The sequence below is a fragment of the Neorhizobium petrolearium genome (assembly GCF_029854435.1).
GTDB classification, from domain to species: Bacteria; Pseudomonadota; Alphaproteobacteria; order Rhizobiales; family Rhizobiaceae; genus Neorhizobium; species Neorhizobium petrolearium.
Genome location: NZ_CP123000.1, coordinates 4,123,844 through 4,170,000, shown reverse-complemented (window position 1 = coordinate 4,170,000; position 46,157 = coordinate 4,123,844). Strand labels below are relative to the sequence as shown.

General features: G+C 59.2%; 44 protein-coding genes, 1 tRNA gene, 2 rRNA genes and 3 pseudogenes (2 of these 50 running past the window's edge). 23 read left to right on the top strand and 27 right to left on the bottom strand.

Features of this window, described 5'->3' with window-relative positions; genetic code table 11:
* The 5 genes from QEO92_RS20290 to istB form a co-directional block, all read left to right on the top strand.
* Nucleotides 1-2,125: ribosomal RNA gene (locus QEO92_RS20290) — 23S ribosomal RNA — on the top strand; it begins 825 nt to the left of the window's first position.
* 226 nt (nt 2,126-2,351) lie between these two features.
* Nucleotides 2,352-2,466 (top strand): 5S ribosomal RNA (gene rrf, locus QEO92_RS20285).
* Nucleotides 2,467-2,729: 263 nt separating this feature from the next.
* Nucleotides 2,730-2,806, top strand: a tRNA-Met gene (locus tag QEO92_RS20280).
* Nucleotides 2,807-3,121: 315 nt separating this feature from the next.
* Nucleotides 3,122-4,675, top strand: a complete 1,554-nt coding sequence (gene istA, locus QEO92_RS20275; protein WP_227704227.1) for an IS21 family transposase — start codon at nt 3,122-3,124, stop codon at nt 4,673-4,675.
* An 18-nt stretch (nt 4,676-4,693) separates the two neighbouring features.
* The gene (gene istB / locus QEO92_RS20270) at nt 4,694-5,470 is read left to right on the top strand and encodes an IS21-like element helper ATPase IstB (protein WP_227704226.1); all 777 of its coding nucleotides are present in this window, start codon (nt 4,694-4,696) and stop codon (nt 5,468-5,470) included.
* A gap of 89 nt (nt 5,471-5,559) precedes the next feature.
* On the opposite strand, the gene QEO92_RS20265 is transcribed toward istB, so the two are convergent.
* Both QEO92_RS20265 and QEO92_RS20260 read right to left on the bottom strand, forming a co-directional pair.
* Entirely contained in the window at nt 5,560-7,032 is a 1,473-nt protein-coding gene (locus QEO92_RS20265) for a recombinase family protein (RefSeq protein ID WP_227704225.1), read from the bottom strand.
* Nucleotides 7,033-7,067: 35 nt separating this feature from the next.
* Nucleotides 7,068-7,466: pseudogene (locus tag QEO92_RS20260) on the bottom strand (ATP-binding protein); the annotation flags it as partial.
* Nucleotides 7,467-7,529: 63 nt separating this feature from the next.
* On the opposite strand from QEO92_RS20260, the gene QEO92_RS20255 reads away from it, so the two are divergent.
* Nucleotides 7,530-7,856: an Atu4866 domain-containing protein gene (locus tag QEO92_RS20255; RefSeq protein ID WP_027508850.1), complete on the top strand. Its 327-nt coding sequence runs from the start codon at nt 7,530-7,532 to the stop codon at nt 7,854-7,856.
* A 104-nt stretch (nt 7,857-7,960) separates the two neighbouring features.
* Here QEO92_RS20255 and QEO92_RS20250 read toward each other — a convergent pair whose 3' ends face one another.
* A complete protein-coding gene (locus tag QEO92_RS20250; protein WP_227704224.1) occupies nt 7,961-8,860 on the bottom strand; it encodes a LysR family transcriptional regulator in 900 nt (299 codons plus the stop codon).
* A 95-nt stretch (nt 8,861-8,955) separates the two neighbouring features.
* Between QEO92_RS20250 and QEO92_RS20245 the strand changes: the two genes are divergently transcribed.
* The 3 genes and pseudogenes from QEO92_RS20245 (at nt 8,956) to QEO92_RS20235 (ending at nt 11,418) form a co-directional block, all read left to right on the top strand.
* On the top strand, nt 8,956-9,789 hold the full coding sequence (locus tag QEO92_RS20245; RefSeq protein ID WP_227704223.1) for an SDR family oxidoreductase: 834 nt from the start codon (nt 8,956-8,958) through the stop codon (nt 9,787-9,789).
* A 52-nt stretch (nt 9,790-9,841) separates the two neighbouring features.
* Nucleotides 9,842-10,336: a lipocalin-like domain-containing protein gene (locus QEO92_RS20240; RefSeq protein ID WP_027508852.1), complete on the top strand. Its 495-nt coding sequence runs from the start codon at nt 9,842-9,844 to the stop codon at nt 10,334-10,336.
* Between the two features lie 102 nt (nt 10,337-10,438).
* Nucleotides 10,439-11,418 (top strand): annotated as a pseudogene (locus QEO92_RS20235) (MBL fold metallo-hydrolase).
* Between the two features lie 17 nt (nt 11,419-11,435).
* Here QEO92_RS20235 and QEO92_RS20230 read toward each other — a convergent pair.
* Nucleotides 11,436-12,341, bottom strand: coding sequence for a LysR family transcriptional regulator (locus tag QEO92_RS20230; protein WP_227704221.1), 906 nt, complete (start codon nt 12,339-12,341; stop codon nt 11,436-11,438).
* Nucleotides 12,342-12,510: 169 nt separating this feature from the next.
* On the opposite strand from QEO92_RS20230, the gene QEO92_RS20225 reads away from it, so the two are divergent.
* Genes QEO92_RS20225 through QEO92_RS20215 form a run of 3 tightly spaced genes read left to right on the top strand, consistent with a single transcriptional unit; the run spans nt 12,511 to nt 15,240 of the window.
* Complete coding sequence (locus QEO92_RS20225; protein ID WP_227704220.1) at nt 12,511-13,503, top strand: MBL fold metallo-hydrolase; 993 nt, start codon at nt 12,511-12,513, stop codon at nt 13,501-13,503.
* Between the two features lie 25 nt (nt 13,504-13,528).
* Entirely contained in the window at nt 13,529-14,614 is a 1,086-nt protein-coding gene (locus QEO92_RS20220) for an aldo/keto reductase (protein ID WP_027508856.1), read from the top strand.
* 41 nt (nt 14,615-14,655) lie between these two features.
* Nucleotides 14,656-15,240, top strand: a complete 585-nt coding sequence (locus QEO92_RS20215; RefSeq protein WP_227704219.1) for a dioxygenase family protein — start codon at nt 14,656-14,658, stop codon at nt 15,238-15,240.
* 96 nt (nt 15,241-15,336) lie between these two features.
* Here QEO92_RS20215 and QEO92_RS20210 read toward each other — a convergent pair whose 3' ends face one another.
* Nucleotides 15,337-16,074 (bottom strand): SDR family NAD(P)-dependent oxidoreductase, encoded by a 738-nt coding sequence (locus QEO92_RS20210; protein ID WP_027508858.1) that lies wholly within the window; start codon nt 16,072-16,074, stop codon nt 15,337-15,339.
* 82 nt (nt 16,075-16,156) lie between these two features.
* Here QEO92_RS20210 and QEO92_RS20205 point away from each other — a divergent pair, with 82 nt between their 5' ends.
* Complete coding sequence (locus QEO92_RS20205; protein ID WP_227704218.1) at nt 16,157-16,822, top strand: TetR/AcrR family transcriptional regulator; 666 nt, start codon at nt 16,157-16,159, stop codon at nt 16,820-16,822.
* 64 nt (nt 16,823-16,886) lie between these two features.
* Here the strand turns inward: QEO92_RS20205 and QEO92_RS20200 are convergent, their stop codons facing one another.
* A complete protein-coding gene (locus QEO92_RS20200; RefSeq protein WP_027508860.1) occupies nt 16,887-17,825 on the bottom strand; it encodes an AraC family transcriptional regulator in 939 nt (312 codons plus the stop codon).
* Between the two features lie 114 nt (nt 17,826-17,939).
* On the opposite strand from QEO92_RS20200, the gene QEO92_RS20195 reads away from it, so the two are divergent.
* Nucleotides 17,940-18,305 carry a DUF1330 domain-containing protein gene (locus QEO92_RS20195; protein WP_027508861.1) on the top strand — a complete coding sequence of 122 codons (366 nt, stop codon included), beginning with the start codon at nt 17,940-17,942 and terminating at the stop codon, nt 18,303-18,305.
* Nucleotides 18,306-18,439: 134 nt separating this feature from the next.
* On the opposite strand, the gene QEO92_RS20190 is transcribed toward QEO92_RS20195, so the two are convergent.
* The 9 genes and pseudogenes from QEO92_RS20190 to QEO92_RS20150 form a co-directional block, all read right to left on the bottom strand.
* Nucleotides 18,440-20,620, bottom strand: a complete 2,181-nt coding sequence (locus QEO92_RS20190) for a xanthine dehydrogenase family protein molybdopterin-binding subunit (RefSeq protein WP_227704217.1) — start codon at nt 20,618-20,620, stop codon at nt 18,440-18,442.
* Nucleotides 20,617-21,618, bottom strand: a complete 1,002-nt coding sequence (locus QEO92_RS20185; RefSeq protein ID WP_227704216.1) for an FAD binding domain-containing protein — start codon at nt 21,616-21,618, stop codon at nt 20,617-20,619. Before QEO92_RS20185 ends, QEO92_RS20190 begins: the two co-directional genes overlap by 4 nt.
* 3 nt (nt 21,619-21,621) lie before the next feature.
* Nucleotides 21,622-22,245 carry a (2Fe-2S)-binding protein gene (locus QEO92_RS20180; protein ID WP_227704215.1) on the bottom strand — a complete coding sequence of 208 codons (624 nt, stop codon included), beginning with the start codon at nt 22,243-22,245 and terminating at the stop codon, nt 21,622-21,624.
* A 125-nt stretch (nt 22,246-22,370) separates the two neighbouring features.
* Nucleotides 22,371-23,093, bottom strand: a complete 723-nt coding sequence (locus tag QEO92_RS20175; protein ID WP_084606396.1) for a class I SAM-dependent methyltransferase — start codon at nt 23,091-23,093, stop codon at nt 22,371-22,373.
* Nucleotides 23,090-23,728, bottom strand: coding sequence for a DedA family protein (locus QEO92_RS20170; RefSeq protein WP_227704214.1), 639 nt, complete (start codon nt 23,726-23,728; stop codon nt 23,090-23,092). The genes QEO92_RS20175 and QEO92_RS20170 overlap by 4 nt, the downstream gene beginning before the upstream one ends.
* Before the next feature lie 2 nt (nt 23,729-23,730).
* Complete coding sequence (locus QEO92_RS20165; protein WP_051336481.1) at nt 23,731-24,714, bottom strand: oxidoreductase; 984 nt, start codon at nt 24,712-24,714, stop codon at nt 23,731-23,733.
* A gap of 134 nt (nt 24,715-24,848) precedes the next feature.
* Nucleotides 24,849-25,903 (bottom strand): annotated as a pseudogene (locus QEO92_RS20160) (aldo/keto reductase).
* Between the two features lie 95 nt (nt 25,904-25,998).
* Nucleotides 25,999-26,844 carry an SDR family oxidoreductase gene (locus tag QEO92_RS20155; protein WP_027508866.1) on the bottom strand — a complete coding sequence of 282 codons (846 nt, stop codon included), beginning with the start codon at nt 26,842-26,844 and terminating at the stop codon, nt 25,999-26,001.
* A 61-nt stretch (nt 26,845-26,905) separates the two neighbouring features.
* Nucleotides 26,906-28,219, bottom strand: a complete 1,314-nt coding sequence (locus tag QEO92_RS20150; RefSeq protein ID WP_227704213.1) for an MFS transporter — start codon at nt 28,217-28,219, stop codon at nt 26,906-26,908.
* A 162-nt stretch (nt 28,220-28,381) separates the two neighbouring features.
* Here QEO92_RS20150 and QEO92_RS20145 point away from each other — a divergent pair, with 162 nt between their 5' ends.
* The 5 genes from QEO92_RS20145 to QEO92_RS20125 all read left to right on the top strand — a co-directional run bounded on the left by QEO92_RS20145 (nt 28,382) and on the right by QEO92_RS20125 (nt 31,602).
* Nucleotides 28,382-29,308 carry an AraC family transcriptional regulator gene (locus QEO92_RS20145; RefSeq protein WP_227705223.1) on the top strand — a complete coding sequence of 309 codons (927 nt, stop codon included), beginning with the start codon at nt 28,382-28,384 and terminating at the stop codon, nt 29,306-29,308.
* Between the two features lie 1,014 nt (nt 29,309-30,322).
* Nucleotides 30,323-30,550 carry a DUF4167 domain-containing protein gene (locus QEO92_RS33140; protein ID WP_320443037.1) on the top strand — a complete coding sequence of 76 codons (228 nt, stop codon included), beginning with the start codon at nt 30,323-30,325 and terminating at the stop codon, nt 30,548-30,550.
* A gap of 57 nt (nt 30,551-30,607) precedes the next feature.
* On the top strand, nt 30,608-30,733 hold the full coding sequence (locus tag QEO92_RS20135) for a hypothetical protein (protein ID WP_265105715.1): 126 nt from the start codon (nt 30,608-30,610) through the stop codon (nt 30,731-30,733).
* 76 nt (nt 30,734-30,809) lie between these two features.
* Entirely contained in the window at nt 30,810-31,070 is a 261-nt protein-coding gene (locus tag QEO92_RS20130; RefSeq protein WP_227704212.1) for a hypothetical protein, read from the top strand.
* Nucleotides 31,071-31,113: 43 nt separating this feature from the next.
* The gene (locus QEO92_RS20125; RefSeq protein WP_227704211.1) at nt 31,114-31,602 is read left to right on the top strand and encodes a transglutaminase family protein; all 489 of its coding nucleotides are present in this window, start codon (nt 31,114-31,116) and stop codon (nt 31,600-31,602) included.
* A gap of 600 nt (nt 31,603-32,202) precedes the next feature.
* Here the strand turns inward: QEO92_RS20125 and QEO92_RS33270 are convergent.
* The 4 genes from QEO92_RS33270 to QEO92_RS20110 are packed head-to-tail and all read right to left on the bottom strand — an operon-like array spanning nt 32,203 to nt 33,230.
* Complete coding sequence (locus QEO92_RS33270; protein WP_227704209.1) at nt 32,203-32,469, bottom strand: DUF982 domain-containing protein; 267 nt, start codon at nt 32,467-32,469, stop codon at nt 32,203-32,205.
* Nucleotides 32,469-32,648: a hypothetical protein gene (locus tag QEO92_RS20120; RefSeq protein ID WP_227704208.1), complete on the bottom strand. Its 180-nt coding sequence runs from the start codon at nt 32,646-32,648 to the stop codon at nt 32,469-32,471. The genes QEO92_RS33270 and QEO92_RS20120 overlap by 1 nt, the downstream gene beginning before the upstream one ends.
* A gap of 28 nt (nt 32,649-32,676) precedes the next feature.
* Nucleotides 32,677-32,943, bottom strand: a complete 267-nt coding sequence (locus QEO92_RS20115; protein ID WP_227704207.1) for a DUF1488 family protein — start codon at nt 32,941-32,943, stop codon at nt 32,677-32,679.
* Nucleotides 32,943-33,230, bottom strand: a complete 288-nt coding sequence (locus QEO92_RS20110; protein WP_227704206.1) for a hypothetical protein — start codon at nt 33,228-33,230, stop codon at nt 32,943-32,945. Before QEO92_RS20110 ends, QEO92_RS20115 begins: the two co-directional genes overlap by 1 nt.
* Nucleotides 33,231-33,586: 356 nt before the next feature.
* Here QEO92_RS20110 and QEO92_RS20105 point away from each other — a divergent pair, with 356 nt between their 5' ends.
* The 3 genes from QEO92_RS20105 to QEO92_RS20095 are packed head-to-tail and all read left to right on the top strand — an operon-like array spanning nt 33,587 to nt 38,262.
* A complete protein-coding gene (locus QEO92_RS20105; protein WP_227704205.1) occupies nt 33,587-34,639 on the top strand; it encodes a class I mannose-6-phosphate isomerase in 1,053 nt (350 codons plus the stop codon).
* Nucleotides 34,636-36,924, top strand: a complete 2,289-nt coding sequence (locus tag QEO92_RS20100) for a glycosyltransferase family 4 protein (RefSeq protein WP_227704204.1) — start codon at nt 34,636-34,638, stop codon at nt 36,922-36,924. The genes QEO92_RS20105 and QEO92_RS20100 overlap by 4 nt, the downstream gene beginning before the upstream one ends.
* Nucleotides 36,925-36,963: 39 nt before the next feature.
* The gene (locus QEO92_RS20095; RefSeq protein WP_227704203.1) at nt 36,964-38,262 is read left to right on the top strand and encodes a glycoside hydrolase family 130 protein; all 1,299 of its coding nucleotides are present in this window, start codon (nt 36,964-36,966) and stop codon (nt 38,260-38,262) included.
* 78 nt (nt 38,263-38,340) lie between these two features.
* Here the strand turns inward: QEO92_RS20095 and QEO92_RS20090 are convergent, their stop codons facing one another.
* The 8 genes from QEO92_RS20090 to QEO92_RS20055 all read right to left on the bottom strand — a co-directional run bounded on the left by QEO92_RS20090 (nt 38,341) and on the right by QEO92_RS20055 (nt 45,702).
* Nucleotides 38,341-38,502 (bottom strand): hypothetical protein, encoded by a 162-nt coding sequence (locus tag QEO92_RS20090; RefSeq protein WP_227704202.1) that lies wholly within the window; start codon nt 38,500-38,502, stop codon nt 38,341-38,343.
* Between the two features lie 81 nt (nt 38,503-38,583).
* Nucleotides 38,584-38,976, bottom strand: a complete 393-nt coding sequence (locus tag QEO92_RS20085; RefSeq protein WP_227704201.1) for a hypothetical protein — start codon at nt 38,974-38,976, stop codon at nt 38,584-38,586.
* Between the two features lie 73 nt (nt 38,977-39,049).
* Complete coding sequence (gene groL, locus QEO92_RS20080) at nt 39,050-40,684, bottom strand: chaperonin GroEL (RefSeq protein WP_227704200.1); 1,635 nt, start codon at nt 40,682-40,684, stop codon at nt 39,050-39,052.
* Nucleotides 40,685-40,733: 49 nt separating this feature from the next.
* The gene (locus tag QEO92_RS20075) at nt 40,734-41,051 is read right to left on the bottom strand and encodes a co-chaperone GroES (protein ID WP_227704199.1); all 318 of its coding nucleotides are present in this window, start codon (nt 41,049-41,051) and stop codon (nt 40,734-40,736) included.
* A 420-nt stretch (nt 41,052-41,471) separates the two neighbouring features.
* The gene (locus tag QEO92_RS20070; protein ID WP_320443036.1) at nt 41,472-41,786 is read right to left on the bottom strand and encodes a DUF982 domain-containing protein; all 315 of its coding nucleotides are present in this window, start codon (nt 41,784-41,786) and stop codon (nt 41,472-41,474) included.
* 334 nt (nt 41,787-42,120) lie between these two features.
* Nucleotides 42,121-42,585 carry a hypothetical protein gene (locus tag QEO92_RS20065; RefSeq protein WP_227704198.1) on the bottom strand — a complete coding sequence of 155 codons (465 nt, stop codon included), beginning with the start codon at nt 42,583-42,585 and terminating at the stop codon, nt 42,121-42,123.
* Between the two features lie 536 nt (nt 42,586-43,121).
* Nucleotides 43,122-43,880, bottom strand: coding sequence for an alpha/beta fold hydrolase (locus QEO92_RS20060; protein ID WP_227704197.1), 759 nt, complete (start codon nt 43,878-43,880; stop codon nt 43,122-43,124).
* A gap of 46 nt (nt 43,881-43,926) precedes the next feature.
* On the bottom strand, nt 43,927-45,702 hold the full coding sequence (locus QEO92_RS20055) for a cytochrome c biogenesis protein DipZ (protein ID WP_227704196.1): 1,776 nt from the start codon (nt 45,700-45,702) through the stop codon (nt 43,927-43,929).
* 335 nt (nt 45,703-46,037) lie between these two features.
* Here QEO92_RS20055 and QEO92_RS20050 point away from each other — a divergent pair, with 335 nt between their 5' ends.
* Nucleotides 46,038-46,157, top strand: partial view of an alpha/beta fold hydrolase gene (locus tag QEO92_RS20050; RefSeq protein ID WP_037153581.1) — the start only. Its footprint extends 933 nt past the window's final position; the window shows 120 of its 1,053 coding nt (coding positions 1-120); it begins with the start codon at nt 46,038-46,040; its stop codon lies beyond the right edge, outside the window.

The window sequence follows — 46,157 nt, the reverse complement described above, 5'->3', positions numbered from 1 at the left end:
GGGCGATTAAGTTAGTTGCATTAGACCCGAAACCGAGTGATCTAGCCATGAGCAGGCTGAAGGTTGGGTAACACCAACTGGAGGGCCGAACCCGCATCTGTTGCAATAGATTGGGATGACTTGTGGCTAGGGGTGAAAGGCCAATCAAACTCGGAGATAGCTGGTTCTCCGCGAAATCTATTTAGGTAGAGCGTCGAGCGAATACCTCAGGGGGTAGAGCACTGGATGGGCTATGGGGACTCACCGTCTTACTGATCCTAACCAAACTGCGAATACCTGAGAGTACTACTCGGCAGACACACGGCGGGTGCTAACGTCCGTCGTGAAGAGGGCAACAACCCTGACCTCCAGCTAAGGTCCCCAAGTCATGGCTAAGTGGGAAAGGATGTGAGGATCCCAAAACAACCAGGATGTTGGCTTAGAAGCAGCCATCATTTAAAGAAAGCGTAACAGCTCACTGGTCTAATCAAGGGTCTTTGCGCCGAAAATGTAACGGGGCTAAAGCCATGCACCGAAGCTGAGGCTTATGATCTTCTAACGAAGACATAGGGGTAGCGGAGCGTTCCGTAAGTCTGTGAAGGCGGACCCGTGAGGGCTGCTGGAGATATCGGAAGTGCGAATGTTGACATGAGTAACGATAAAGAGGGTGAGAGACCCTCTCGCCGAAAGACCAAGGGTTCCTGCTTAAAGTTAATCTGAGCAGGGTTAGCCGGCCCCTAAGACGAGGCAGACATGCGTAGTCGATGGGAACCACGTTAATATTCGTGGGCCTGGTGGTAGTGACGGATCGCGAAAGTTGTTCACTCTTATTGGATTGAGTGGGCAGCGGGGCGGTTCCAGGAAACAGCTCCACCTTATAGACCGTACCCGAAACCGACACAGGTGGTCAGGTAGAGCATACCAAGGCGCTTGAGAGAACGATGTTGAAGGAACTCGGCAAATTGCACGCGTAACTTCGGAAGAAGCGTGACCCCAGATTGGGCAACCATTTTGGGGTGGCACAGACCAGGGGGTAGCGACTGTTTATCAAAAACACAGGGCTCTGCGAAGTCGAAAGACGACGTATAGGGTCTGACGCCTGCCCGGTGCTGGAAGGTTAAGAGGAGGGGTGCAAGCTCTGAATCGAAGCCCCAGTAAACGGCGGCCGTAACTATAACGGTCCTAAGGTAGCGAAATTCCTTGTCGGGTAAGTTCCGACCTGCACGAATGGCGTAACGACTTCCCCGCTGTCTCCAACATCGACTCAGTGAAATTGAATTCCCCGTGAAGATGCGGGGTTCCTGCGGTTAGACGGAAAGACCCCGTGCACCTTTACTATAGCTTTACACTGGCATTCGTGTCGGCATGTGTAGGATAGGTGGTAGGCTTTGAAGCGGGGACGCCAGTCTTCGTGGAGCCATCCTTGAAATACCACCCTTATCGTCATGGATGTCTAACCGCGGCCCGTCATCCGGGTCCGGGACAGTGTATGGTGGGTAGTTTGACTGGGGCGGTCGCCTCCGAAAGAGTAACGGAGGCGCGCGATGGTGGGCTCAGAGCGGTCGGAAATCGCTCGTCGAGTGCAATGGCATAAGCCCGCCTGACTGCGAGACTGACAAGTCGAGCAGAGACGAAAGTCGGTCATAGTGATCCGGTGGTCCCGCGTGGAAGGGCCATCGCTCAACGGATAAAAGGTACGCCGGGGATAACAGGCTGATGACCCCCAAGAGTCCATATCGACGGGGTTGTTTGGCACCTCGATGTCGGCTCATCGCATCCTGGGGCTGGAGCAGGTCCCAAGGGTTTGGCTGTTCGCCAATTAAAGCGGTACGTGAGCTGGGTTCAGAACGTCGTGAGACAGTTCGGTCCCTATCTGCCGTGGGTGTAGGAATATTGACAGGATCTGTCCCTAGTACGAGAGGACCGGGATGGACATATCTCTGGTGGACCTGTTGTCCTGCCAAGGGCATAGCAGGGTAGCTATATATGGACGGGATAACCGCTGAAGGCATCTAAGCGGGAAACCCCCCTGAAAACGAGTATTCCCTATCAGGGCCGTGGAAGACGACCACGTTGATAGGAGGCGTGTGGACGTGCAGCAATGCATGAAGCTTAGCCTTACTAATCGCCCGATCGGCTTGATCGTTCTCATTGACCATGCTCATCAAAATGAGCGAATGGCGAATAGGATGTAGCGAATAGAAATCGCGCATCCTGATCGCTCTTCAAGCCAAAGACGTGTTCACATCCAGCGATAACAGAGAAGCAAACGCGAACAACCATTCGCTATTCGCTACTCCCTATTCGCTCCCAAAAAATCCAGCTTCTCAACAATCTCCGGCCTCAACGGCCGGAGCATTGCCCTTAGCCGACCTGGTGGTCATGGCGGGGTGGCTGCACCCGTTCCCATTCCGAACACGGCCGTGAAACACCCCTGCGCCAATGGTACTTCGTCTCAAGACGCGGGAGAGTAGGTCGCTGCCAGGTCTGCTAAAGGCAATGCCGCTGAAAAAACAAAGCAAACAATCTTCTCATCACGAAAACAAACGGCCCATGCCGATCCCAAGGGCCGCCCGCAAAGCGGCCTTTCTGCTTTGCAGAACTGATGTGAATATGAGGAAAACGTCCCGTTATATCACCGGTGCGTCCCTCACATGAAACAACTTGGCAAAACCAAGTTGATCAGGCAGAAGATGCAAGCGCTTCGCGCTTACATCACCGCGATAAATCCCAAAGGGATTTACGCTTGGCGCGGGGTGGAGCAGCCCGGTAGCTCGTCAGGCTCATAACCTGAAGGCCGCAGGTTCAAATCCTGCCCCCGCAACCAACGATCCCTGCGATCCCAAAGAGCCCCCTCCGTGGGGCTTTTTGCGTTTCTGGGTGCCGGAAACCGCAGCTTCTCCCATCAGTTCCTTAAGGACTGCCGTCTGTTCGCGGAACTGCGGGTGCGGGTTTCGGTAATTCGCGGACAGGGATTCCATTAAATCCCGGACAGCAATTTCACTAAATCCGGGACAGCATTTCCGCTAATTCGCGGACAGCGATTCCGGTAAATCCCGGACAGTCTTTCGGGATAAAGAGATCGACTTTCGCACGCGCCGTTTTGCCATTCTGGACCTCGATTTGAACGAGGGGCTGATGAATGGCGAGACGGAAGCAGGCGAGACTTACTGACGTGAAGGACATTCGATCGATATTGCGACTGACGTACGAACAGGGGCTTTCGGTTCGTGCGATATCGGAACGGCTGAAGATCAGCAAAACGACCATTTCGACCTACCTGCTGCGGGCGCGTGAGGCCGGGCTGACAGGCTGGCCGTTGCCGCCTGGGCTGGACGATGATGGCATTCTGCAGCGCCGCCTGTTCCATCGTCGCGGCCGTCCGCCCCAGGACATGCACGAACCCGACTGGGGCAAGATCGCCAGTGAATTGAAGCGGAAGGGCGTGACACTGACGCTGTTGTGGCAGGAATATCGCGAACGGCACCCCAACGGTTACGGATACACGTGGTTCTGCGAGCGGTTCGCCGCTTTCGAACAGCGCGCCAACGCCACCTTCCGCAATCGCCACACAGCCGGCGCGGCGATGCAGACCGACTACGCCGGCCAAACCGTCCCGGTGATCGATCCGGTGACGGGCGAAATCCGGCTGGCGCAGATCTTCGTCGCGGTTCTGCCAGCCTCCTTGTACACCTTCGCCTATGCAAGCTTCACTCAACGGTTGCCGGACTGGATCGAGGGTCAGCAGCGGGCGCTGGGTTTCTTCGGTGGTGTGACGAAAGCCATCGTCTGCGACAACCTCAAGGCCGGCGTTGCCAAGCCCTTGTGGTTCGAGCCGACCATCAACGCCACTTTTGCGGCATTCGCCGAGCATTACGACACGACGATCCTGCCGACCCGTCCGAAACGGCCGAAGGACAAGGCTAAGGTCGAAGGCAGCGTTCTCATCGTCGAGCGCTGGATCCTGGCGCGGCTGAGAAACGACCGTTTCTTCAGCCTTGTCGATCTCAACGTGCGGATCAGCCAGCTTCTCGACGATCTCAATAGCCGGCCGATGCGCCGGGTTGGCAAATCCCGGCGGCAGCTCTTCGAGGAGATCGAGCAAGACGCGCTTGCGCCCTTGCCGGCAACGCCATTCGAATACTCCGAATGGAAGTCGGCAAAGGTTCATCCCGACTACCATGTCGAGGTCGACAAGGCCTTCTATTCCGTGCCGCACCGCCTGATCGGCCGCAAGGTCAATGTCCGGCTTACAAGCCGGATCGTCGAGATCTTCCATGATCACCAACGCGTCGCCAGCCACCGCCGGACGTCGCAGCGGGGCGGTCATGTCACCGTCAACGAGCACATGCCGAAGACACATCAGCATTATGCCAACACGACACCTGCGAGCCTCATCAAGCAAGCTGCAAAGATTGGCCGCAACGCTGCAATCCTGATCGAGCGGCTGATGCGCGATAGACCTCATCCTCAGCAAGGATACCGCGCCGCTCAAGGCGTTCTATCGCTTGCGCGCCGGTACGGCCCCGAGCGTCTGGAAGCGGCGTGCGATCGGGCACTGACGATCAATGCGCTCAGCTATTCCTCCGTCAGCACCATCCTCAAATCCGGTCTCGATCAGACCCCGCCTGGTGTTGAGCCGGTCAAGCCCACCCCGGTGCATGGCAACATCCGCGGCAGCTCCTATTACCAGTGAAGAAAGGAAGATACTCACATGCTCACACATCCAACCCTCGACCAGATGCATGCGCTCGGCCTATCCGGCATGGCGGCAGCATATCGCGACCTTGCCAATCAAACTGAGGGCATCGATCTCAACCGCGATGAATGGCTCGGCCTGATGCTCGATCGGGAGATGGCCGTGCGCGGCGACAAGCGCCTGACCAACCGGCTTGCAATCGCCAAACTGCGTTTCCCCGACGCTTGCATCGAGAATATCGACTTCGCCGCCCATCGCGGCCTCGACCGCCGACAGCTCCTCTCGCTTGCCCAAGGCGAATGGCTCAAAGCCCATGAGCACTTGATCCTGACCGGACAAACGGGAACGGGCAAAACCTGGCTCGCCTGCGCCATCGGACGGCAGGCGGCCCGCCTCGATTATTCCGTTCTCTATGTCCGCATGCCCCGTCTCTTCGAGGATTTGGCGCTGGCGCGCCTCGACGGGCGGTTTCCCCGATTGGTCGACAAGCTCGCGCGTGTTCAATTGCTCATCCTTGATGACTGGGGAACCCACGCGCTCAGCGATCAGCAGCGGCTCGATCTCCTGGAAATCTTCGAAGAGCGCTACCGCCGGAAATCCACTCTGATCACTGCCCAGCTTCCCGTCGCGCAGTGGCACGAGATGATCGGCGAACCAACGATCGCTGACGCCATCCTCGATCGTATCGTCCATAACGCCCATCGAATTGCGCTCGAGGGAGACAGCATGAGGAAGCAAAAACCAAGACCGCTCTTGACCGAAGCGCAAAACGCCGAAATCAATAACCAATGACATCAACCAGGCGAACGAAAGTCGATCCCGCCAGACTGTCCGCGATTTAGTGAAACGACTGTCCGGGATTTACCGGAATCGATGTCCCGTTAATCCGAAATCCGCAACTGCGGGTTCTTCTTGCCGCAGGCGAACGTCAGGATCGCCGCCAGATCGCCGCGCAGCACAATCGCGAGTTCATCGCCATTCGGCACCAGTTCGATCCGCTCGACGAGCGTGCGCAGCATCTGCGCTGCACGCCCCCGTGTCTCCTCATTGCCAAGTTGGTCGTGAAGGGCAGCGATCTCCTCGTGGTAATATTTTGCAAGGTTGGGATGCAGCAGGGGCGGCGGTTCGTCAGCGTCATCGAGAATCCCGGCGAGTTCCTTCTTTCGCGCTTCGAGCTTGCCGCTACGCTCCTTCAGCAGATCCACTGGCATCGCGTCCTTGAGATATAGATCGAGGATCTTCTCATGCTCCCGCTCAACCCGTTTGAGTTCGGCTTGGGCGGCTTCGATTGATACACGGGCCTCCATGCGTGCCTTGTTCACCTCACGTGTGAACTCGTCGCAAAACTCCTTGAAGAGTTCCGGTTCCATCAGGTGCTTGTCGAGCCCGTTCAGGATGCTCGCTTCCAGCGTGTCGCGACGGATGTTGAGCCGGTTGTCGCAAGTGCCTTTCGTTCGGGCATTGGTGCATCCGAGCATGTCCTTGGAGATCATCGAATAGCCGCCACCGCAGCAGCCGCATTTGACCAGACCAGTGAACAGGTGTTTTGGGCGCCGGCGGTCGTTCAGGCTCATGTTGTCGCCCGAACGCGCTCCGGGCTCCAACGTCAGCTGGTTCTGTCGCTCCTTCACGAGCTTCCAAATACTTTGGTCGATTATTCGGAGCTCGGGGACGTCCTGGACGACCCAGTCGCTCTCTGGATTAAGACGCGACACGCGCTTGCCTGTGTCCGGATCCTTCAGGTACCGGAGGCGGTTCCAGACCAATTTGCCGACATAGAGTTCATTGTTGAGGATGCCGGTCCCGCGTTTCGGATTGCCGTGGATGGTCGACGGCCCCCATTCGCTGCCCTGCGGACCCGGTACACCTTCGCTGTTCAACATCATCGCGATCGTGCGGGAGGATTTGCCGGCGAGATATTCCGCGAAGATCCGGCGAACGATGTTGGCTTCCACGTCATTGATCGCTCGCTCGCCACGGCTGGCCTCTCCAGAAGAGTCGATCTGCCGCACGACATCGTAGCCATAGCAGAGACCGCCACCCGATTTGCCGTCCTCGACCCGGCCGCGCAGGCCGCGGCGCGTCTTGTCGGCGAGATCCTTCAGGTACAGTGCGCCCATCGTGCCCTTGAGGCCGATATGCAACTCGCTGACTTCCCCCTCAGAAAGTGTGACGATGCTGACGCCGGCAAAGCGCATGCGCTTGTAGAAGCCGGCAATGTCCTCCTGGTCGCGCGAAAGACGGTCCAGCGACTCCGTCAGGATGAGGTCGAACCGGCGCTTGAGGCCGTCGGCGATCAGTTCCTGAACGCCAGGCCTGTTGGTTTCCACGCGGAACTGAGCCGGTTTTTCCACCGAGAAGTGAGCCACTTCTGAGTATGGTTTTCTGATCAGGCTTTGGTCAAGAGATTGGCCTTTTCTCCTCTCTTCTGTGCTGCTGCGGCCGAGCTGGCCTTGAAGCGGAAGCTGTCGTTTCCTGTTTCCAGGATGTGGCAACGGTGGGTCAGACGATCGAGCAGAGCGGTGGTCATCTTGGCGTCGCCGAAGACGGTTGCCCATTCGCTGAAGCTGAGGTTGGTGGTGATGACGACGCTGGTGCGCTCGTAAAGCTTGCTCAACAGGTGGAAGAGAAGCGCTCCGCCTGAGGCACTGAATGGAAGGTATCCGAGCTCATCGAGGATCAGCAGATCGAGACGGACCAGCGTCTCGGCGATCTGACCTGCCTTGCCCTTTGCCTTCTCCTGCTCGAGCGCATTGACCAATTCGATGGTCGAGAAGAAGCGCAGCCGCCACCGCGCATCCATGCGCGACCTCTCCAGACCGACAGTTTCATCGTTTAATGGAGCCAAACCATGCGACCGGCATTTGCAGCACTCGTGGCCGCCACCCTTTCAATTCAATCCGTAGAAGCACGCGAGACAAATTTGCAGCCGAACCATCCCTACGTCGGCATGTGGGTCACCGACGACAACCGCGTTCGTCACGAACTTCTGCCGAACGGACGCTATGTCGAAGCCCGTGGCCAGCGCGAGCGAGCCTATGAAGGCCGATACGAAGTCGAGGGCACGCATATCGAGTACTGGGACGACACGGGTTTCACCGCCAACGGCGATTTCGTCGATGCCGACACATTGCACCATGGGGGCATGATCTTGCGCCGCAAACCAGCGACGCCTTGAGTCATTGGGTAAACCTCCGCGATGCGGAAACTGTTCGAAGCAATGGGTGCCGCAGGTCTTCCTCGAGCCATCTGACAGGGCGGAGGCCATTCCCCCACCGCCCGTCATCGTGCCTTGTCCACCTCTCGCAGGAGATCGATGAAGGCCCGTAACGGGGACGGCACGTGCCGGCTGCGCGGGTAGTAGAGCGCCAGCCCCGGTGTCGGCGGACACCATTCATCAAGTACCGTCACCAACTGGCCCGACGCCAGAAACGGCCGGGCGAAATATTCGGGCACATAGGCGATACCGCGCCCATCCGCCGCCGCCTGCACGAGAAGATCATTGTCATCGAGAGTGAGATTGCCCGGCACGTCGATCACGACTTCGGCGCCGCGTTTGGAAAATTCCCAGCGATAGCGCTTTCCGCTCGGTAGACGTTGGCGGATGCAGCAATGCGCATTCAGGTCGTCTGGTGTGTTCGGTCTTGCTTTGCCGTCGAGGTAGGACGGCGCTGTCACGGCAAGGAAACGCACGTCGCCGCCGAACTTCACTGCGATCATGTCTCGGGGCACCGCCTCGAACAGTCGGACGCCCGCATCGAAACCCTCTTCCACGATATCGACAAGCCGGCCTTCCGAAACCAGATCAAGCTCGACATCGGGATAAAGATCGAGAAAACGCGGCACTACGGTTTGGAGCAGGATACGGGCGCCGCTCTTGTTCGCATTTATCCGCAGTGTGCCGCTGGGGGTGCCGCGTTCTTCCGAGAGGGTATCGAGCGCCTGGTCGAGATCCTGAAGAACCGGATCGAGCCGCGCGACCAGGCGCGCACCGGCCTGGGTTAGCGACACGCTGCGTGTCGTCCGGTTGAAGAGCCGGACGCCCAATTTTCCTTCGAGCCCGATGATCGAGTGGCTGAGTGCGGAGCGCGAAACGCCCATGACGTCGGCCGCTCTGCGGAAGCTCCGGTGGCTGGCCACCGCCGCGAAGGCGGCAAGATCGTTCAGGCTGGGGCGCACCATTCGTGATTTATCCTCACCATCTCATCTCATATTGCCAATCTTATATCACCAATCCTCCAGGTCTACATTCGGAGATGAACAGATGAGGAGATCACATGCCAAAGACATGGTTCATCACCGGCGCTTCTTCGGGACTCGGCTTGGAGATGACGCAGCAATTGCTTGCACAGGGACATACGGTCGTCGCGACCGTTCGCCAGCCAGGGTCACTGACGCGAGTCCGGCAGACTTACGGCGAGCGTTTGGACATCGTTGCGCTCGATCTGGTCCAGCCCAAGAGCATTAGGTCGGCTGTCGAAGGCGCCTTCAAGCGTCACGGTCGGATAGACGTCGTCGTCAGCAATGCAGGCTACGGCCTGTTCGGTGCTGCGGAAGAGCTCACTGATGAAGAGATCGACCGGCAAATTGCCACCAACCTGACGGGATCCATTCATCTGATCCGTGCCGCATTGCCCCTTTTGCGAAAACAAGGCGAGGGGCGGATCGTCCAGGTCTCGTCCGAAGGGGGGCAGATCGCCTATCCGGGCTTCAGCCTCTATCATGCCACCAAGTGGGGCATCGAGGGCTTCGTCGAATCCGTCGCACACGAAGTGGCGCCTTTCGGTGTCGACTTCATCATCGCCGAACCGGGGCCGACTGGCACGAGTTTTGGAGCCAATCTCGTCCGTGCAGAACCCATGGGCGCCTATGAGGACACCCCCGCCGGCGCTGTTCGCCGCGCGATCGGCGATGGAAGCTTCGAAATCAAGGGAGATGCCGCGCGCACTGCCGCCGCAATCCTATCGGCGGCCGAGAGCGCAACGCCGCCATTGCGGCTGGCATTGGGCAGCACGGCCTATTCCTCTATCTCACAGGCGCTCTCGGCACGCCTGTCCGCTATCGAGGCGCAGCGGGAAGTGGCGAATTCCGCCGATCGGCAGGACCTGTGAACCGCGACAAGCGCCTGGAAACACAGACCTCATGAACAGGAAAGGAAACACCATGTCCATCCGACCAGCCATTTTGGCGCTCGCCGTCAGCATTTCGTCGTCTGCCTTCGCGCAGACCGCCACAGAAAACCAGATCGTAGGCACCTGGCGCATGATGTCGGCGACGATCGACCCCGGCGGGAAAAATATCGCCGCCTATGGAGAGAAGCCTAACGGTCTTCTCGTCTTCACGCCCGACATGCACTTCGTGGAGGTTCTGACCGACGCCGAGATCCCGCCGTTTGCTTCCAATGTTCGTGGTGAGGGAACGGACGATGAAAATCGCACGGCCATGGCGCGCAGCATCGGGTTTTTCGGAACCTACACCGTTGATGAGAAGGGCGAATTCAGCGGAAACCGTGTCGAGGGATCGACATTCCCGAACTGGATCGGCAGCGTGCGAACACGTGATGATCTCACGCTCGTCGTCGATGGCGACCGTATGACCGAAAATTTCCGGCGACCGGACGGGACCAGAATCAGGATCGAATTCCAGCGCGTGAAATGAGGCCCGGCAGGCGGGGGTTCGGACACGGTCTTGACCTGTCGCTAACGAGCTTCCGTCCTTCGGTCAAGACCAAGGACGGAAGCCATCCGGAGGAGGAAAGCCATGCTCTTCAATCGTCGTTCCATGTTCAAGGCGGGAGCCGCCGTAACCGCGTTGGCGCTTTCAACGCCTCAAATCATGACCCGCGCCGCCTTCGCAGCCGCTCCACCAAGACCAGAGGTCACCAACAGCGGTTTCCATCGCTTCATGCTGGGCAAGTTCGAGATCACCGTCATCCTGGATGGCATGCGGACATTCGACGGACCTCATCCGACCTTCGGTGCCGATCAAAGTGCCGACGAGGTCGCATCCTTGATGAACGCCAACTTTTTGCCGTCGGATCGGATGATCGGGCAATTCAACCCGGTCCTGGTGAACACAGGCACCGAACTCATCCTCTTCGACACCGGCAACGGGCAGGAAGGCAGGGAGTTCGGAACCGGACACCTGGCGAGCCGTATCACAGCATCTGGCTATACGCCGGCCGATGTGACAATCGTCGCGATTTCTCATCTGCATGCCGACCACATCAACGGCCTCATGGAGGGCGACCGTCCGGCGTTCAGCCAGGCGCGATATGTCGTCAGCCAAGCGGAATGGGACTTCTGGGCTTTCACCGACTTTGCAGGAACGCCCGCCGCCGTGCATGCGACGGCCATCCAGAGAAAGGTCCTGCCCCTCGGGGGGAAAATGACTTTCATCAGCGCCGGCGCGTCGATTGCGCCGGGTGTGACGAGCATGGTGGCCGCCGGACACACGCCCGGTCACATGGCGTTCCTGCTGGAATCGGCAGGCCGCAGCCTGCTTTTGACCGGCGACACGGCGAACCATTTCGTCGCTTCCCTGCAGAAGCCGGATTGGGAAGTTTCTTTCGACATGGACAAGGGCGCTGCCGCCAACAGCCGCAAAAGGATATTCGGCATGCTGGCTGCCGAAAGAATTCCGTTTATCGGCTATCACATGCCTCATCCTTCAGCCGGCTACGTAGAGCCCTTCGATACGGTTTCCGCTTCGTGCCGGTGAGCTATCAATTCCTGATCTGACGCCGGCGGAAACGGATTTATCCCCTGGCCTGCCAGTCGTAGCTCCGCATGTAGTCGAGAAAGGCGCGCATGGCGGCGCTCGGGAGGCGGCGGCTGGGGTAGTATAAAAACCAGTGCGGTAAGGTGGGGCTCCAGTCGGTGAGAAGCTCCACCAGCCGGCCGGTTTGGATATGCGGCTTGGCGTAGTCATCCAAGACATGGGCAATCCCTCTGCCTGCCAGCGCAGCTTGCAGTTCGTTATGGGCGGAGCTGACCGTCAATCGGCCCGTTGGCGTGACTTCAATCTCTTCGCCCGCCTCGTCGAACTGCCAGGTGACGAGCGTGCCGCCTGGGAACCGACGTCTTACACAGTCGTGATTGACAAGTTCGTGCGGTGTCTGCGGCTGTCCCCACCTTCCGATATAATCCGGTGAAGCGACGATGGCGTAGCGAAGTGCAGGGCCAAGCGGCAGCGCGATCATGTCCTGCGCCAGCTGCTTGCCGAACCTGACACCGGCATCGAAACCCTGCTCCACGATATCGATGACGGCCGCATCGCTGATGATCTCGATTTTCACCTCTTGATAGGCATCCAAGAAATCGAACACCAGCGGACAGAGAAAATGATCGACGGCCGGCGCGGGCGCGTTGATCCTGAGCGTGCCGGATGGGCTGTCCCGCAGTTCATCGACCTCGGCGATGGCGAGCCTGATGTCGCCCAATGCAGGTGCCAGGCGTTCAAGAAGGCGCTGGCCTGCCTCCGTGGGGAACACGCTCCTCGTCGTTCGATTGAGGAGCCGGATACCTAGAGCCTCTTCCAGGGCGTTCATCGTTTGGCTCAAGGCCGATGAAGAGACCCCTCGCTCAAGCGCTGCCGCGCGGAAACCGCCGCAACGCACGATGGCCACGAAAACGTCGAAGCTGTCCAGACGAAGAGGGTTCATTGAGAAGCATTTCTAATCAAGCTGATAAACTTAGCGCAGCTTATCAGATCAATCGTCCGGTGTCATGGTTGGCGTAGAGTTCAACGCCGCGCTCCATCCGGTTCCTTTGCGGGTCATTTAGGCCCCTGCGTAGCGAAGCCGAGCGTGCCCAATGCGAAAGGGAAGACCGATGAATGCCTTCACCCTCAACAGACGCGCTGTCATGCTGTCCGCCGTCGCAGGCGCATCAAGCATGCTCATACCCGGCCTGGCCGGTTCCGGCGCAGCCAACGCCCAGGCCACGCCCGCGCCCGCTGGCAATGCCGGGCATTACCGCTTCCGCGTCGGGGACATCAGCGCGACAGTGTTGAGCGACGGCGTGATCGGTGGCCCGCCGCGCGTCTATGCAAGCGATGCGCCGGAAGCCGAGCTTCAGGAGGTCCTGCGGCAGGCTTTTCTTCCGGCCGATCACATGACACTCAACCTCAACACGCTGCTGATCGAAACCGGCGGCCGGCGCATTCTGATCGAAGCCGGAGCCGGCAAGACCATGGGCCCGAACGGCGGCCAGATCTTTGATAACCTCACGGCTGTGGGCCTCGCGCCAGCGGACATCGACGCGATCGTTATCTCCCATACTCACCCTGATCACGTGGGTAACTTGAGAACCGCACATGGCGGCAAGGCCTTTCCCCGCGCCACGGTCTTTGTCCCGAAGGCGGACTGGGACTTCTTCGTCCGCACCGATCCGGATCTCTCCTACATGCCGGTGCCGGAGGAGTTCCGCCTGCGCTTCGCCGCAAACATCAAGAACAGCCTCACGCCGTTCATGAACGATGTGGAGCTTTACGAAGCCGGCGCCGAGATCGTGCCGGGCCTGACGACGATCGTCGCATCCGGACACACGCCGGGCATGGCTACCTTCCTGGTCCATTCCGGAAGCGATCAGTTGCTGCTGACGGCGGACCTGGCCTATCACCCCGTCGTCAACGTCGACAGGCCGTGGCTTCCAGGCCCGGACCGCGACAAGGAAACCGCTCTTGCCTCCCGTCGGCGCATCTTTGACAGGGCGGCCGCCGATCGTATCCCCGTGCTCGGCTTCCATTTTCCCTTCCCCGGCCTCGGCCGGATCTTGAAAACCGACGGCGGTTACGCCTGGGTCCCCGCCAACTGGCAGTTTTGACGATTAAGGAAACAGGAGAGCTCTCATGGACCAGTCAAAGATCAACAGGCGCGATTTCCTCGGCACGATGGGCGCGGCGGCGACAGGGCTGGCATTTGCCAGCCAAGCTGCGGCGCAAACCCAGGAAACGAATGTGGCGTCGCCAACAACTGGATCAAACCCGGACGTTCTTACCCGCACCTTGCCGCGGACCGGCGAAAGGGTCACGGCGCTGGGTCTCGGCACCTTCCTCACCTTCGACCTGAAGCCCGGTGACCGACGCGACGCTTTGCGTCAGGTCTTCGAGCGGTACGTCGCCGCAGGCGGCCGTGTGGTCGACACGTCGCCGCTTTACGGCTCGGCCGAGGTCAGCGTCGGCCAATTCATGGGAGAGTTCGACGGTTCGGACGAGATATTCCTCGCCAACAAGGTCTGGTCAACGGGAGAGTATCTCGGCGACGAAAGCCACGCGATGGAAAGCTTCTGCCAATCGCGCATGCGCACATGGCGCGACACGATCAATCTCATGCAATGCCACAGCATTACCAATGCGCCGGTCGTCGTCCCGCTCATGAAGGCCTGGAAGAAGGAAGGCCTCATACGCCATGTCGGCGTGACCCACCACGAGTCGGCGGCGCAGGACCAGCTCCTGGCGATCGTCCAACGCGATGATGTCGACTTCATCCAGACGAACTACTCGATCTTCAACCGCGACGCCGAACGCCGTCTTCTTCCCGCTGCGGCCGACAAGGGCGTCGGCGTGCTGATCAATCTGCCGCTCGAAAAGGCCCGCCTGATGAAGGTGGTCGAGGGCCATGAGCTTCCCGGTTTTGCAGCCGAGTTCGGAGCGACGAGTTGGGCGCAGTTCTTCCTGAAATGGGTCATGGCGCATCCTGCCGTCACGAGCGTACTCTGCGGCACGTCCAACCCCGACCACATGAGCGACAATGTCCAGGCGATGAAGGGCCCGCTTCCCGATGAGCGGATGCGTGCCCGCATGGTCGCACATATGGAAACGATTCCCGGCTTTGGGTCCATCGGCACGATGCCGTGGTATCCCGGCAAGGAGAATATGTATGCCGGTCTTATCCGGGAGGCGCAGGCTAACGCCGCGCAACGCCTGCAGCCTTAACGGCGCGCCGATTAACCCGCCATTACACTGGGAGACCGGTCTTGTCCTCCACCAGACGCTCGCTTCTGACTGTCTTTCTGACGCTGCCTCTCATTGAGGCTGCAAGAACGAGGGCGTTTGCGCAGGCCGCTCCCGAGCTGCCGCTCACCCCCGCATGTGACGATGGAGACGAACCGACCCTGGAACGGGAAGCCGGTCCCTTCTTCAGGCCGAACTCACCGCTCAACCGGGATCTCTATCCGGATGCACCCGGAGGCGAGCGAATAACCGTCGCCGGCTTCGTCTTCGACAATCGCTGCCGGCCTTTAGCCGGCAGCCTCGTCGAGGTCTGGCAAGCCGATGAGAAAGGCGACTATGACAGCGTGGGGTTCCGCCTGCGCGGACACCAGTTCACCGACACGCAGGGGCGGTGGTGGTTCAACACCATCGTACCCGCGCTTGATCCCGGCCGAACGCGCCATTTTCATTTCAAGGTCCAGCGTCCGGGTAGGCGCGTTCTCACCACCCAGCTCTATTTCCCCGGAGAGCCCGGAAATGCCGGAGACAGGTTGTTTGACGAGGCGCTGCTCCTCGACATCAGGCAAACCGATGACGGAAGGTTCGGACGGTTTGATTTCGTGACGTAACGAAGGAAAGCTGCCGGAAAGGGCAGGATTCAGTCACGCTACGAGTTGGAAGCCGGACGCCGTAAAACACGGCGTCCGGACGATGCGAGGCCAAAATCACGCGTTGAAGCCTGCATCCACACTGAGAACCGCACCCGTAATCAGATTCGCACCTGGACCTGCCAGAAATGCGACGGCGCTAGCGACTTCGCGTGGCTCGCCAAAACGGCCGAGCGACGTGAGGCTCCGCTGATGATCGGCGTTCTCGCCATTGGCAGGGTTCATCTCCGTATCGGTCGATCCCGGCAGAACGAGGTTCACCGTAATACCTTGAGGGCCAAGTTCACGCGAAAGGCCTCGTGTGAACGACAGAAGTGCCGACTTCGACATGGCGTAGGCCGTCACCCCTGGGAATGGAACACGCTCCGCAAGCGCGGAGCCGATCGAGATGATCCTGCCTCCGGATGACAGATGCGGGATCGCCGCCTGTGCGAAAAGGACGGGCGCGCGAACGTTGACGTCAAGCATGGCCTGCAGGTCGGCGAGCGCCAGATCCGCAGTCATGCCGGCGGTTCCGATGGCCGCGCTGTTGACGAGGATATCAAGTCCTCCAAGGGTGTCGACCGTCTGGCCGACGGCGCGATGGATGGCGTCCGGGTCGGCGCTGTCGGCCTGAATGGCAAGCCCGCGCCGTCCTTTTTCCTCGATAGTCTGAACCACCGATGCAGCCCTGTCTGCTGAGCGCTGATAGGTGAACGCGACATCCGCGCCCTTCTCGGCGAGCGCAATCGCGATCGCGGCTCCTATACCTCGGGAGCCGCCATTCACCAGGGCACGCTTTCCAAGCAATTCCATCTTTAATTCCTTTATGCAGTGATCGATGCATAAATAGCTAGCGGCATTGCAAATTGCCGTCAACGCATTTATGCAGTGGTCGATGCAAAATGATGTTTCGACCTATGCCGGCCATACAGAGCCAACCCCGCGTTTGCGGGGGCGACCGCGGGAATTCGACCGTGTTGCCGCACTCGCCGCCGCGACCAGACTCTTCTGGATCAAGGGTTACGAGGCGACTTCGATCGCTGATCTGACCGAGACGATGGGGATCGGGACCAAAAGCCTTTATGCGGCCTTTGGCTCGAAGGATGCGCTCTATGCGGAGGCGCTCAAATATTATTACACAACCTACGAAGGCTTGGTCTGGACACGCTTCAGGAAGGCTTCGACCGCGAGAGAGGCGGCGCTGGTATTTCTTCAGGATTCGGCGGTCGCCATGACCGGTGGAGATTGCGATCTGCCGCACGGATGCATGGCGACTCTTGCGTCCGTCTGTAGCGAAGGGCATTCCGAACTGGGCGACCTCATGCGTGCGACACGTGCAGGCGGTTTCGATCTTCTGAAGGCGCGTTTCGATAGGGCGATCAGCGATGGCGACCTCATGGCCACGACAGACACCACCAAACTGGCAAGGTTCATACAGACCGTCCAAAGCGGGATGGCGATCCGCGCTCGCGATGGAGCCGATCGTGCCGAACTTCAGGCCGTGGCAGAGATTGCGATATCCGGCTGGGACCATGTCGCCAGCGTTGTCGATTATGCATGAAGGACTTGGCTTGATCCGTGCGGTAGTTGGATAGGAGCGGATTCGGCTTCACGTGCCTTTGCAGTTATGCGTAGCGGGCCGAGTTTTCAGCGAACTGCCTCGGCGAACAGCCGACAGCGCGTGAAAAGGCGGTGCTGAAAGCGCTCCCCGACTTATAGCCAATGGAAAAGGCGACTTCCTCTATCCTTGCCGTTCCAGACCCGAGCGCCTCCTTGGCAAGCGCTATCCGCCACCGCAAGAGGTAGGAGATCGGACTGACCCCGACGACGGCATGAAAGCGCGTGGCGAAGGTCGAGCGCGAGACACCGCAAAGCCTCGCCAGCGAATCGACCGTCCATTCTTGCCCAACATCTGCGTGCATGGCACGAATTGCCTTGCCAGCAACCGGGTCTCGAAGGCCGGCGAGAAGGCCGCGCTTGGCGGGATCGGTAGTCTGTCCCGGAAGGCGCGAAGCAGGCATCCTGAGAATTTCGACCAGCGCCAACTCAACGAGACGGGCGATGATGAACTCGCCGGCCGGTCCAGGGTCGCGGCCTTCGGATTCCATCAGCGTGAGTAGGTTGTGAAGCCGGTGGAGTTTGGGCGAGTGAGAGGGAACCTGAACGAGGGGCGGAAGAAGCCCCGTCAAGAGATCCTCGTTGGCGGTCGAGAACAGGAATTTGCCCATGTGAAGAGAAATCGGTCTTTCCTGACCGAAGCCCAGTCTCAACCGTCCCGGCTGTTTGGCGGCCACTGCCGCGACGCTGTCCAATGGCTCTACGTCCCTATTTGAGGTCAGCGTGAAGGAAAGCGTTGTCCGCAGCAGCACGAAGTCGCCCTTGTTCAGCGGCAGCGGATCGCAACCAGGTCGTATCAACTGGCAAGTGCCGTCTTCTAACCAGAGAAACAACAGGTCTCCCAGCGCTGGAAAGGTTATGCCCCAATCACCAGTGGCATCGATGCCGCGACCCAACAGAGCAGCTCTGGGGTGGAGGAGCCGGATGAGATCAAGAAAAGGATCCATTTCTGTACGGTCGATAAACTATCCTGGGGTCGGCGTTATGGAGGGTTCGAAAAACTCAGCATAATTTGCGGGGGAATTTCACGAGGCCTGAGCCTATTTAACTGGAGTGCAACGATGATCAAAGTCACCCCCGCCGATATAGAGCGTTTCCTTGCCGACGATGACGATCAGCCTGTCGTGATGCTGAACCTGCTTCGGTTCAAAGTTGATGGCGGCAGGCAGCGCTACCTGGAATACCTCACCATGGCAGGGCCGATCGTAAGCCGGTATGGAGCAGAAATCATTTTCGCCGGCGATGGCGCGACTGCGCTTTGCGCCGAACCCGGTCAATCCTGGGATGCGGTGGCGCTGGTGCGCTATCCGAATCGGTCAGCCTTCGCGAACATGATTGCCGATCCTGCCTACGCCGTGGCCGATCCGATTCGGATGTCTGCTCTGGAAGAAGCGGTGCTGCAGCCTATCAGCACTATTCAGCTCTAGAGGCGAACGCACGGCGCATATGGGAAGGTTTTCCGTAAAGTCGCACGGTCGTCGCCTTTAACCAACGCTGGATTTTGTAAGGGAAAGGACATTGAAATGTCCTTTCCCTATTTCGGATACTTAATCACCGAGACCTACAGCAGATCTTCGATGCGGATTGGCAGATGTCGTATCCGTCTGCCCGTCGCGTTATAGACAGCATTGACCACAGCCGCTGTTGCACCGACCATCGCCACCTCGCCGAGACCTTTGACACCAGAAATATTGAGCTTGAAATCTGGCTGGTCGATGAAATCGACCTCAATCGCACCGATGTCGGCATTGACCGGCACGACGTATTCGGCAAGGTCGTTGTTGAGCACGCCGCCGAAGCGAGGGTCCGTTTCACCGACCTCGCGAAGTGCCGCGCCAACGCCCCATATCACACCACCCCTGACCTGGCTTTCCGCCGTGCGACGGTTCATGACCCGTCCACAGTCGGCAACACTGACGACGCGTCTGACGCGCGCACGCCCGGTCGACGTCTCCACGTGAACTTCCGCAAAATGGGCTATCCAGCTGAACGCCATGAAGTCGGGATATTCCGGCCCGGTTGTGGACGGAATGCCTCTGCGCAACTGCTCGATCACTTGTCCGTCCTTGCCCAGCGGGATCGTATCGACCGCGACCTCCAGAAATGGGCGGCGGGTTCGGGCGAGCTGGACATGCACCGGTTCTTGCGACAATGGGTTGCCGATCAGCCGACTTAGCTCTTCGCGCAGTCGCAAAGCAGCGCCTCGCGCAGCTGGCGCAGTGCTCCCTGTTCCCCACGAGCCGGCGGTTATATGCTGGGGCGCATGTCCGGTGTCGCCGATGCGGATGTCGAGTTTCTCTGGATCGATGCCGAGAACATCCATGAGCTCTGCTGCTATGACGCTGCGGATGCCTTGTCCCATTTCGTGGCCGGAGGTTGCGATCTCGCATCTGCCGCTCGCGAAGAGACGAAGCGTTGTCACAGAGGCCGTCATCGATGCCTTGTAACTCCCACATGCAACGCCCAGGCCGATGAGGTCGCCATTGTCCGAAACCAAAGCGCCCGGTTCACGCATCCGCCGGTTCCAGTCGAACAATTCCGCCCCACGTCTCAAACAGTCCGCGAGATAACGGGATGAGAAGGGCTTGCCCGTGATCGGATCACTTTCAGCATCGTTGGCAAGGCGGAGTTCAACGGGGTCCATTCCGACAGCCTCGGCAAGCTCATCCATCGCGCATTCGGTGGCAAAGCTCGAGGGATGCTCGTGCGGAGCACGCTGATGGCCGGGGGTCTGGGTATCAACCCGGACGATACGATCACTTCCCCGCCAGGCGCCATAGCCATACATGCGCGGAGGATTGGCCCCGTGGTCACAAGCAAATCCATCATACCGGCTGTTCTGCTGGACCGTTTCATAGAGCCCGGCCAGCAGACGGCCTTGTCCATCTGCGCCAAGCCGGACCCGGTGAAGACTTCTTGGGCGATAGGATGCCGTATGGAACAATTGGCTGCGGGGCATCACGAGCTTGACGGGACGGCGCAGCATCGCCGCGGCGCTTGCGACAAGCACGCTCTGCTCCTGGATGCCGTTCTTCTGGCCGAAGCCACCGCCTGTATAGGGGCTCACGCCGCGCAGCCGTGTCGGCTCCATCCCCATCATGCCCGCAAGACCGCCGGCAAAAGCCGAAGCCGCCTGAGTGCCCTCATAGATTCTGAGTTCACCATCCTCGAATGCGGCCGTCGTGGAGATCAGCTCTATCGGATTGTGATGCTGCTGGGGATGTAGATACTCGACGTCAATATGATGATCTGCAGCAGCAAAGGCTGCCTCCGCATCACCGGAGGACAACTGGCGATCGGGCTCCGGTTCCGGACTGGCAAGGTCATCCTCCATGCGGGCGCTGAACGCGTCCTCGGCGTAGCGAACCTTGATGGCTTCCGCGCCTTCGACGGCGGCCTCCAACGTTTCGGCGACCACCAGGGCGACCGGTTCGCCTCGGTGGCGCACGACCGGGCTCGTCATCGGCTGATGGCCCTTGCCGGGCTGACCATAGGCACCGCGAGCGGCAAGCGTGGTCTTGATCTGCGAGAAATCTTCATGCGTGAAGACGCGAACGACGCCTTGCACAGTCATCGCGGCAGTCAGGTCGATTGCCTCGATACGCCCCGTGACGATCGTCGCTGGTACCATCATCGCATGTAGCAGACCGGGAATCGGCTGATCTGCCGCGTAGATTGCCCGACCCGACACTTTTTCGTAGGCGTCGACCCGGGGACGGTCTGCGGTTCTTTCCTGCGTCATTGCGTTTTTCCTCCGGCGGTCATGATGGCGTCGGCAAGGGTGCGGGCGCCGAGTTCGATCTTGAAAGCGTTGTGTGCGCCGGCTTGCGCATTGGCGAACGCGGCCCTGCCGGCAGCCAATGCACTCTGCCTGTCGATCGCGCGTCCGCTCAAAACGGCCTCTGCCTCATGGGATCGCCACGGCCGGGTGGCGACGCCGCCTATAGCGATATGCGCCTGTCGTACCCGATCGCCTTCCATCGCAAGTGCAACCGCGGCCGAGGCCAGGGCAAAGGCATAGGATTCGCGGTCGCGCACTTTGAGGTAGGTCGAGCGCCGGCCGGCCTCTGTTTTCGGAACAGAGATCCCGGTCACGATCTCGCCGGCCACAATCGAGAACTCCCTATGGGGCGTTTCGCCAGGCAACAGGTAGAACTCCGCGATGGGGATCGAACGTGCTCCGTCCGGCCCATGAAGCTCGATCCATGCGTCCATCGCCGTCAGCGCAACCGGCCAGTCACCGGGTGATACGGCCGTGCAAGCATCACTGATGCCGAGCACGGCCTGACCGCGATCAAGCCCACCGATCGCCGCGCATCCCGAACCCGGCGCCCGCTTGTTACAGGGATAGGCGCCGATTGCCCCGTTCCGGAAATATGGACACCGTGTTCGCTGCAGCAGATTGCCGCCGACGGTCGCCATGTTGCGAAGCTGTTGAGAAGCGGCTTTCGAAAGGCTCTCTGCCAAAACCGGATAGTCACGACGCACAACCTCATTTTCGGCGACATCCGCCATAAGCGCTCCGGCGCCGAAGAACAGGACCTCACCGCTTGTATCGATACGGTCAGATCCTTCGAGGGAGGCGATGTCGATCAGGTGAGCGGGGCGTTCGACGCCAAGCTTCATCAGGTCGTATAGGGTCGTGCCACCGGCGATATAACGGGCTCCTTCACCAGCCACAGCGAATGCTTCGATTGCTTCCCCGATGTTGCTGGGGCGGACATATGATAATGACCTCATGGCTCAGCCTCGCTCAATCTGGGGAGCTGCCTGCTCGATCGCAGCGACAATGCCGACGTAGGCTCCGCATCGACAGATATTACCGCTCATGTATTCCCTGATGTCTTCAGGCGTAGACGCATGGCCTTCCTTCACGCAGGCGATGGCCGCCATGATCTGACCGGGCGTACAGTAGCCACATTGCAATGCGTCGTGGTCGATGAAAGCTTGTTGCATGGGGTGTAGACCGTCAGCACCTGCGATACCTTCGATCGTCGTGACGTCGCGGCCATCGACTTTTGCGGCGAGGGTAAGACAGGAAGCGACCCTGCGCCCATCCACGTGGACTGTGCAGGCTCCGCATTGACCGTGGTCGCACCCCTTCTTCGCACCGACCAGACCCAATCGCTCGCGCAACATGTCCAGCAAGGATGCGCGCGCATCGATCTCAAGTGCGACTGGCTGCGCGTTGATCCGGCAAGCTATTTGAGCCGTGATCCCATTCTCTGAAAGAGCAGAAGGCGCCCCTTGTATTTGCTCCTGCGCCGTCGCAGCCGATATTGCTCCGGAGATCGAGACGACCGTTCCGGCTTCCAGTACTTGCCGCCGAGTGAGGTTTAAGAATTGCGTTTCTTGCGGGTCCGACATCGGTTCTGGCCTCCTGAGTGTTGCAACCGCGTTTGTTCGGGATCACTCTCCCGAAGCTGCACAACCTCTCTCAAGGTAGGGCAATCCGACCGGGAGGATTAGGCGATAGATGCTGCACAATCTGGTTAGCTCTCCTTCGCAATGGAATGCGACGCGAAGGAAGCGACATTTCTGGTCTCGGCAGAGGCTGCTGATCGGTCCAGGTCTGACGAAAGGAAGGTATGCGGACTCAAGCTCAAGGGCACGTCATACGTCCGACCGAGTGGCGCGCGCGGTCTTCGCCGGCTCACACGATAGACTGCTGCGGGCGGAACGTTCGCAAGTGTCCCACCGACAAATGTCGCCTTCAAGCCAAGCCGATCAAGCAGGGGTCTCGGGATCGGGCATCGCGGACCGTAGGTGAACTGATAAAATGCTCCGTCATGACGAAGATGCAAAAAGGCACCTTCGAGAATGGCGATCACTTTCCGAGTTGGCATCGATAGAAGAGGCAGACCGCTCAGGACGGCGCCAATCGGGGCCGAGGTCTGAAGTTCGATCTTGCGGAGTTGCGAGGCGTCCATCTGAAGGGTTCTCGCTGCCGGGAAGCGCATCGCGAGTTGGCGGGCGAAATCCGCGCCGTATTCGACAAGAATGAGATCCGATTCGGGAACACCCCGATCAAGCAGAGCTTCGGTGAAAACCCCCGTTCCCGGACCAAGTTCAATCACGGGCCCGCTATCCGCAGAGATTCCAGCGGTCATGAGTGATGAGAGCGCCCGCCCTGAGGGCGTGACCGAGGCAACCTGCAGAGGCGCAGAAAGCCAAGCGCGAAAGAACAGGAGCGCGTCGGTCGTTTTGCTCGTCATCGCGCATTTCCTGCTCGACCAAGGCGCTTGGCGTACCGGAGATGCAACCGGAATACCAAGGCGCTGACCGCTTCCACTGCGATTAGAACCAGTAGGGTTTTCAGAGCAAGCACCGACGCATTGATCCCCGGAAGTAACGTCACAGCCAGGTAACCGGCACCGATGAATAGTCCATTCCACGAGACGATGCCGACGGCCAAGCCGGAAGCGAACTTCATGATGCCTGTTCCCATTAGCCCCGCAGCCAAAGGTGAAACAAGACGGACGGTAGGGATGAGCTGTGACGTAACGGCGATTGATTGCTCCCGGCCACGCAGGGACGAGATTGTGAGGTCGATACGCTGCCGTGAAAGTCCGACCCATGTGCCGGCTGCGTACAACATCGAGGCAGACCTCTGCTTCCCGAAGGCAAGAACAAGGGCATAGAGTGTCAGTGCGCCCACGAAACTCCCCATGGTCGTGGCGAGGACGGCTGTGTGGATCGACCAGACATCGTTGTTGGCGGCAATACCGATGGCAACGAGAACGCCGTACGACGGAAGGACCGGAACAAATCGCTCTGCAAGCCCGATAGAGAAAAGGCCAAGAATGCCATAGAGCGCTATCCAGTCGACGAGATCTGCGAGCGGGTCCATTCTTAGCCCTCTTGTCTGAGAAGCTGCGCGCCAGAAACCTGATCAGCCACCGTTGCCGCTTGGTCCTCATACGCGATGCCAGCCATCTGTTCCGAGATATCCCAAAGTCTCTTGGCGACACGGAGCTCCATCGCCTGTGGCGGGATTTGCGCCTCGGTAGGATGGCCGCGGGTTTCGCTCAGCCGATTAGGACCATAATACCTGCCACCGCGGGCATCCGGAGATGTGGCGGCAAACAGGGTCGGCAGTGCCCCTTGGGACGCGGGCTGAAACAAGAACCACAGCAGCGAGCGAAGAAGGCCTTGCGCGCTGTGGCGACCCGGTGCGTTGTGCAGCAGGTCCGTCCGCGAAATGCCAGGATGGGCTGCGATGGAGGTTATTCCCCAACCGGCCTTCTCGCTGCGCCGCTGAAGTTCGAGTGCGAACATCAGGCAGGCAAGTTTGGACTGGCTGTAGACAGGCATGGGCTTGTAGCTCCGCGCCGCCTGCAGATCGTCAAAGTCGATCGCCACATTGCTGCGTCTTGCCGCAATGCTGGACAGCGTCACCACCCTCGGCTCTTGTGCCCGCAGCAGAAGCGGCAATAGGCGGGCGGTCAGGACAAAGTGACCGAGGTAATTGGTACCGAACTGCAATTCAAAGCCGTCGTCAGTCGTCTTGCGCACCGGAGGCGTCATGACCCCCGCATTGTTGATGAGCACATCAAGATGATCGCGACGGCCTTTCAGCCGCTCGGCCAGCGCCTCGATCGAATCGAGGTTGCCGAGATCGACTTGCTCGAACGTGACGGCCGCGCACTGCACGATCTCGCTTATCTGCCGAACTGCATCGGCGCCCTTGGCCGGATTGCGCCCTGCGAGGATCACTTCGCCGCCGGCTCTGGCAAATGCGAGAGCGTCCTCGAAACCAAGGCCACCGGTTCCGGTGACAAGGATCGTGCGGCCTTGCTGAGACGGCATATCGTCCAGCGTCCAAGGTTTAGACATGATGCTTTCCTTCGTTGACTGGTAAAAGGTTCGCCCGCCGGAGTTGCAACGGGGGGCAGGCGTCTCCGGCGGACAAAGGTCGCTGGGGGCGGAGGCGACCTTCAGGGATCAAAAATGGGGCTTCAGGATCCAAGCTACTCTGCTGCCGCTTGGATGATCGCAAGTGGCGGTCGTTCCGGCGCATGGCGCGTTCGCTGCATCCAGGCTGGATATTCGGGGCGGAGTTTGCTCACCGCATCGAGTTCGGCCAATTCGTTGATGTCGAGCGACACTTCGTTCGAACGGATGCTGTCGTCGAGTTGACCGACCGTCTTTGCGCCGATGATCACGCTCGTGACGTGCGTTTGGTGCAGCAGCCAGGCGAGTGCTATGCGAGCGACGCTCACGCCCTTCCGCTGGCCGATGCGCTCCATGACCTCGATGACGGCGTAGGCATGGCATGATCCATCGCGACAGGCGGAAAGTCGAAGGTCGTGCGTCGGCTGCCTTCGCCTCCCTGCTTGTCGCGCCCGAATTTGCCGCTGAGGAGACCACCGGCGAGCGGGCTCCAGACGAGAAGGCCAAGCTGCTCCGCCTTGACCAGTGGGACGATCTCCCGCTCGATATCGCGGCCGGCGAGCGTGTAGTAGTTCTGCGTCGTCGCGATCTTCGCGAGATTGAGTCGTTCGCTGTGGCCAATGGCTCTCGCCATCTGCCAGGCCGACCAGTTCGACACGCCGACATGACGCACCAGACCCTGCTGGACGAGCATATCGAGGGCTGCCAGGCTTTCCTCGATCGGCGTCACGGTATCGACGTTGTGCAGTTGATAGAGGTCGATGTAGTCGACCTGCAGCCGTTTCAGGCTCGCCTTGACGCTGTTCATGATATGCGTCCGCGAGTTCCCGGCCTCGTTCGGACCTGTGCCTATCGGACCGCAGACCTTGGTGGCGATCACCACGTCCTCGCGCCGGACGCCCAGGTTCTTGAGCGACTGGCCGACAATTTCTTCGGAGACGCCGCCGGAATAGATGTCGGCGGTATCGATGAAGTTGATGCCATGGTCAAGCGCACGGGTAATCAGACCTTGGGCGTCTTCCTGCTGGACATTGCCCATGTTGGACCAGATCCCCTGGCCGCCGAAGGTCATGGTTCCCAGGCAAAGCTCAGAGACGAAAAGACCAGTATTTCCGAGCGTGTTGTATTTCATGATGCTCTCCTTCACGATGATGGTGAGGTATCGTTGTCGAGTGGAACCCCCCTTGGCCTTACTGGCGGCCGAGGGGTGCTGTCGGGCTGGCCGTCTCAACCGAGGCCGCCGTTTGCGAAGACGTTTTGTCCATTCACCCATGCGCCTTCCTTCGAGCACAGAAGGGCTATGGTGCCTGCGATATCTTCCGGCAGCCCCAGGCGGCCCAGCGGCGTCTGCTCGGGGATTCCTCTGAGCGCCTCTTCTCCGTGCTGACGCAGAAGCTCTGTATCGACGGCGCCGGGCGCAACGGCGTTGACCGAAATGTCGCGACCAGCCAGTTCCTTTGCGAGCACGCTCGAATACAGAACCTGGACCGCCTTGCTCGCAGCGTAAGCTCCGGTCCCAGGCGGTGGCGTCTTGATGATGCTCGAACTGAGGCTGATGATCCGGCCACCATCCCGGACGCGACGCGCTGCTTCGCGCAGGACGTTGAAGCTGCCCTTCACATTGGTCGCGATCATCCGATCGAAGGCTTCGTCGGTCATCTGGGCAAAGGGCCCGACATTCATGATGCCGGCATTGTTGACGACGACATCGACGCCGCCGAATGCCTCATCATTGGCATTGAACAGCGCGTTCACCGCTGCCGGATCCGCCACGTCGGCCTGACGGAAGATCGCGCGACCACCGGCCGCTTCGATGTCGCGGACCACCTGAGCCGCGAGATCACGATTGGTCAGATAGTTCACCGTCACAGCGTAGCCGTCGCTCGCCAGACGCTTTGCCGTGGCGGCGCCAATGCCGCGCGAAGAGCCCGTGACGATTGCCACGCGTTGTTCTGTGTTTCGGGCGGCTGTTTGCGTGGTTTGGGCGGACGCGATGCCGCTCATGGCGAGAGCCGACGGGACAGCGGCTGCGAGAGCCAGGAACGTGCGGCGGGAATTGTCGGTATCAGACATTGAGGTGTCTCCGTTTGACTAAGTTCAGAACGGTTCTGATGTTGCGTGGACGAGGACGTGTTCAGCGTTGCCGAAGGCAAGCGCTGACCCGTTGGTTGGCGACAAGAAGGGCAAGACCTGACAGGATGCTCGCCAAGGGCACGATCAACAGGCCGAGTGCGAGACCGTTCGGAATGTCTGCGGCGCTTGCAGCGTCGCTGGCCATACCCACGAACAAGGGGCCGAGGGCCGGTCCGATCAGGCCGCTCCCGATCATCACGAGGCTCGATGCCTGTGCCTGACGACCCGGTCCGGCGACGAGATGCGCTGCACCGAAACCCCAGGGCAGCATGAAGGAGAATGAGAGCATCGAAGGCACGAACAGGGCGATTGCCATCCATCCTACCGGGACGAACAAAGCCGCAGTCGTGGTGACGCTCGCCATCAGGAAGAGGATGGCGGGGGGACCCAGAACCTTGCCGGAACCGGAGCGTGCCGCAAGGTCAAACCAGCGTCCGCCGCCCAGCGTGCCGACAATCCCCATCAGGCCCTGCAACAGGCCGAAAAAGATCCCTACTTCGGTTGCTGTAAAGCCGTGGGTCCGGATCAGGAACGGGACTGAAAAGGCATAGAAAGGCGCGCCGGCAAAGCCGAGAAGGATCGTGCCGAGGAACAGCCAGCGGAAGGCCGGGGATGCCAGGAGTTCAAGGCTTGTCTTGAGGAAGGGTTCGTTGCGCGTCCTTGCGTTTTGCAGACGGGGCGTCGGGCCTGCGACCAGTATCGTCAACAAGCCGATCAAGATGCCGATGGCACCCGCACCCATCAACACGATGCGCCAGCCGAAGGCATCTGCCATGGCACCGCCAGCGGCAAAACCTGCCATGGTTCCGAGAGGGATTCCCATCGCGAATAGGCCGATCGCAAGGCCACGTCTTTCAGGTTCGATCTTGCGGGCGATCAATGCGTGACCGGACGGGACGGCTCCCGCCTCACCGAAGGCAACGCCGAAGCGCGTGAGCGCAAGGAACATGAAACTTGCAGCAACGCCACCCAGCGCTGTCATCGCGCTCCAAACCAAAACGCATGATACCAGCACGAGCCGCGGCGAGCCGCGATCGGCCGCACGGGCAAGCGGTAGCGAAAGAAGGGCGTAACAGACTGCAAAGGCAAGGCCAGTTAGCAGCCCCATTTGTGTATCTGTCAGTGACAGGTCCGCCTTGATTTTTTCCGCCAGGATGAATGGGAGGATGCGGTCAATCTGTGAAAAAGCGTTTATCAGGAGAAGTGTGGCGCAGATTGCGACGAACCGCCAACTTCCGACATATTCACTGCTGTCAGGTACAGGCTTGGCCCGTGCCGTTGACGGATCTCTTGACCCGGCGACAATTTCTGCCATTTTGAGGTTACTCCTCGCTTGGTTGCACCCTTAAGCTAGACGGAGTGTCCAATGACCAGAATGCCCGAACTCTCAAAAAACTTGCCTATTCCTGCAGAAGAGGAGCTTATGCCGGGGCGGAGCCAAGTGTTAACCTGGCCGCGCAAGCAGCCGGAGCCGCGCATGAATGCACCGCTGCTGGCTGCCGTGACGGACTACATCGAGTCAAAGGGCGGGGGCCAAGGCCTGTTCCCTACAGCCATCGATGGCTTCAATATCGTTCGCTCATTCCAGTCGATGATGCCGATGCGAAATATCTATCGGCCGTCGCTCTGCGTTGTGCTGGAAGGGGCAAAGGAGCTTCATTTCGGAGAAGAGAGACTGAGCTACCGGACGATGGAGTGCCTTGTCGTCAGCGTAGGGCTTCCGGCGACCGGCCGCATTGTCGAGGCAAGCGAAGAGGTCCCCTATGTGGGCGTCTTGATCGATTTCGATGTGGCAACCTTGCGGAATGTCGTCGAACAGCTGGACGCCCTTCCGGTGCAGTCAGAGGAATCGGGCCCCTGTGCATTTGTTGCCAAAGTCGATCAACCCTTGGCCGACTGCATTCTTCGCCTAGTGAGATTGTTGGCGACGCCGAAAGCAATTCCAGTTCTGGCGCCTTCGATCGTGCGTGAAATATGCTACTGGCTGTTGAGCGGGCCGCATGGCGGTGAGATTTGCAAACTTGCGCTGCCGGAATCGAACATCGAACGCGTCGTCAGGGCCGTATCAGTGCTGCACACCAATTTCGCAGAGACACTCCGGGTCGAACAGCTGGCAGAAATCGCGCGAATGAGCCCGTCGTCCTTCCATCAGCATTTCAAGGCCTTGACCTCCATGACGCCGCTGCAGTTTCAAAAGCAGTTACGCTTGCTCGAGGCGCGCCGTCTCATGGTGACAGAAGCCGCCAATGTCGCTGAAGCGGCCTACAAGGTTGGCTATGAAAGCGCGTCGCAATTCAGTCGCGAGTATTCGAGAACTTTCGGCGTCGCTCCGAAGCAGGATGCTTTGACCCAGCAGCGCCTCCACACCGCGTATGCAAGTCGGATAGTCTCCGCATCCCCCTAGACTGCGGACGACGAGCGTCTCCATGAGATCTTGCTATAAAGCCAGTTGCGCCAGGTAAGCATGGGGGCCCACAATCCGGGTCCTCCTGTGTTCAGCCTTGTAAGTCCCTCGACATGTGCTCCGTAGCGTCTTTCGAATTGTTGCATAAAGAGCAAGAGCGGTAAGTTCTGGAACGCACCTCAAAGAATGTTCCATAAGTGGGCCATACGCTGCACCAACGATCCGCGTAAGAAAAGTAATTGGAGATTCAGTGACTTAGAGATTCTGATGAGCAGGTCGCAAGTCCATATTCTTTCAAGACAAAACTACTGCTTCCTTACGCAGCCAATTTGGGAATTTCGCGCTCAACCAATCGCAGGAATCGGGTGTTGCGAGCCCCCGCAACCACGCTACAGCACGCTATAGCTGGAGAAACTACGATCTCCGCTGAAGCAGCGCGATTCCCAATGGGTTGGGTGAAATTCCTTTCCAGACCTCAGGAATGACTTTTTCACCGCTTATTGGGTCGGTCCTGCAGTATCGATGCTGACACCCGCCGATATGCCCGCCTTCCCGTCTGGATCGCACGGCGGTTTCGGCCCGACTAGATCTGCTGATCTGACAGGTTCGATCTGCCGCCGGCAATTCCTTCAGACTAAAGTGGAGGCCAGCCTTTAAGCCGTCTCGATTGAATCGAGCATGCACGCTCCAGATTGCGATCGGCGGACGTGAAAGGGCCGCATTGCCTCCGCATATTGGATGCATTGAGCGTTTCTTTGGCAGCAATGCAAAGAGCCGCCGGATTCCTTCTTCACTGAAATCACTGAACGCAGCCACCCAACGCTTGGCGCATGGATCGGCACGATACCCTGATCGCATATAGTTGCCATTGCAGGTCCATGCTGCAGCTAGATCCCAGCTCTCTGACGTGGAACACACAAGTCCGCCGCCGGCTGACCTCACCAGCAGGAAATAGCGAACAAATCGAGAGGCGGCTGTGCCTCCCCCATTTGAATCTTACAGGAGCAGGCCACGATGGCCTCGAAATCTTCCATGAACAACAAGCGCCTCCGCCAGGGCTATTCCGATAAACTGGTCAAGGTGCCTGCACGTCCGGCCTACCGGAATGATAGGGATCAATACGAACATTACCTCGCACTCGCCCTAGAGAAAGCGTCAGCTGGCGCTCGGATCGAGGCTGAAAACTATTATCAACACGCCGAGCACTATTTTCGAAGCGCGACAGCCGATAGGCCTCTCTAAAATCGGCCGATGCATAAGACAGGTATGTGAGGAAAAGACGAACGCGCGAGGCAGACAATGGAACTCTATTATTTTGTCCTGCTTTTTATAGCGGTGGATGCGGTGATTATTGGCGCGTGGGTATTCCGCATCATGTGGATGAAGCTCAAAACCACCGCACCTTTGGGCGCGGGTAAAAAGTAAGAGAAGCGTGCGAGCAAAAGAGGCTCCCGCATCTGCACCGGGATTGCCGGACAATCCGATACAAATGGAGAAAGCCATGAGCCGCACGAGCACCCGTACTGTCACGTTTCAGAAATCTTTTCTGCTTCCGGGAATGGAGGCTCCGCATGCTGCCGGTACTTTCGAACTTCAGATGCGGGAGGAGCCAATTGACGTGATGTGGGAGGCCTATCACCGAACGCTGACGATTATGCTCACGTCGGCGGGGCGTCTGGAGGCGTGGCCGGTGAGCGAGACCGATTTAGAAAACGCGCTTGCAGCGGATCAGGGGCCAGATACCCACAGGGTCCGGCTGTGAGCCTCACATTGCGGCGGGGAAATCTCGTGTTGGTTGACCTCAGATGACAAAGCTTACGGTACGACATCGCACGACCTACAGCTATCGCAGGAAAGTGGAGCTTGCGCCGCATCGCCTGATGCTTCGGCCTCGGGAGCGGAGGGAGTTACATCTGCTGGCTCACGAGATATCGACGGCACCGAGCTCGGGCGCCCGTATCGTTTCCGGCTACCTATTCAATCCCGTCGGGGGCCTCGAAGGCTCGCCGGACAGGGGGTCGACCCATGCCTGGGCAGAGATCTTCGTCCCAGGCGCCGGCTGGATTCCTTTCGACCCCACCAACCGAAGAATGGGCGGCGAGGACCTTATTCCTGTCGCGGTCGGCCGGGATATCAGCCAGGTGGTGCCGGTGGCAGGAAGTTCTCTCGGTCCATCAGATGCCTGCGCATTTATGCAGGTGGACGTCGAAGTGCTTTCCGGGAACGTCTCGGACATGAGGCAAGCGAAGAATGGCAACCACCAGGCAGTCGTGGTGAATGACCGTCAATCCTAACGAGAGGAGAATGCCTATGGTACAAGAACCCATTGAATTTGCGGTAAGCTCTAACGGCGACCGATGGTTCCTCGAGCGCGCCCAGGCAGCGGGCGAGGATATCGTTATCCACCGCGCCAACCTTGCCTCCGGTGGTACGGAAACCAGGATGGCTGTCTCAAGCTTTCTTCACGTCACCGGCGGGCGTCCCGAGGGTAGGGCTCTTCGCGAAGCTCTGCGTGAAGTAAATTCCCGTGATACGCAATTGGAAAGCGAAACACCCGTCGCTCAAGCCAAGCCCCGAAATCGCTCTCCCTGGTCGAAGCCGGCCGATGGCACCCGCTTATGAGCAGAGCGCCTTGAACTTTTCCGTCGGGCTGCATCGGCTCAGGCTCTGTAACCATCAGGGATGCCGCAACACAGCCTGAAATATGGAATCACGTGAAGCTAAGGAGGTGGGATGGGGAGCTTTCAGGGTCGCACTAATCCCAGATCTGTTGGAGACGCGCCTTGGCGGGATAGCTTCCACATTGCGGGCTGTTTCCCGTCCCCCACCTCAGGCTGAGGGGATCGCCCAGACCGGCTTCTTCGTTTGCTGCACAGACGGGTAGTCCGGCGCAGCTATCTCGATCGCATCTGGGATTCGGCGAAGGCGGCGAGGAAGTCTTCGCGCATGTCCTCCGCCGTGATCTCGTTCCGGAGGGCTGCATGGAAGCGCCTTCTCTCTCGGCTGTAGCAGGGGCCATACTGATGGGGGATGTTTTCAGCCAAATAGCGCAGAGCGTCGCGGGGACCGCGAACTTCCACCTTGGACCGGTCCGCCAGCTCGATGGCTACCGGTAGATGCCAAAATGCGGAAAAGGCGATTGGAATCACCGGGGTCGCCATTATCGGAATCTGCCGGCGTTTCTGAGCAAGTCGATCTCCTTGGCTATCGGTCCCAGCAGTTTCCTCAGGCGATTTTCTTCCACTTTATCAAGACGAAATCGCTGTGCAAACTCGCTGACATACCAGATTTTTTCTTTCCCAGGTCGGCCGATTTTGTCTGGAGGAATGGGATATTGCATGCCGAGATCCTTTTGGCACGAGATGGATTCACCGGAAGTGTTCGAGACCAAGGGTGATTGTGCCGTTGCGGGTTGCTGCATAGACCGCCTTCGCGACCTTCAGAATTCGGGGCCGGAGCGCATCGAACGAAGCGAGGTAATCGTCCTCGCTCGCTGTTCGCTGCGACAGCGCGCCGGCCAGCACTTCTGCGGGCACGTAAAAGTGAACCTCGAACATGCCGTCATGCCCGAGGAAGCGGACCCGCCTATGTGCATCATCATAACTGCGTGCCGAGTTCGGAAAGGAGAGGGGCACTAACGACCTCCCTCATCCTGCCATCGATCGATGGCTTCGTTTTTCGGTGAACTTTCAGGCCGTGGATCGGCGGTAAGCCCAGTATCTCGATGTTCCAGCGCCAACAGCAGGGCTTTCCTTGTTCTGTTTCCATTCCGGAATTCCGAATTCAAGAAGACTAAGGCTTCGCGTTTGGCGTCTGAACTGGCTTCGGCTTCAACACCTCTGAAGCCTGCAGCTCTCAAGACATCCCTGAGCATCGCTACATTGACGGGATCGATGGATTCCTGTGGTGAATTGGAAGACATATGGTCCTCCTTTGTTGGGGCGAGGGTGACACCTCGATGGCAGCGCCCGTGAAACGAGCTGCCATTGTTCGTGGATGTCGTGCGCCGGTCTCCCAATTACAAGTCGAGTTGAAAAAAATCCATAGGAAATCACTCGTTGAGTGCAGCGAAATTTCCAGGGGAATTAAATCTAAATCCGCCTAAATGCGCTAATCAGCAGAATACGCCTTGTAGTTTTCCGGCATGGCCACATATTCAGTAAACGAATGACGCCCTTTATTCGTAATTGTGCGTTGTCATGTCTGTAAATTTGTTTCTTTTCTTTAAGAAACTGACGGCATTTGCCTGATCGAAGCCCCAAATCTGGCCCCGATTACGTGAACCTTTCGGCCGATTCGGCGCCCGAAGGAAGGCTGCTCCGATCTCAGATCGTTCCGATCTTAGCGGTAGATCAAGGAGGCCTCATCGTGACATTCGAGCATGCGAGCGTGCGGATCGCCCGTAAACCGTGGGGCAGCCACGATCTTACACCCTGGAACGGCTGCGACAGCCGCGAAGCTGCAATCGGGGAGCTCAGGTTTGATCGCAGCGAGAAACAGGCGCCTGATCCCGCCTTGCTTCTGAAATTGCTGTTCACAAAGCAAACGCTCTCGATCCAGGTTCACCCGGATGAAGCCTTTGCCCAATCGAACGGAATGGCCAACGGCAAGACCGAGGCTTGGTATGTGCTGTCGGCGGAACCCGGCGCCCAGGTTGCTGTGGGGTTGAAGCGGACGTTAAACCAGGCGCAGTTGCGGGCTGTGATCGCCGATGGTTCGATTGCTGATCTCATCAAATGGCGGGACGCTGCGGCTGGCGATGTGTTTTTCGTCCCGGCCGGGACCATCCACGCGATCGGCGCTGGTCTCGTCATCGCCGAAATCCAGCAGAGAAGCGACACGACATTTCGCCTTTTCGACCACGGGCGCTTGCGCGAATTGCATGTAGATGAAGCCGTCGCAGCGGCCGATTTGGAGCCGGCGAAAGCAGAGGCTGCCCCCATACGTCTTACGCCTGCCAGGACGCAGCTTGTATCGTGTCCCTTCTTCACTCTTGAGCGGATCGACCTTCCTGCGAATGCGAGGTGGGAGCTACTGGCCGAGCGTGAGACCTGGGCTCTGGTCATCGCCGGCGCTGCAAATGTCGGATCGATGCATGCCGGTGTCGGCGATGCGTTTTTTGCCGACGCAGATCGCATTGACATAAAAGTTGGGAAAAATGGCCTGACGGCTTTGCTGGCCTATGCCGATAGTGCGCCTGAGCTAGGCCTGTTGCGCGATCTCGATGTGCAGAAGGCAGATCTTCCAGCCCGTCAGGACCGTGTCCCGGCACTCATTCACCATGAAAAACCGACCGGCTTGCCGTTCCGCTCGATGGAGGGGCAATCATGACCAAGTTCAAGAATATTGCGTTCATCGGCAACTCGCTCCCTCGCCGCTGCGGCATCGCGACGTTTACCACCGATCTGCAGCAGGCCGTTTCAAATTCACCTGCGAGGGTGGGGACGGCGATCGTGGCAATGACCGACCATGGTCACGCCTATGACTATCCCGCAAGCGTCTGGCTTCAGATTCCAGACGAGAGGCCCGACGATTATATCCGCGCAGCGGAAGCCCTGAATGCCGGCCGGTTTGACGTCGTCTGCCTGCAGCACGAGTTTGGAATTTTTGGAGGCGAAGCTGGTAGCCATATCCTTACACTTCTCTCGCGGCTCGACATGCCGGTCGTGACGACGCTTCACACGGTTCTTGCCGCACCCAGCCCGGCGCAACGCAAGGTCTTGGCACGAATTGTCGAGAGTTCAGCGAAGATCGTCGTCATGGCAGAGAAAGGGCGCGCGCTCCTACGTGAGATATACGGGGTCCCGGCTGAGAAGATCGAGGTGATCCCCCATGGGATTCCGGACATTGCCTTCAGTGAGCCGGCTGTCGCAAAGGCAAAGCTCGGGTTCGAGGGCCGGTCCGTTATCCTAACCTTCGGCCTGCTCTCACCCAACAAGGGCGTCGAGGTCATGATCGATGCGATGCCCCGGATACTGGAAAGCCGGCCCGACGCCCTCTATGTCGTGCTTGGTGCGACCCATCCCAATCTTGTCCTTCGTGAGGGTGAAGCATATCGCGAAAGCCTGATCGCGCGCGTGCGGGATCTCGGGATCGAGAGCCAAGTGGTGTTCCTCGATCAGTTTGTCGACCAGGTAACGCTCTTGGACTTCATTTCCATGTGCGACGTCTACACCACGCCCTATTTGAATGAGGCGCAGATGACGTCAGGCACGCTGGCCTACAGTTTTGGCCTCGGAAAAGCGGTCGTTTCGACCCCTTACTGGCACGCTCGCGAACTTTTGTCCGGCGGACGCGGCATTCTTGTGCCTTTCGGTGATGCGAAAGCCATCGGCAACGAGATCGCCGGATTACTGATCGACGATGCAAGGCGGGACGCCATGCGTACGCGCGCTTACGCCAGCAGCCGGTCGATGACGTGGCAAAGGACGGCGGAGCGTTATCTCGGTTTATTCGAGGAAGCGATCCAACCCAGGCCTCTCCCCAATGCGCTGTTGCCGGGAAGTCGGAACGCATCCACGCGTAAACCTGCTGGCCCGCCAGAGCCGCAGCTCACCTATTTTCTCTCCATGTGCGACGATACCGGACTGCTCCAGCATGCCGTCCACTCAGTGCCGGACCGCTCACATGGTTATTGCGTCGATGACAATGCGCGGGCCCTGCTTCTGGCGAGCGCTCTTAACGCAGCAGGCGAAACGCCCCTGCCGGAGCCATTGACGACGCGCTTCGCCTCCTTCGTGCAGCACGCCTGGAATCCTGGCGAGAAGCACTTCCGCAACTTCATGGGCTTCGACCGGCGTTGGCTCGAAGACAAGGGCTCCGAGGATAGCCATGGCCGGACGCTTTGGGCTCTGGGAGAATGCGCCCGAGGCGATAGCAATCCGTCCCGACGGACCTGGGCTGCCTCCTTGTTCGCCGAAGCCCTGCCGACCGCCAAAGGTTTTCTCTCGCCGCGCGCCTGGGCCTTCACGCTGCTCGGACTGGACGGATATTGCGAGGCTTCTGAGGAGGACGTCTTCGCCCAACGCATGCGGCGGCTTTTCGCGGATCGTTTGATGGATCTCCTTGTTCGTGTGGAGACGGAGGATTGGATCTGGTTCGAGGAGGGTCTTTCTTATGACAATGCACGTCTGCCTCAGGCGCTCATCCTCGCCGGGCTTGCCACTGAAATTCCTGCCTATACCGCGGCGGGGCTGAAAACTCTACGTTGGCTCATGACGTTGCAAACCGCTCCCCGCGGCCATTTCAAAGCAATCGGCACGGACGGCTTCAGCGATAGACGAATGCCGCCCCGAGGGTTCGACCAACAGCCCCTAGAAGCGACAGCAACCATCTCCGCCTGTCTTGCTGCGTGGCGTGCCGATCACGGTGCCGAATGGAGGGCCGACGCGGCAAGTGCATTTGAGTGGTTCCTGGGGGCCAATGATCTGTCATTGCCGCTCGTCGATCTCGATACGGGAAGCTGCCGGGACGGGCTGCACCATGCGCGCGTCAATGAGAATAGAGGCGGTGAGTCCGTTGTGTCGTACCTTTTGGGCCTCATCGAGCTTCGCAAGCTTGCACGCCTAAACAACCAGGCGGCAGCGCTCACCCCGCTTCGCACCCTGAGTGCCTGAAGCTCTCTTTTAAATCCAGTAGGATAAACAGAGGTTACTTTGTCACAAGCCACTTTTCTGAATCGTCAAGCCCTTTTTCTACGACCTGATTCCACGCGCGTCGTGGTACGGCCGTTCAAGCCCGCGGTTGAGCCGCGGGATTTCAATCCGACGGACAAGAGCCGGGCAAATCATATCGTAGACCGGGTTCTGGCGCTCGATTCGGAGACGGCGGAAAGCCTGCTTGCGGATGTGCTGGAAAATTTCGACGGGCGCCACCGAAACCTGCTCGCGACGTTTGAAAATCGGGCGGGCGAGATGGAGGAGGCATTCGCGGCTCATGTTGCGTTTTCGAAAGTGCAACGTCAGCTCATAGGCGCTTATTTCCTTCACGAATATTCCTTCGAAGCGTCGGCGCTCTTCAACCCCAGTATCGTCATGCATCCGGATCAATCCGGCGTGCCCCAGGGAAGCCAGCGTTTCATTCTCAGCCTGCGCGCGGTCGGGGAGGGGCATGTGTCTTCCCTGACATTCCGAACCGGGTTGATTGCGGCGGATGGAAGCGTGGAGATCGAGCCGACCGCGCGGTTGGCGTCCACTCCAACGTTGCACACCCGGATATCGGAGCACCTTGGCGAGCCTATCGACGTAAGCTTCAGCTCGCAGCAACACATCAGCGAGCGGGTGATTTTTCCCATCACACCGGCGCAATCGAACGGTATCGAGGATGCCCGCTTCGTGGAGTTCCATGACGATGGACAGAGCACATTCTATGCAACCTACACGGCCTATAGCGGCAAGGCGATCCGCTCCGAATTGCTGGAGACCAGCGATTTCATATCTTTTCGCATGACCCCGCTGAAGGGGACCGCAGCGAGAAACAAGGGAATGGCGCTGTTTCCGCGCAAAATCGATGACCGCTACGCCATGATCGGGCGGCAGGACAACGAGAACCTTTATCTCATTTACTCCGATGATCTCTACACCTGGGAGGAAGGGCAATTGATCCTGAGGCCCAAATTTCCATGGGAGTTCGTTCAGATGGGAAACTGTGGATCGCCGATCGAGCTTGACGAGGGATGGCTGTTGCTGACCCACGGGGTCGGTCCCGTCCGCCGATATGCGATCGGGGCGGCCCTTCTCGATAAAAAGGATCCATCCAAGGTTCTCGCTCGCTCGAAGGAACCGCTGGTCCGGCCGGAGCCGTCCGAACGGGAAGGATACGTGCCGAACGTCGTTTATACCTGTGGTGCGATGCGCCACAACGACCAGATCGTTCTGCCCTATGCGGTCTGCGACACGTTTTCGAATTTCTCGACGATCAAGATTTCCGACCTTCTCAAGACACTCGATGGCTGAGGTGTGGTCTCGTCAGCGGTGAGTTAAGGGATGAAAGAGAGATGCAGCCTCACGTGTGCCCCGAACCTGAAGGCTCTCTCAGATGAGGCGGTCGTCTTCAGCTTGTTGGCGGGCACGACGACGCGTGCCATTCGTGGCCGGTTTCTTTGGTTCCTCAGGCGCTATTTCGCGGAGTTGTTCGAGGGGATCATCTTTCTCCCGCGTCGGTTGCGGGTCGGCCTTTTTTTCGAAGCGGATCATTCGCCGTATTTCCTAATTTGATGGATTGCGGAGGCGCTCCGGCATTGGCCGGAGCGCGGGCGCCTTCAAGGCCGGGCTTCTTCAGCCGGCAAGTGCCGTGGTGCACCCCTGAACCCCGAGCCTGTTAGGAGTGGTCTGTCCCGGCATGGTTGCCCAGCCACCGGCCTCGATGAACTGACGCCTCGCATAACCGTCGGTCATTGCCTTGAACTCCGTAAGCTTCGCGGACGCATCTGGCGCAGCGTTGAACCGCTCGACGCATATGGCGGAGGCAAGTTCTCCGCGCGCGTTCTCGACTGCGGTCGCTTCCGCCGTGCGGGAGGTGCCGCCCGTCACCCAGCCGCCCCAGGTGAATCCGATGATCATCGTGGCGACCGCAGTCACGACGCAGGTCCATACGAGGATCGTCTTGGATGGCTGGTAGTTATCGAAGCGCTGGAAGATCGAGGTCTTGCTGCTGCTTTGCATAGCCATTGGAATTCTCCTGTCGATTGTTGTTGGGTTCCGCCGCCTGGGAATTTCCAGCCATACGGCTCAGGCACTGTCCTCAGTATCCCATGCCACCCATGCCGCCGTTGCTGGCCGCCAAGGTGGAATCTTTTGCTGGGATGTCGGCAATCATCGCCTCGGCGGTGATCAGAAGCGCTGCGATCGAGCCGGCGTCCTGCAAGGCAGTCCGGACCACCTTGGCGGGATCGATGATGCCGGCCTTGATCATATCGACATAGGTCTCCGTCTGTGCGTCGAAGCCCTGATTGTGATTCACGCCGTCGGTGAGTTTTCCGATGACGATCGAACCCTCGACGCCGGCATTGTCGGCGATCTGTCGGATCGGGGCTTCGAGCGCTCTGAGCACGATCGAAATCCCCGCCGTCACATCGGCGTTCTCCCCGGTCAATCCGGTCAGGACCACCTTCGCTCGCAGCAGGGCCACGCCGCCGCCCGGAACGATACCTTCCTCGACCGCCGCCCGGGTGGCGTTGAGCGCATCGTCGACGCGATCCTTCTTTTCCTTGACTTCAAGCTCGGTCGCGCCGCCGACGCGGATCACCGCAACGCCGCCGCCGAGCTTCGCCAACCGTTCCTGCAGCTTTTCCCTGTCGTAGTCGGAGGTCGTCTCCTCGATCTGCGCCTTGATCTGGCTGATGCGCGCGGCGATCTCGGGTTTTTCACCCGAGCCATCGATGATCGTGGTGGTTTCCTTGTCTATCAGCACACGCTTGGCGCGGCCGAGCATATCGAGCGTGACGTTCTCCAGCTTGATGCCGAGATCCTCGGAGATCATCTGGCCGGCCGTCAGCACGGCAATGTCTTCCAGCATGGCCTTGCGGCGATCGCCAAAACCCGGAGCCTTGACTGCCGCGACCTTCAGGCCACCCCGCAGCTTGTTGACGACCAATGTGGCCAGAGCCTCGCCTTCGACATCCTCGGAAATGATCAGCAGCGGTTTGCCGCTCTGCACCACGACTTCGAGGATCGGCAGCATGGCCTGCAGATTCCCGAGCTTCTTTTCGTGGAGGAGGATGTAAGGATCCTCCAGCTCCACGCGCATCTTCTCGGCATTGGTCACGAAGTAGGGCGACAGGTAGCCACGGTCGAATTGCATGCCCTCGACGACGTCGAGCTCGGAATCGGCCGTCCTGGCTTCTTCGACCGTGATGACACCTTCGTTGCCGACTTTGTCCATCGCCTTGGCGATCATTTCGCCGACACTCGCGTCGCCATTGGCGGCGATCGTGCCGACCTGGGCGATCTCGCTCGACGAACTGACCTTCGTGGCGCGCGCCTTGATTTCCGTGAGCACGGCGGCAACGCCAAGGTCTATGCCGCGCTTGAGATCCATGGGGTTCATGCCGGCTGCGACCAGCTTGGCGCCCTCGCGGAAGATGGAGGCTGCGAGCACGGTCGCGGTCGTCGTGCCATCGCCGGCAAGGTCGTTGGTCTTGGAGGCGACTTCGCGCACCATCTGCGCGCCCATGTTCTCGAACTTGTCGGCGAGTTCGATTTCCTTGGCGACCGAGACGCCGTCCTTGGTGATGCGGGGCGCGCCATAGGACTTGTCGATGACGACGTTGCGGCCCTTGGGACCGAGCGTCACCTTGACGGCATTGTTGAGCAATTCGACGCCGCGCAGCAGGCGGTCGCGGGCATCGGTGGAGAAGATGATTTCCTTGGCAGACATGATGCTGGGTCCAGTTCGGTCTTGAGGTACGGGATCGGAATTCGTCCTGTCAGGCAGCCTTTTCGGCGGCCACTCCGGTCTTCTCCACGATGCCCATGATGTCGGCTTCCTTTATGATCAGAAGGTCTTCGCCGTCGATCTTGACCTCGGTCCCCGACCATTTGCCGAACAGGATCACGTCGCCGGCCTTGACGTCGAGCGGGATCAGTTTGCCGCTTTCGTCACGCAGGCCAGGCCCGACGGCGATCACTTCGCCTTCCTGCGGCTTTTCCTTGGCGGTATCGGGAATGATGATCCCGCCCTTGGATGTGAGATCGCCTTGCGCGCGCCTGATGACGACGCGGTCGTGGAGGGGACGGAATGTCATGGGAAATCTTTCTGCGGCCCGCGCATAGGGCGGCTGCGTTTATTCATATAACACCTCTGGCACTCGATTGGTAGAATTGCCAGAAAATATTATTTGTGAAGACGGTATATTATAATTCATATGAATGTCTGCAATTATTGCATGGTGGTAAAAATATTTTTTGTTTATTTTCTGTTTCCTGCAGAATTGTTGATTAAATATGTCAATGAAATTTGGGAATTAGTTCATCATGTCAAGTTGACGCGCAACGGAACTTGTTGATTTGGCCGATCTACCTTTCCCGGGGCCGGAGTCCTATGGCTCCCGTCCACAGCATCCTCGGCAATGACTGCATGAGCCCCATCCAGCATGCGGCAAGTCAGGCCGGCCTGACCGCCTTGGCGGTACCCGATGGCTCAGTGATGTCCAGACACGATTATGTCAGGATCGCCACCAGCGCCTACACTCCGCCGATGTTGCGGTCGCTGATGCGCCGCCAGAGGAATGGATGTCCTCGATCTCCGCGAGCATGCCGTTCTTTTGGAGAAACCGTTCGAAATTGTCGCGGACGACATCCGGTGGGAACCGACCTGCCACGGCATCCCGGCATGCCCCCAGGGTTGTCTCATAGGTGATATCCCGCTTTTCCTCCGGCCAATCCTCCAGAAAATCGAAGATGTCATCCAGGCATCCAATTTCTTGAATGAAGTGCTTTCTTTTCACGAAAAGAGGGCGGTCAAACAGATTACCCGCCATTGCGGCCTCCCACGCGATCCGATTTGACGACCGTGATCTAGGAGGACGATGTTGCATCTTCAGGACGGTGATAATCCCTCACGGCAACAAAAAAGGCCGGGGCGAAACCGCACCGACCTTCCTCATCATCGCTAACTCACCAGTGCCAGTACATCCGTGGTCAAAAGTCTGAAGCGACGGCGGCGATTGCGAGCGGCGAATTCATTCCAGCGCTCATCAGCAATGCCGATGCAGATCATATAGGCGGCCATTGTGTTCAGAACAAGTCGTGGGCTACCGAAGATGAAAATATGGAACCATCACTTCCCTTGGAGGGGCGGAGTCGCTGATCAAATCAGCGTGCCATAACCCGCAACCATTGTGAAAGGACGCAAAGGACTCGCGACGTCCTGCATGCTAGATTCCCAAAGATCGATGAACGCAAAGACCGTTCCGGCCGCTTGCCATCCTTCAGGAGGATCGCATAGCGGATATGACAGCGCGGTACGCCGTTCGTGAGGAAAGAGATCGTAGCTGGACCGTCTATGACGTCTTCACGGGCCTGCCTGCCAAACCATCGACATGGTTTCTTGTGGACCTGTCCGAAAAACAGGCTGAAATGTACTGCACCATTGTCAATGCAAAAGATGCGGCTCGCCGCGGTGAGCATGACTGATTGAGCCTCGTTCATCGGGGCGAGGTTCTCGATAGTCTGAGATGCCGGGGTGTCTGCATTTTGCCGGCAGGCCGGGGGACCGCCAAATGCCGCATTCCTGATTTGAAAGCCGATGGCGCAGATGCCATCGGCGACGCGGTTCATTTCGACTTCATGCGAAGTTCGCCATAGGCGGCGAAAAAGTAAGCTCGGGATTTATCCGGATCCTGCTTATGCGTGTGAGCCGCACGGCCGGATTCGACAGCCAGTCGATAAAGTCCACAGCAGAGCAGATAATCGGACTGGGTCTGGAAGCTCACATCTCGCGTGAGTGGATGTCAAACGGGCTCTCAATCCGGCTGTGTGTTTCCCGCCGCGCCATCAGCCACTAGATGATCGGGCACAGCCATCGAGGACAGCTTTCGAGCCATGCCCAGGAAATGCGCATCGTGATACTCAGGTTCTGTTTTAATACAAGACGACACCATTAGTTGGCTATGCTGCCAACCTCGGTATTTCGCGCTCTACCAATCGCAGGAATCGGGTGTTGCGAGCCCCCGCAACCAAAAATCCCAATCACAGCACGCCACGATAGCAGGACCTGCGATCTACTGCGCCAGCGTAGGGGTTGATAGGTCTCCTATGATGAAGCAGGTTCTGGTCATGCGGACCGCCGGGTAACAGCGGTCCGCAGTCATGGATCAACGGCTGGTCTCTTTCGCCGCCCTTTCGATGACATCGGCCACCTTTTCCGGCTGCGAGGCGAAGATCGCGTGACTACCCTTGATTTCGGTCACGTCGCTGCCGGCGCGCTGCGCCATATCCCGCTCAAGGTCGGGATTGATAGAGCGGTCCTCGGTGGCGACGATCGACCAGCTCTTCTTCGTCTTCCAGGCGGGCTCGCCGACCTTGGCCGAGAACGCTTCCTTGGAGGCGAAGACCTGCGATTTCGCCAGGAATGCAGCCTCGTCCTTCGGCAAGTCGGCGGCGAAGTCGTTCGCGAAGGCGGCGGGGTCGATATAGAGATATTTTCCGTCCTTCGTCTCGCGGATGTTCATGCTCCCGGCCGGCCGGGAACTTGCGAGGCCGATCAGGCTCTCGCCTTTTTCCGGCTGGAAGGCCGCGACGTAGACGAGGCCGGCGACAGTGGGATTGTGGCCCGCTTCGCTGATCACCATGCCACCATAGCTGTGACCGACAAGCAGTGTCGGACCGTCCTGCAGCTCCAGTATCCGGTTGGTCATGGCGATATCGTCGGCGAGCGAGGTGATCGGTTCCTGCACGATCGTAACGTTGAAGCCCCGCTTTTCGAGGATTTCAGTCGTCTTACGCCAGCCGGAGCCGTCGGCCAGCGCCCCATGCACGATGACGATGTTCTTCACGCCGGCGGCCTGGGCGGCGAAAGCGATCATGCTGGTGGCGAATGCAAGTGCGAGGGTTGCGATATAACGGCGGTTCATGGGTTCAACTCCTGTGGTTTGAGGTTGCTGTGAAGGGAGGAGACGTTCAGCCGAAGGTGAAGGCGTAGGCTTCGACGCCGGGATCGAGGAAACGGATCTGGAAGTTCCGTGCCTCCACGTCGCCGGACTGGCGGACGAGCTGGTAGAGCCTGGTCGATGTCACCATGCCATTGCCGTTGGCATCGGTATCGGCACCGTGGTCGGCTCCGGGGGCCTTGCCGTCGATCTTCACCTGGAAGCGAACGGGCTTGCCGGAGAGCCCCGGCCCGAGAACCAGATGCAGGTCGCGGGCGCTGAAGCGGTAGGCTATGCTGCCGTCTGGCTGGCTAAGGGTCGCCTGCTCGGCGCCGACGATCCAGGTTCCGGAAAGGCCCCATTGGTTGAGGCCCGGTTCGACAATCGAATAGCTGGCTGCGGCATCGGCATGCAGGCTTTCCGGCGAAGCGAAGCTGGTGGCGCGCTTGTAGCCGAGATAGGTTTCGGCCGAGCGGATGTTCTTCAGGTCCGGGCTTGCCTCGGCGCCCTTCGCATCTGGCGTCACCGGTGCGCTCGCCGCCATATCGCTGCCGGCCTCGCGCAGCAGGTCCTGGATTGCCTGCTCGGTCTGGCGATAATTGCCTTCGCCGAAGTGGTGGTAGCGGATCTGCCCTTTGGCGTCGATCAGGTAATGGGCCGGCCAGTAACTGTTCTCGAAAGCGCGCCAGATCTTGTAGTCGTTGTCGATCGCCACCGGATAGCTGATCTTGAAGTCGCCGACCGCCTTTGTGACGTTGTCGATCTTTTTCTCGAAAGCGAATTCCGGGGCATGCACGCCGATCACGACAAGGCCCTGATCCTTGTACTTTTCAGCCCAGGCGCTGACGTAAGGCACGGTGCGGATGCAGTTGATGCAGGAATAGGTCCAGAAATCGACGAGTACGACCTCGCCCCGAAGTTGTTCGAGGTCAAGCTGCGGCGAGTTCAGCCATTCGACCGCGCCGTCCAACGAGGGCGCGCGGCCTTCGACGGGCAAGTCGCTGCGGAAAGGTCGCGACACGTCGGCGGCTGTGATCATCGTGCCATTGCTGGCGACTTCGGACGGCGCGCCGGAAGCTTGCTTTGCATGCAGCCGGTCGAGCACGGCCTGTTCGAAGGATGCGGTGCTGGCGTAGGAAAGCCGTGCCAGAAGGCCGGTATCCAGGCCGAGTGCGATGACCGAAACGCCGGCAAGCACGGCAGCCCCCAGGACCTGACGGATCCGTTCGCTGGCGCCGAGCGAGCGCTTCATACCTGCGAAAACTTTGCCTCCGACAAGCAGTGCGACGGCAAGCGAGGTAGCGGCGCCGGCGGCATAGGCAGTAAGCAGGAGGGTGGTTTGGAGATTGGCGCCCTGGAGTGCTGCGCCCGTCAGCACGAGACCGAGGATCGGCCCTGCACAGGGCGCCCAGAGCAGGCCAGTCGCAACGCCGAGCATCAGCGAGCTTGCCGCGGTTGGTGCGGAACCGGATTTGCCGGAAGCATTCAGCAGTCGGCTGCCCAAATCGACGAGCGGCTGGGTGACAGTAGCCGCTACGCGCGCCGAAAGCAGGCTGACGCCGAAAACGGAAAGGAGCAGCAGCGCCGCGAGGCGTCCGTATTCATTGGCATGGATCGCCCAGCTTCCGCCGACCGCCGCAAGCGTCGCAACGAGTGCGAACGTGGCAGCCATGCCGGCCAGCATGGGCAAGGTGCTGCGCAGGAAGGGTTGTCCGGCGCGGGCGAACACAAAGGGAAGGATCGGGAGGATGCAAGGGCTGAGGATGGTCAGCGCCCCTCCGAGATAGGCAATGATAAGAAGCGTCATCATCGTTTCCTTTGAAACCGGGGTTCGGGCTCTGGACGGCAATGCGGCGCGACCAGCAACGGGGCCAATCTGGTCGACGTGACGTATCCCGGATGTGTCCGGGGTGAAGGCGAAGTGTATCGACGTGTAGGAATTGCCCTTGGGTGCTACAGAGTGAGACAATTTGCCCAAGGAGGTGGGCGCGCGGCCCGCGCGATGGTGGTCGAATTGTATCAGCACGTATCCTGACGACCACGTGCTACATCCGCATGCAATAGCGGGTCGCATGGGACACACAGGGGATACATGCCGCCGGCTTTTTCTCGATCGTGTTCAACTGAGATCGGAGAGAAAACATGTCGAACGAAATCAATCATCAGCGCCGCCGCTTCTTCGGCATGGCCGCCATGACCATTGCTGCCGTTGAATTCGGCGTCACCTCTTTGGCGAAAGCGCAGTCCGCCGCGGCATCGGCA

What these genes read in the sequence shown, in the direction of transcription:
- istB (WP_227704226.1), top strand. Translation starts at nt 4,694, where the DNA reads ATGCTCACACATCCAACCCTCGACCAGATGCATGCGCTCGGCCTATCC.
- QEO92_RS20240 (WP_027508852.1), top strand. Translation starts at nt 9,842, where the DNA reads ATGTCCATCCGACCAGCCATTTTGGCGCTCGCCGTCAGCATTTCGTCG.
- QEO92_RS20195 (WP_027508861.1), top strand. Translation starts at nt 17,940, where the DNA reads ATGATCAAAGTCACCCCCGCCGATATAGAGCGTTTCCTTGCCGACGAT.
- QEO92_RS20225 (WP_227704220.1), top strand. Translation starts at nt 12,511, where the DNA reads ATGAATGCCTTCACCCTCAACAGACGCGCTGTCATGCTGTCCGCCGTC.
- QEO92_RS20120 (WP_227704208.1), bottom strand. Translation starts at nt 32,648, where the DNA reads ATGCAATATCCCATTCCTCCAGACAAAATCGGCCGACCTGGGAAAGAA.
- groL (WP_227704200.1), bottom strand. Translation starts at nt 40,684, where the DNA reads ATGTCTGCCAAGGAAATCATCTTCTCCACCGATGCCCGCGACCGCCTG.
- QEO92_RS20245 (WP_227704223.1), top strand. Translation starts at nt 8,956, where the DNA reads ATGCCAAAGACATGGTTCATCACCGGCGCTTCTTCGGGACTCGGCTTG.
- QEO92_RS33140 (WP_320443037.1), top strand. Translation starts at nt 30,323, where the DNA reads ATGGCCTCGAAATCTTCCATGAACAACAAGCGCCTCCGCCAGGGCTAT.
- QEO92_RS20185 (WP_227704216.1), bottom strand. Translation starts at nt 21,618, where the DNA reads ATGAGGTCATTATCATATGTCCGCCCCAGCAACATCGGGGAAGCAATC.
- QEO92_RS20150 (WP_227704213.1), bottom strand. Translation starts at nt 28,219, where the DNA reads ATGGCAGAAATTGTCGCCGGGTCAAGAGATCCGTCAACGGCACGGGCC.
- QEO92_RS20085 (WP_227704201.1), bottom strand. Translation starts at nt 38,976, where the DNA reads ATGGCTATGCAAAGCAGCAGCAAGACCTCGATCTTCCAGCGCTTCGAT.
- QEO92_RS20200 (WP_027508860.1), bottom strand. Translation starts at nt 17,825, where the DNA reads ATGGATCCTTTTCTTGATCTCATCCGGCTCCTCCACCCCAGAGCTGCT.
- QEO92_RS20070 (WP_320443036.1), bottom strand. Translation starts at nt 41,786, where the DNA reads ATGGCGGGTAATCTGTTTGACCGCCCTCTTTTCGTGAAAAGAAAGCAC.
- QEO92_RS20165 (WP_051336481.1), bottom strand. Translation starts at nt 24,714, where the DNA reads ATGTCTAAACCTTGGACGCTGGACGATATGCCGTCTCAGCAAGGCCGC.
- QEO92_RS20110 (WP_227704206.1), bottom strand. Translation starts at nt 33,230, where the DNA reads ATGTCTTCCAATTCACCACAGGAATCCATCGATCCCGTCAATGTAGCG.
- QEO92_RS20210 (WP_027508858.1), bottom strand. Translation starts at nt 16,074, where the DNA reads ATGGAATTGCTTGGAAAGCGTGCCCTGGTGAATGGCGGCTCCCGAGGT.
- QEO92_RS20255 (WP_027508850.1), top strand. Translation starts at nt 7,530, where the DNA reads ATGCGACCGGCATTTGCAGCACTCGTGGCCGCCACCCTTTCAATTCAA.
- QEO92_RS20100 (WP_227704204.1), top strand. Translation starts at nt 34,636, where the DNA reads ATGACCAAGTTCAAGAATATTGCGTTCATCGGCAACTCGCTCCCTCGC.
- QEO92_RS20190 (WP_227704217.1), bottom strand. Translation starts at nt 20,620, where the DNA reads ATGACGCAGGAAAGAACCGCAGACCGTCCCCGGGTCGACGCCTACGAA.
- QEO92_RS20130 (WP_227704212.1), top strand. Translation starts at nt 30,810, where the DNA reads ATGAGCCGCACGAGCACCCGTACTGTCACGTTTCAGAAATCTTTTCTG.
- QEO92_RS20175 (WP_084606396.1), bottom strand. Translation starts at nt 23,093, where the DNA reads ATGACGAGCAAAACGACCGACGCGCTCCTGTTCTTTCGCGCTTGGCTT.
- QEO92_RS20220 (WP_027508856.1), top strand. Translation starts at nt 13,529, where the DNA reads ATGGACCAGTCAAAGATCAACAGGCGCGATTTCCTCGGCACGATGGGC.
- QEO92_RS20075 (WP_227704199.1), bottom strand. Translation starts at nt 41,051, where the DNA reads ATGACATTCCGTCCCCTCCACGACCGCGTCGTCATCAGGCGCGCGCAA.
- QEO92_RS20155 (WP_027508866.1), bottom strand. Translation starts at nt 26,844, where the DNA reads ATGTCTGATACCGACAATTCCCGCCGCACGTTCCTGGCTCTCGCAGCC.
- QEO92_RS20170 (WP_227704214.1), bottom strand. Translation starts at nt 23,728, where the DNA reads ATGGACCCGCTCGCAGATCTCGTCGACTGGATAGCGCTCTATGGCATT.
- QEO92_RS33270 (WP_227704209.1), bottom strand. Translation starts at nt 32,469, where the DNA reads ATGGCGACCCCGGTGATTCCAATCGCCTTTTCCGCATTTTGGCATCTA.
- QEO92_RS20205 (WP_227704218.1), top strand. Translation starts at nt 16,157, where the DNA reads ATGCAAAATGATGTTTCGACCTATGCCGGCCATACAGAGCCAACCCCG.
- QEO92_RS20065 (WP_227704198.1), bottom strand. Translation starts at nt 42,585, where the DNA reads ATGAACCGCGTCGCCGATGGCATCTGCGCCATCGGCTTTCAAATCAGG.
- QEO92_RS20180 (WP_227704215.1), bottom strand. Translation starts at nt 22,245, where the DNA reads ATGTCGGACCCGCAAGAAACGCAATTCTTAAACCTCACTCGGCGGCAA.
- QEO92_RS20090 (WP_227704202.1), bottom strand. Translation starts at nt 38,502, where the DNA reads ATGATCCGCTTCGAAAAAAAGGCCGACCCGCAACCGACGCGGGAGAAA.
- QEO92_RS20055 (WP_227704196.1), bottom strand. Translation starts at nt 45,702, where the DNA reads ATGACGCTTCTTATCATTGCCTATCTCGGAGGGGCGCTGACCATCCTC.
- QEO92_RS20250 (WP_227704224.1), bottom strand. Translation starts at nt 8,860, where the DNA reads ATGGTGCGCCCCAGCCTGAACGATCTTGCCGCCTTCGCGGCGGTGGCC.
- QEO92_RS20125 (WP_227704211.1), top strand. Translation starts at nt 31,114, where the DNA reads ATGACAAAGCTTACGGTACGACATCGCACGACCTACAGCTATCGCAGG.
- QEO92_RS20230 (WP_227704221.1), bottom strand. Translation starts at nt 12,341, where the DNA reads ATGAACCCTCTTCGTCTGGACAGCTTCGACGTTTTCGTGGCCATCGTG.
- QEO92_RS20060 (WP_227704197.1), bottom strand. Translation starts at nt 43,880, where the DNA reads ATGAACCGCCGTTATATCGCAACCCTCGCACTTGCATTCGCCACCAGC.
- QEO92_RS20135 (WP_265105715.1), top strand. Translation starts at nt 30,608, where the DNA reads ATGGAACTCTATTATTTTGTCCTGCTTTTTATAGCGGTGGATGCGGTG.
- istA (WP_227704227.1), top strand. Translation starts at nt 3,122, where the DNA reads ATGGCGAGACGGAAGCAGGCGAGACTTACTGACGTGAAGGACATTCGA.
- QEO92_RS20145 (WP_227705223.1), top strand. Translation starts at nt 28,382, where the DNA reads ATGAATGCACCGCTGCTGGCTGCCGTGACGGACTACATCGAGTCAAAG.